Origin of the sequence: Enterococcus sp. C63, from assembly GCF_040887215.1 — a bacterium.
GTDB classification, from domain to species: Bacteria; Bacillota; Bacilli; order Lactobacillales; family Enterococcaceae; genus Enterococcus_B; species Enterococcus_B hirae.
In genome coordinates this window covers 345,801-403,235 of record NZ_JBFOFI010000003.1, presented here as the reverse complement: position 1 = coordinate 403,235, position 57,435 = coordinate 345,801, and the positions used below count along the sequence as shown (strand labels likewise).

At 37.4% G+C, this 57,435-nt stretch carries 43 protein-coding genes, 3 tRNA genes, 2 pseudogenes and 1 other annotated feature; of the genes and pseudogenes, 43 read left to right on the top strand and 5 right to left on the bottom strand.

Annotated elements, in window-relative coordinates; all coding sequences use genetic code 11:
* Positions 1-53: 53 nt before the first annotated feature.
* Positions 54-127, top strand: a tRNA-Asn gene (locus tag AB3H90_RS07270).
* 249 nt (positions 128-376) lie between these two features.
* Positions 377-727, top strand: coding sequence for an iron-sulfur cluster biosynthesis family protein (locus AB3H90_RS07265; RefSeq protein WP_368016462.1), 351 nt, complete (start codon positions 377-379; stop codon positions 725-727).
* Between the two features lie 459 nt (positions 728-1,186).
* On the opposite strand, the gene AB3H90_RS07260 is transcribed toward AB3H90_RS07265, so the two are convergent.
* Positions 1,187-1,259 (bottom strand) — tRNA-Thr (locus tag AB3H90_RS07260).
* Positions 1,260-1,466: 207 nt separating this feature from the next.
* Between AB3H90_RS07260 and AB3H90_RS07255 the strand changes: the two genes are divergently transcribed.
* From AB3H90_RS07255 to AB3H90_RS07240, 4 genes are all read left to right on the top strand, one after another.
* Positions 1,467-1,540, top strand: a tRNA-Asn gene (locus AB3H90_RS07255).
* A 185-nt stretch (positions 1,541-1,725) separates the two neighbouring features.
* Positions 1,726-3,054: an aminopeptidase C gene (locus AB3H90_RS07250; RefSeq protein WP_010718740.1), complete on the top strand. Its 1,329-nt coding sequence runs from the start codon at positions 1,726-1,728 to the stop codon at positions 3,052-3,054.
* 282 nt (positions 3,055-3,336) lie between these two features.
* The gene (locus AB3H90_RS07245; protein WP_010718739.1) at positions 3,337-4,170 is read left to right on the top strand and encodes a fructosamine kinase family protein; all 834 of its coding nucleotides are present in this window, start codon (positions 3,337-3,339) and stop codon (positions 4,168-4,170) included.
* 15 nt (positions 4,171-4,185) lie between these two features.
* A complete protein-coding gene (locus AB3H90_RS07240) occupies positions 4,186-4,923 on the top strand; it encodes an acyl-ACP thioesterase domain-containing protein (protein ID WP_368016461.1) in 738 nt (245 codons plus the stop codon).
* 349 nt (positions 4,924-5,272) lie between these two features.
* Here AB3H90_RS07240 and AB3H90_RS07235 read toward each other — a convergent pair whose 3' ends face one another.
* Complete coding sequence (locus tag AB3H90_RS07235) at positions 5,273-6,241, bottom strand: asparaginase (protein WP_368016460.1); 969 nt, start codon at positions 6,239-6,241, stop codon at positions 5,273-5,275.
* A 155-nt stretch (positions 6,242-6,396) separates the two neighbouring features.
* On the opposite strand from AB3H90_RS07235, the gene AB3H90_RS07230 reads away from it, so the two are divergent.
* The 15 genes from AB3H90_RS07230 to AB3H90_RS07160 all read left to right on the top strand — a co-directional run bounded on the left by AB3H90_RS07230 (position 6,397) and on the right by AB3H90_RS07160 (position 24,186).
* A complete protein-coding gene (locus AB3H90_RS07230) occupies positions 6,397-7,230 on the top strand; it encodes a DUF72 domain-containing protein (RefSeq protein WP_368016459.1) in 834 nt (277 codons plus the stop codon).
* Between the two features lie 14 nt (positions 7,231-7,244).
* Positions 7,245-8,084: a Cof-type HAD-IIB family hydrolase gene (locus tag AB3H90_RS07225; protein ID WP_034698936.1), complete on the top strand. Its 840-nt coding sequence runs from the start codon at positions 7,245-7,247 to the stop codon at positions 8,082-8,084.
* A gap of 64 nt (positions 8,085-8,148) precedes the next feature.
* Entirely contained in the window at positions 8,149-8,679 is a 531-nt protein-coding gene (locus AB3H90_RS07220; RefSeq protein ID WP_034698938.1) for a haloacid dehalogenase, read from the top strand.
* A 221-nt stretch (positions 8,680-8,900) separates the two neighbouring features.
* Positions 8,901-10,622 (top strand): septation ring formation regulator EzrA, encoded by a 1,722-nt coding sequence (locus AB3H90_RS07215; RefSeq protein ID WP_010718733.1) that lies wholly within the window; start codon positions 8,901-8,903, stop codon positions 10,620-10,622.
* 156 nt (positions 10,623-10,778) lie between these two features.
* A complete protein-coding gene (locus tag AB3H90_RS07210; protein WP_368016458.1) occupies positions 10,779-11,921 on the top strand; it encodes a cysteine desulfurase family protein in 1,143 nt (380 codons plus the stop codon).
* Between the two features lie 18 nt (positions 11,922-11,939).
* On the top strand, positions 11,940-13,151 hold the full coding sequence (thiI, locus tag AB3H90_RS07205; protein WP_010718731.1) for a tRNA uracil 4-sulfurtransferase ThiI: 1,212 nt from the start codon (positions 11,940-11,942) through the stop codon (positions 13,149-13,151).
* 226 nt (positions 13,152-13,377) lie between these two features.
* Entirely contained in the window at positions 13,378-14,025 is a 648-nt protein-coding gene (locus AB3H90_RS07200) for a redox-sensing transcriptional repressor Rex (RefSeq protein WP_368016457.1), read from the top strand.
* Positions 14,026-14,449: 424 nt separating this feature from the next.
* Positions 14,450-15,214, top strand: coding sequence for a hypothetical protein (locus tag AB3H90_RS07195; RefSeq protein ID WP_014834480.1), 765 nt, complete (start codon positions 14,450-14,452; stop codon positions 15,212-15,214).
* 119 nt (positions 15,215-15,333) lie between these two features.
* Complete coding sequence (locus AB3H90_RS07190) at positions 15,334-16,560, top strand: hypothetical protein (protein ID WP_368016456.1); 1,227 nt, start codon at positions 15,334-15,336, stop codon at positions 16,558-16,560.
* Positions 16,561-16,578: 18 nt separating this feature from the next.
* Positions 16,579-17,802, top strand: a complete 1,224-nt coding sequence (locus AB3H90_RS07185) for a hypothetical protein (protein WP_368016455.1) — start codon at positions 16,579-16,581, stop codon at positions 17,800-17,802.
* Positions 17,803-17,963: 161 nt separating this feature from the next.
* Positions 17,964-18,204: a binding site (T-box leader), on the top strand.
* 47 nt (positions 18,205-18,251) lie between these two features.
* Entirely contained in the window at positions 18,252-20,897 is a 2,646-nt protein-coding gene (locus AB3H90_RS07180; protein ID WP_010718728.1) for a valine--tRNA ligase, read from the top strand.
* A gap of 215 nt (positions 20,898-21,112) precedes the next feature.
* Positions 21,113-22,426 (top strand): folylpolyglutamate synthase/dihydrofolate synthase family protein, encoded by a 1,314-nt coding sequence (locus AB3H90_RS07175; RefSeq protein ID WP_010738066.1) that lies wholly within the window; start codon positions 21,113-21,115, stop codon positions 22,424-22,426.
* Positions 22,416-23,072, top strand: a complete 657-nt coding sequence (locus AB3H90_RS07170; RefSeq protein ID WP_010718726.1) for an HAD family phosphatase — start codon at positions 22,416-22,418, stop codon at positions 23,070-23,072. The genes AB3H90_RS07175 and AB3H90_RS07170 overlap by 11 nt, the downstream gene beginning before the upstream one ends.
* A 57-nt stretch (positions 23,073-23,129) precedes the next feature.
* A complete protein-coding gene (radC, locus tag AB3H90_RS07165; RefSeq protein ID WP_368016454.1) occupies positions 23,130-23,822 on the top strand; it encodes a DNA repair protein RadC in 693 nt (230 codons plus the stop codon).
* A 163-nt stretch (positions 23,823-23,985) separates the two neighbouring features.
* A complete protein-coding gene (locus tag AB3H90_RS07160; protein WP_010718724.1) occupies positions 23,986-24,186 on the top strand; it encodes a cold-shock protein in 201 nt (66 codons plus the stop codon).
* Between the two features lie 165 nt (positions 24,187-24,351).
* Here the strand turns inward: AB3H90_RS07160 and AB3H90_RS07155 are convergent, their stop codons facing one another.
* Positions 24,352-26,034, bottom strand: coding sequence for a ribonuclease J (locus AB3H90_RS07155; protein ID WP_010718723.1), 1,683 nt, complete (start codon positions 26,032-26,034; stop codon positions 24,352-24,354).
* A gap of 1 nt (position 26,035) precedes the next feature.
* On the bottom strand, positions 26,036-26,248 hold the full coding sequence (locus AB3H90_RS07150; RefSeq protein ID WP_010718722.1) for a DNA-directed RNA polymerase subunit epsilon: 213 nt from the start codon (positions 26,246-26,248) through the stop codon (positions 26,036-26,038).
* Between the two features lie 388 nt (positions 26,249-26,636).
* Here AB3H90_RS07150 and efrA point away from each other — a divergent pair, with 388 nt between their 5' ends.
* The 4 genes from efrA to AB3H90_RS07130 all read left to right on the top strand — a co-directional run bounded on the left by efrA (position 26,637) and on the right by AB3H90_RS07130 (position 33,282).
* The gene (efrA, locus tag AB3H90_RS07145) at positions 26,637-28,367 is read left to right on the top strand and encodes a multidrug efflux ABC transporter subunit EfrA (RefSeq protein WP_368016453.1); all 1,731 of its coding nucleotides are present in this window, start codon (positions 26,637-26,639) and stop codon (positions 28,365-28,367) included.
* Positions 28,364-30,130 (top strand): multidrug efflux ABC transporter subunit EfrB, encoded by a 1,767-nt coding sequence (efrB, locus tag AB3H90_RS07140; RefSeq protein ID WP_010718720.1) that lies wholly within the window; start codon positions 28,364-28,366, stop codon positions 30,128-30,130. Before efrA ends, efrB begins: the two co-directional genes overlap by 4 nt.
* Before the next feature lie 643 nt (positions 30,131-30,773).
* Positions 30,774-32,246, top strand: a complete 1,473-nt coding sequence (locus tag AB3H90_RS07135) for an immunoglobulin-like domain-containing protein (protein ID WP_034698948.1) — start codon at positions 30,774-30,776, stop codon at positions 32,244-32,246.
* 547 nt (positions 32,247-32,793) lie between these two features.
* Positions 32,794-33,282 carry a gamma carbonic anhydrase family protein gene (locus AB3H90_RS07130; RefSeq protein ID WP_010718718.1) on the top strand — a complete coding sequence of 163 codons (489 nt, stop codon included), beginning with the start codon at positions 32,794-32,796 and terminating at the stop codon, positions 33,280-33,282.
* Positions 33,283-33,368: 86 nt separating this feature from the next.
* On the opposite strand, the gene clpP is transcribed toward AB3H90_RS07130, so the two are convergent.
* Entirely contained in the window at positions 33,369-33,962 is a 594-nt protein-coding gene (gene clpP / locus AB3H90_RS07125; RefSeq protein ID WP_010718717.1) for an ATP-dependent Clp endopeptidase proteolytic subunit ClpP, read from the bottom strand.
* 178 nt (positions 33,963-34,140) lie between these two features.
* Between clpP and AB3H90_RS07120 the strand changes: the two genes are divergently transcribed.
* The 18 genes and pseudogenes from AB3H90_RS07120 to AB3H90_RS07035 all read left to right on the top strand — a co-directional run bounded on the left by AB3H90_RS07120 (position 34,141) and on the right by AB3H90_RS07035 (position 57,379).
* Positions 34,141-34,668: a hypothetical protein gene (locus AB3H90_RS07120; RefSeq protein WP_010718716.1), complete on the top strand. Its 528-nt coding sequence runs from the start codon at positions 34,141-34,143 to the stop codon at positions 34,666-34,668.
* Positions 34,669-35,138: 470 nt separating this feature from the next.
* Positions 35,139-35,873, top strand: a complete 735-nt coding sequence (locus AB3H90_RS07115; protein ID WP_368016452.1) for a glycerophosphodiester phosphodiesterase — start codon at positions 35,139-35,141, stop codon at positions 35,871-35,873.
* 7 nt (positions 35,874-35,880) lie between these two features.
* The gene (gene miaA, locus AB3H90_RS07110; RefSeq protein ID WP_368016451.1) at positions 35,881-36,807 is read left to right on the top strand and encodes a tRNA (adenosine(37)-N6)-dimethylallyltransferase MiaA; all 927 of its coding nucleotides are present in this window, start codon (positions 35,881-35,883) and stop codon (positions 36,805-36,807) included.
* Positions 36,797-38,029 (top strand): GTPase HflX, encoded by a 1,233-nt coding sequence (gene hflX, locus AB3H90_RS07105; protein ID WP_368016450.1) that lies wholly within the window; start codon positions 36,797-36,799, stop codon positions 38,027-38,029. The genes miaA and hflX overlap by 11 nt, the downstream gene beginning before the upstream one ends.
* A gap of 204 nt (positions 38,030-38,233) precedes the next feature.
* Positions 38,234-38,626: a MerR family transcriptional regulator gene (locus tag AB3H90_RS07100; protein ID WP_010738058.1), complete on the top strand. Its 393-nt coding sequence runs from the start codon at positions 38,234-38,236 to the stop codon at positions 38,624-38,626.
* Between the two features lie 30 nt (positions 38,627-38,656).
* The gene (glnA, locus tag AB3H90_RS07095) at positions 38,657-39,997 is read left to right on the top strand and encodes a type I glutamate--ammonia ligase (RefSeq protein ID WP_010718711.1); all 1,341 of its coding nucleotides are present in this window, start codon (positions 38,657-38,659) and stop codon (positions 39,995-39,997) included.
* An 810-nt stretch (positions 39,998-40,807) separates the two neighbouring features.
* The gene (locus tag AB3H90_RS07090; protein ID WP_368016449.1) at positions 40,808-42,325 is read left to right on the top strand and encodes a hypothetical protein; all 1,518 of its coding nucleotides are present in this window, start codon (positions 40,808-40,810) and stop codon (positions 42,323-42,325) included.
* 327 nt (positions 42,326-42,652) lie between these two features.
* On the top strand, positions 42,653-44,263 hold the full coding sequence (locus AB3H90_RS07085) for a CTP synthase (RefSeq protein ID WP_010718709.1): 1,611 nt from the start codon (positions 42,653-42,655) through the stop codon (positions 44,261-44,263).
* A 269-nt stretch (positions 44,264-44,532) separates the two neighbouring features.
* Entirely contained in the window at positions 44,533-45,402 is an 870-nt protein-coding gene (locus AB3H90_RS07080) for a class II fructose-bisphosphate aldolase (protein ID WP_010718708.1), read from the top strand.
* A 221-nt stretch (positions 45,403-45,623) separates the two neighbouring features.
* Positions 45,624-46,895, top strand: coding sequence for a UDP-N-acetylglucosamine 1-carboxyvinyltransferase (locus AB3H90_RS07075; protein WP_368016448.1), 1,272 nt, complete (start codon positions 45,624-45,626; stop codon positions 46,893-46,895).
* Positions 46,892-48,187, top strand: a complete 1,296-nt coding sequence (rho, locus tag AB3H90_RS07070) for a transcription termination factor Rho (RefSeq protein ID WP_010718706.1) — start codon at positions 46,892-46,894, stop codon at positions 48,185-48,187. The genes AB3H90_RS07075 and rho overlap by 4 nt, the downstream gene beginning before the upstream one ends.
* Before the next feature lie 97 nt (positions 48,188-48,284).
* The gene (locus AB3H90_RS07065; protein ID WP_010718705.1) at positions 48,285-48,548 is read left to right on the top strand and encodes a type B 50S ribosomal protein L31; all 264 of its coding nucleotides are present in this window, start codon (positions 48,285-48,287) and stop codon (positions 48,546-48,548) included.
* Positions 48,549-48,779: 231 nt separating this feature from the next.
* Positions 48,780-50,306 (top strand): M60 family metallopeptidase, encoded by a 1,527-nt coding sequence (locus AB3H90_RS07060; protein WP_368016447.1) that lies wholly within the window; start codon positions 48,780-48,782, stop codon positions 50,304-50,306.
* 249 nt (positions 50,307-50,555) lie between these two features.
* A pseudogene (locus AB3H90_RS07055) lies at positions 50,556-50,948 on the top strand (PTS sugar transporter subunit IIA); the annotation flags it as partial.
* 143 nt (positions 50,949-51,091) lie between these two features.
* A complete protein-coding gene (locus AB3H90_RS07050; protein WP_010738049.1) occupies positions 51,092-52,519 on the top strand; it encodes a PTS fructose transporter subunit IIC in 1,428 nt (475 codons plus the stop codon).
* A complete protein-coding gene (locus AB3H90_RS07045; RefSeq protein WP_368016446.1) occupies positions 52,519-53,382 on the top strand; it encodes a ketose-bisphosphate aldolase in 864 nt (287 codons plus the stop codon). The genes AB3H90_RS07050 and AB3H90_RS07045 overlap by 1 nt, the downstream gene beginning before the upstream one ends.
* 270 nt (positions 53,383-53,652) lie before the next feature.
* Positions 53,653-54,423, top strand: coding sequence for a DeoR/GlpR family DNA-binding transcription regulator (locus tag AB3H90_RS07040; protein ID WP_010718700.1), 771 nt, complete (start codon positions 53,653-53,655; stop codon positions 54,421-54,423).
* A gap of 206 nt (positions 54,424-54,629) precedes the next feature.
* Positions 54,630-57,379 (top strand): annotated as a pseudogene (locus AB3H90_RS07035) (discoidin domain-containing protein).
* Positions 57,380-57,435: the final 56 nt, after the last annotated feature.

Genomic DNA, 57,435 nt, shown 5'->3' with positions numbered 1-57,435 from the left:
CCCCATAAGTTTATCTTATGTGTGTGTTCGTTGTAAAAAACGAACAAGGTGATTCCGGCATAGCTCAGTTGGTAGTAGCGCATGACTGTTAATCATGATGTCGTAGGTTCGAGTCCTACTGCCGGAGTATTTAGACACGATAGAATTTCTATCGTGTTTTTTTGTCTTTATATATTTTGGTCACAGTATAAGACTAGTTAATTTATCAGTGCGATTGAACAATAGTTTTTTCTTAATGGATGCGATTAGACTGGTATTTCAAAAGATAACTTTTAACAAAAGGAATAGTTTAGGCGGGAACTGAGCAGATGGTTCGCTTCATAGAAAGAAACGTGCTAGCATCGTAAGGTAATGAGAGTTGGAGGTGGAAGGTAATATGTATTTAAAAATCTCTGAAAAAGCGCAGGAAAGATTAGAAAAGTATATCCAAGAAGGTGCCACCATCATTCTTGACCTAGATGATGGTGTGGGTAAGTATTCTAAGATGGGTGTGTGTTCGTTAGATACGAGCTTCCGTCTATTGTTATTAGCTAGCAAACAAGAGAAAACAGACTATCCAATGAAGATTGACAGTGATATGGGAGCCATTTATATCAAAGACTATTCAAAAATGTACATGGATGAAACGATGATGTTAACTTTAGACCCCCGTTTAAATAGTTTTAAACTTGAATCCCCTAGTGGAACTTTGGATAACCAAGTCCCTCTAGTTGATTTACGCCCTTAAAGACATGCAGTTGTGACAGCAGTGTTTAGCACTGAGAAATAAGCTGGAAAATCCAAAAATAGTTCTTCTTATTTTTTGGATTCTCCAGCTTATTTTCGATACTACTTGGAACATCGTAGATCAGAGGATGCGAAAAGAGCGTTCTGATCTGAGCGCTCACTAAGTAGAAACTGCGATGAGTAATTGCAGGGCCAATAAGGATGGGGATCTTGAAACAGCTTCTCATATTATGAAAAATTCAGGCTTATTGCAAGGAGTGGTTGATTGAACACTGTTTACTCGTTATTAGAGTAAACGTAAGATTTATATCTAAGGCTCTAGTCCTTTACGTTTATTTACAACTATCTATTCATTACAGCTTAGTTTTGTTAGCTATAAAATCATATAGTATTTAAAAAAATGAAGATAAAAAAACAACGTAACCTTATTGTTAAAACAACAGGTTACGTTATCTAAGTAAGCCACTTGCCGGGCTTGAACCGGCGACCTCTTCCTTACCATGGAAGCGCTCTACCAACTGAGCTAAAGCGGCATGATTTCTTAATACAAGTAATAGAATAACGAAAATAATCAATTTTGTCAATATCTAAAACAAAAAAAATTTGGTTTCATAGGATGATCATTCTAAATTGTATAAATAACAAATTTTGGGCAGTGATTTTTGTGAAAAAACAAAAAAATATGTAAAAAAAGTATTGCGTTATTTAAGATAAATTGATATTATATGCATGTACTTGATTCCGGCATAGCTCAGTTGGTAGTAGCGCATGACTGTTAATCATGATGTCGTAGGTTCGAGTCCTACTGCCGGAGTACTTCAACCACAGCCTCTAAGCTGTGGTTTTTTTGTTATTCTCAAAAACTTTTGAGAATAACAAAAAAGGGTTGTCGTGAGGGGGATTCAGTCGATTTGTTGTAACGATTAAAAGTGAGTCGTTGTATTTCAAACCACTTAAGGGTAGAATTAAAGATATATTTTTGATTGGAAGGATGATTGGATGAAAGCTATTACACCTGAAATGACGAAAAAATTTGCAAAAGGTTTTGAAGAAAACAACAAGCAACAAGCTCTACAAAGAGCGGTAGTAAAAAATGGGATCACCGCTTCTGCTGAAAATGTGGCTGCCCATGTGTCTAATACACCGGTTTTTTCAATTGATTTATCAACGGGAAAGGTTTCAAATCAGAAACAATCTGGTCGTTGCTGGATGTTTGCAGCATTAAATACTTTCCGACATAAATTGCTCAATCAATTCCATTTGAAAGAATTTGAATTATCACAAAACTATACGTTTTTCTGGGACAAATATGAAAAAGCTAATTATTTTTATGAAAATATTATCGCAACAGGGAATGATGCCTTAGATAGCCGAAAAGTAGCCTTTTTATTAACAACCCCACAACAAGATGGCGGACAATGGGATATGATCGTTTCCCTCTTCCAGAAATATGGTGTAGTTCCTAAATCTGTTATGCCAGAAAGTGCAAATAGTTCAAATTCACGAGATTTAAATAATTACTTGAATAAATTGTTGCGTAAAGATGCGACGGTCTTACGTGAAATGATTGCCGGTGGTGAAACTGCTGAAGCGATTCAAGCAAAAAAAGAGGAAATGCTAGAAGGAATCTATCAATTTTTAGCCATCTCCTTAGGAACACCACCAAAAGAATTTGATTTTGAATACCGTGACGAAGAAAACAATTATCATATTGACCAACAGCTTACACCTCAACTCTTTTATGATAAATATATTGGTGTAAAACTAGATGATTACGTTAGTATCATCAATGCACCGACAAAAGACAAACCTTTTGATCGTTCTTACACTGTAGAAATGTTAGGTAATGTGGTTGGCGGGAAAGAAGTTCGTTATTTGAACGTAGATATGTCAACGTTTAAACAGTTGGCTATTGCCCAACTGGAACAAGGAGAGTCTGTTTGGTTTGGTTGTGATGTCGGACAATCTTCAACTAGAGATAGTGGGGTCATGGCACTGGATGTTTACGACATGGATGACTTATTCGATGTAGATTTTACGATGACTAAAGCACAACGTTTAGATTATGGTGAAAGCTTAATGACCCACGCGATGGTATTGACGGGAGTCGATCTTGTTGATGGGAAATCAACGAAATGGAAAGTCGAAAATAGCTGGGGAGAAAAAGTTGGCAATAAAGGATTTTTTGTAATGAGTGACGATTGGATGAACGAATACACGTATCAAATCGTTGTTCGCAAAGATTTGTTGTCGAAAGAGCAACTCCAAGCCTTCAATGAAGAACCAATCGTTTTAGCTCCTTGGGATCCAATGGGCGCATTGGCTTAAAAAACTGATTCTACTCAAAGTATGAAGAAAATAGACGAATTGGTGTCTCAGATTACTGAAAAAGAAAGTAAATGAGGGATTGAAAGAAAGACGAGGTTAGTCTTCGAAATTAGTAGGGTTGCTAATTTTGAAAGAAGCCTCTCTTTTTTTGTCTATAAATATGAGCAATGGACTTTTACTGTTGAACAAAGAGTTACTAGACTCATTTTCTTTGTTTTAGATTCTCTGTGATATAATGATAGCTAACAAATAGGTTGGAAAAGCATGTAAGGAGGAGTAGAGATGAATATTCAGTCGGTGTTAGCAGAAATCCAATTAGAAGGCAAAGTGATACCTATCACTGGTGGGGACGTTAATCAAACGTATCGAATTGAAGAGCAAAATAAATCATATTTCTTAAAGCTTCATCCTAATATTGGAAAGTCTTTTTTTGAAGCGGAAGTGGATGGGTTAAAAGAACTAGCTCCCTACGTTCGAGTACCTGAAACTTACATGCTGGGTGAACAAAAAGATGGTGCCTATCTTTTGATGGAATGGATCGAACCTGGCAAAGGAGATCAAAAAGATCTAGCAGTTTCTTTGGCGAAATTGCACAAGGTAACCGCTCCGCAATTTGGGTATCGAAAGGATAACTATTTAGGGACCGTTCCGCAATTCAATCATGTGGAAGAAGATTGGTGGCTTTTCTTCTTTAAAAATCGTCTAGAAAGTCAAATTGCTTTGGCACAAAAAAACAACCATTGGAATCAAAACCGCCAAGAAACATTTATTTCTTTTAAGCAATACGTGTTAGAAAACTTTAGTGATAAAAAGATTGTCCCTAGCCTCTTGCATGGCGACTTGTGGAGTGGTAATGTGTTCTTTGATCAGCAAGGAGAACCAGTCTTCGTTGATCCAGCCGTTTCTTACGGTGATCGTGAGCAGGACATAGCTATGAGCCAGCTATTTGGTGGGTTTCGTCCAGAGTTTTTACAAAGTTATCAAATGGTCTATCCTTTGGAAAAAAATTGGGAAAAACGATTGCCGATTTACCAGTTATATTATTTGTTAGCCCATCTAAATATGTTTGGGGAAAGTTATGGTTCACAAGTGGATCAATTATTAGCGAAAAGATAAGAGGAGGGTGTTTTTTTGGCAAAGAGATATACAAAAAAACATGAAGTTTCATATTATGAATGTGACATTAATCAGACCATGACATTTCCATCAATGTTAGGAATCGTGATCAAGACATCAGAAGATCAAAGTGATGCGCTTGATCGTGGCAGTAAATTTGTCAATAGTTTTGGACTGACTTGGGTCATTACCAATTATTCAATGACAATCACTCGTTTGCCAAAAGTAGGAGAGACGATTTCTATAACAACACAAGCCATGGAGTACAATAAATTCTTTTGTTATCGTAATTTTTGGATTCATGATGAAGAAGGCACAGAACTGGTGAAAATAGAATCAGTTTTTGTATTAATGGATTTTGTGAATCGGAAAATGAGTAGCGTCAATGAAGAAATTATTGTACCGTTTGAAAGCGAAAAAATCAAAAAAATCAAACGGCAAGAAAAAATAGAAAAGATTGAATCGGGCACGATGTTACCTTATCGCGTGCGTTTCTATGATATCGATAGTAACCAACATGTGAACAATGCCATGTATTTCAACTGGATTATTGATGTCTTAGGCTATGATTTCTTGACGACACATGTACCAGAAAAAGTTTTGATCCGTTTTGACAAAGAAGTGGAATATGGCAATGAAATTGAAAGTCATTATGAACAAGTAGAGATGGAACATGGTGTGAAAACAAGACATGAAATCAGAATGCAAGAACAACTCTATTGTGAAGCAAATATCACTTGGAAAAATAAATAAACTGCTAATAGCAAACGATGTTCCAATCGGAAAGAGGTTGTCGCAGAAGTGTCTAGCTCTGGGAAATAAGCAGGAACAACAAGCGGAAAAAGCTCAAAACAAAACTGTTTTGAGCTTTTTTGATTGATTGCCGAAGTGCTGAATAATAAAGAATTCTTTAGGTGTTCATACTTTTGGACATTCTAACATGGAAATAAGACTTTTGGATATCCAGTAATAGGTAAGGATCGATAACCTTCCATGATTGAAAAAAGAATGCGCAAAATTGGTTCAATTGCTAAACGAACTCTGGATTTTTTTAGAACGGAATTTTAATGTCAGGAATTTTCGTATGTGATTTAGCTATAACTTATTGAGTAATAAACGAAATCAATGATTGATCTTTTAACCCGTGATTCAAGGCAATCAGTAGTTTGATGCGAGCTTTTTGGCTATTGATGCTATTACAAAAAATAATCCCCATGTTTGCTAATTCTTTTCCGCCACCCTCGTAGTCATAAACAGGTTCTGCTATCCCATTAAAACACCGGGAAACTAAGACCACTGGGATTTTTTGTACTAATAATTTTTTCAAAGCTGTTACAGCTTGTGGTGGTAAATTGCCAGCTCCTAAAGCTTCGATCACTAGGCCATCTACTTTGGTATGGGCGATAGCTTCTAATAGATCACCTTGCATCCCCGCATAAGCCTTAACGATTGGGATCGTACCATTGACTGAAGTGATATCTAAGCGTGTAGTTTCTAGTAATTCTTGCATAAATAAGATCCGATGTTTTGTTACTAGACCAATTGGACCTAATGTGGGTGTACGAAAAGTGGCAACATTTGTCGTGTGGGTTTTGGTCACGTAACGCGCGGAGTGGATCTCATCGTTCATTACGACCAATACACCTTTTCCATTTGCTTCCTTACAACTAGCGACTCGAATAGCACTCTCGAAATTGTACAGCCCATCGCTCCCTAATTCGTTGCTGGATCGCATAGCGCCAGTTAGTACGATCGGCAGTTTATCTCCAATCGTCGTGTCTAAGAAAAAGGCGGTTTCTTCTAACGTATCTGTTCCATGAGTGATTACAACACCGTCAAACCCCAAATGATAGGCTTCCTTAATCCGTTTTTTTAAAATCAACATATGTTTAGGCATGATATGAGGTGAAGGAAGATTAAAGATATCTTCTATTACTAAATCAACATTTTCTGGAATTTCAATTTCAGCATCTAGCAAAGGATTCACAACATCAGGACTCACTCCACCAGTTAAAAGATTTTCTCTCATGGCAATCGTTCCGCCAGTGTGTAAAATTAGAATTTTTTTCATTTTTTTTCGGACTTCCTTACATATAATTTTGCATAGGCTTTAACGCTTATTGTATACTATATGAAAGAGTTTTGCTATCCGTGGCATTGAGCAATGAGTAGTAAATCTCACTATACATAGTTGATTTTTGGATGGAAAAGCAAAGGTGGCTTGAAATGATACGAATCGGATTAACCTCATTTAAAGAACATGATAAATTGACTGGAAAAAAGAATAACACACTTTATGAGTATGCTAGATATTTGCCATTAGTGGAGCTTGATACAGCTTACTATGGAATCCCAAGACGAACTTCGGTAGAAAAATGGGTGCAAGAGGTTCCAAATGATTTTCGTTTTGTTGTTAAGGCGTATCAAGGGATTAGTGGTCAAGGAGACTGGGAAAAATATTATCAAACAGAAGAAGAAATGATTGCTAAATTTCTGGAAGTAATGAAACCAATGAGTGATGCGAACAAGCTTTTTTGTTTTTTAGTCCAATTTCCAGCTTCCTTTAAATGCACCAAGGAAAGTGTACAATACCTACGTAAGCTTCGAAAATGGTTTGCTGGCTATCCGGTAGCAATCGAACTTCGGGACTTTTCGTGGTACAGCGAGGAATTCATTGAGCGCACGAGAAGCTTCATGACTCGAGCAGAATTTTCTTTGGCAGTAATTGATGAACCACAGTTGTTAAACACAACAGTTCCTTTTGACCCATTCATCACGAATCCAGACTTTGCTCTTTTCAGGTTTCACGGAAGAAATGCTCAAGGTTGGCAGGCCAATGATAAAGATTGGCGTAAAAAAAGAACTCTTTATCGCTATTCTGAGCAGGAACTGAGTGAACTAGCAACTGCTATTGATTCTGTTAGCTCAAAAACGAAAGAAATCGGAATTATCTTTAATAACAATTCTGGTGGAGATGCTGCAGAAAATGCGTTAGCTTTACAAAAAATATTAAAAATAAAACCGGAAGGCTTAAACCCACAACAAATGGATTTATTTTAGAGAGGGAGCGTTGAATGATCAAAGCAATTTTTTTTGATATTGATGGCACATTAGTCAACGACCGTTCAAAAGCACTTGCTTCGACTAAACGTGCGATTAGCTATGCTAGAAAAAATGGGATATTGTGTGGTGTAGCAACTGGGCGGAGTCCAGTTAAAATCAAAGAAGTGATTGATGAATTGGAATTAGATATGTATGTTGTCTATAATGGACAATTGGTATTTACTGCCGAACGAACGATTGTAGATCAACCATTTGATCAAGTCGTTTTAAGTAAGATCGTGGAATATGCTGATAAGAACCATCGCCAGATCATTTTTGGTGGAAGAGATCAACTAGCTGGTTCGACCACGATGCTATTAGGACAGTCGATTTTAATCAAACGTTTAGTTAGTTTATTACCAAAAAAATTTCCCGTTCGATTGATGAAAAAAGGACTGCAAATTTTTAGCCCACATCGACAGAAAAAGCGATATGAGGCACTGGAGATTCTTGATGAGCCAATTTACCAATGTATTTTATTGAGTCAGGAATCAGAACAAGAAAAATTAGAAGAGCGGTTCCCAGAGTGCAGCTTTCAACGGTCCAATGCGTATACCGTTGATATCATTCCAAAAGGTGGCTCAAAGCTTTCAGGAATTGCAGCCTTTGCCAAAGACATGGGGATCGAAATGACCGAGATCATGGCATTTGGTGATCATTATAACGACATTGAGATGCTGGAAGGTGTCGGAATCGGGGTTGCTATGGGGAATGCTCAAAAAGAAGTTAAGCAAGCTGCTGATTATGTGACGGATACCAATGAAAAAGACGGAATTTATCAAGGACTGAAGCATTATGGTTTGATTTACTAAAACAGTTGATAGACTAGACTTCAGTTAAAATGTTAAGAGAAGTAAGAAAAGAAGGTAGAAAAAGATGTCTGAGAAAACACCCTTTCAACAAGTAGAAGAGTTTCATAAAATTTTTGACCCTCGTTCACCTGATGTACCGACTGCATTTTCGAAACAAGCAGCCATTTATCGTGCAGAATTTAAAATCGAAGAATTAGTCGAATTGATTGCGGCCAATTGTCAGGGAGATCAGGAACAATTACACGAAGGAGTAACAGCTCTTCACGAAGCATTAGAGAAAGCAGAACAAAAAATGTTGACTAAAAAAGAATGGGGACAAGCACCTTTGATCGAGCAAGTCGATGCTTTAACCGATCTTTTATATTTTACTTATGGTTCTTTTTCATTATTGGGTGTTGATCCTACGAAGATATTTGAGATCGTTCACCAAGCAAACATGGGGAAATTATTCCCAGATGGTAAACCACATTATCATCCGGTCACGAATAAGGTATTAAAACCTGATAACTGGGAAGAGCAGTGTGCCCCTGAACCTAAGATCGCCAAAGAAATTCAACGGCAAATCGCCCAAGCGACTCGAAAGAAACAGTCTTGAATGGACGAAACAAACCAAAATAAACCGGCGTTTCATACTGGTTATGCTATTTTCTAGGTAGGAATAAAAGATTTTCGATGAAGTTAGTGAATGCTTAAAAATTGTGTGTTATAATTTACAATAGATGTCTTTTGCACGGAAGACGTATTTATTGTTTTATGCACAAAATTATTTAACTAAGCATAAAAAATAGATGCATATTGAAAACGGAGGTACCTTAAATGGGAAATAATGTTATCATCGGAATCGTCATAGCAATCATTATAGTCGCCCTAGTCGTCTTTTTGGTTAGTTACTATATGAAGAAAAAAAACCAAGATCGATTGGACGCCTTGGAAAAGCGCAAGGAAGAATTATTCGACTTGCCTGTGATTGAAGAAGTCGATGATGTTAAAAAAATGCATCTGGTGGGGCAAAGCCAAAATACCTTTCGTGAATGGAGTCAAAAATGGAATGACATATCCACTTCCTCGTTTGCTGAGTTAGAAAGTCAAATTTTTGAAGTAGAAAATCTTAATGAGAGTTTCCGATTTTTAAAAGGTAAAAAAGCTGTGATCGAAGCAGAAAAAACCATGGACCAAATGGAAAAGAAAGTTTCTGAGATTCGTGATGGACTAAAAGAGTTACGTGAAACAGAAGAACGTAATTCACTAGCGGTTCAGCAAGCTTTGGATGTCTATGAAGAACTGAAAGAAACAATCAGAGAAGATGAGCAAGAATACGGTCCTGCGTTTCCTGAATTACAAAAGCAAGTCAAGATGATCGAAAATGAATTCACGCAATTTGTTGCATTGAATACTTCAGGTGATCCTGTTGAAGCTCGAGAAGTTTTGGATAAAGCAGAAAAACATACGTATGAAGTTGAAGCTTTGATGAAAAAAGTTCCGCCGCTATTTGAAGATTTGAACACTACTTTCCCAGAACAACTGGAAGAAATCCAGCAAACTTATGAAAAATTGATGCAGGAACAATATGTTTTCCCAGAAGAAGATCTTGTTGGTGAGATTGAAAAAGTAAGCCATCGTATTGAAAGTTCATTAGCAAATCTTGAAAAAACAGAAGTTGAAACGGTTGAATTCGAGAATCGTGAAACTGCTAGTATGATTGATTCGCTCTACGACATTCTAGAGCGGGAAATGGAAGCCCAAAATTATGTCACAACCAATCAAGCAACCATTGAACAATACATCAAACATGCCACAAAAAACAATCGTCAATTATTGATTGAGTTAGATCATACTGCTCAAAGTTATGCGTTGAATCATAATGAAATTGGTCGAGTACGCGGATTCCAAACAGAAGTGGAAGAAATTGAACGTCAAAACGAACAGATGAAACCACAAATCCAGCAACACTTGCTACCATATTCTGAAGTACGGACTTTCTATAAAAAAGTATTCAAAGTTTTAGAAGATATCGAAAACCAACAAGTTGAAATCGATGACTCACTACACGAGTTAAGAAAAGGTGAAAAAGAAGCGCAAGAAAAAATCGATACGTTCGAATTTAAATTGCGTAATTTGAAACGTTTTGTGGAACAACAACGTTTGCCTGGTCTACCAAATGATTATTTAGAATTTTTCTTTGTGGCAACTGATCGTATTGAAGAGCTAAGTATCGTGCTAAATAAAATCAGAGTCAATATGGAAGAAGTCAATCGCTTAGTTACGTTATGTGAAGAAGATTTAGACTTACTTGATAAGAAAACGCATGATTTAGTGGATGCTGCAGCACTGACAGAACAAATGCTACAGTATGCAAATCGTTATCGCCACACACATGAAGAAATCAGAGAAGCAATTGATAAAAGTTATTACTTATTCAATAAGGAGCATCATTATCAAGAAGCTTTGGATGAGATCGGTACAGCACTCGAACGTGTTGAACCTGGTGCTTTCAAGCGAATTGAAGATTTTTATTTTAAGAATCCTGATTTAGTTTAATAAAACTAACTAAAAAGGCAACACTGGTCAATCCACCAAGTGTTGTCTTTTTTTCGTGTTCAATTGCACGAAACTTTCTGAAAAAACAACCTCCTCTTGAAAGCAATTGGGACAACCGTTATAATAGTAAAGAATTTCAAAAAAGAGGGGTTTCTTATGATATATTTTGATAATAGTGCGACAACCCCAATCTTTCCGCAAAGTTTAGATGCCTATATAAAGACAAGTCAGCGGATTATTGGGAATCCGTCAAGTTTGCATGATTTAGGCAATCAAGCAAACCGTTTGTTACAACAAGCTAGAAAACAAATTGCTGAGCTGATCACTGTTACTCCAGATGAAATTTATTTTACTTCTGGTGGGACAGAAGGCGATAATTGGGTACTTAAAGGGACAATGATTGAAAAACGTGAATATGGAAACCACATGATCATCTCTGGGATAGAACATCCTGCTGTAAGTGAAACAGCTGAACAACTTAAATCTCTAGGGGTAGAAGTTAGTATAGCGCCAGTAAATAATCAAGGATTTGTCATTGTTGATGAATTGAAGAAACTAATTCGTAAAGACACAGTATTGGTTTCAATCATGGCAGTCAATAACGAAATTGGATCAATCCAACCAATTTTAGAAATCAGTGAGTTGCTAAAAGAATACCCTAAAATCCATTTTCATGTGGATGCTGTGCAAGCAATCGGAAAAGTTTCTTTATCTGACTGGCTGACCGAAAGAGTTGATTTTGCGACGTTTTCAGCTCATAAATTTCATGGACCACGTGGTATAGGTTTTATTTATTGGAAGAAGGGACGACGTTTAGCACCGCTTCTTAATGGCGGTGGCCAAGAAAAAAATCAACGAAGTGGAACAGAAGATGTTCCTGCGATTGTCGCAATGGCGAAAGCCTTACGAATTGCACTGGATCGAAAACTTCAAAAGCCAGATCACACCAAACATTTAAAAGAGGCGTTGATCAACGCTTTGAAAGCCTATGAAAAAGTAACTATTTTTTCAGAGGGAGAAAATTATGCACCACATATCTTATGTTTTTCACTCAAAGGGATTCGAGGAGAAGTCCTTGTTCATGCGTTAGAAGAAAAACAAATATTTATTTCTACAACTAGTGCTTGTTCTTCTCGTAAACACCTTGCAAGTAGTACGTTGCATGCCATGCATGTGCCTGATGATTTAGCTACGTCAGCTGTTCGCATTAGTTTAGATGAAAGTAATTCTATGGCAGAAGTAGAACAATTTATGATCATTTTTAAACAATTATATAAGAAATTTTCAACCATCAATTAATCAATAAGGAGTGTTTTTGTGAAATATAGTGAAATCATGGTCCGCTATGGTGAACTGTCAACAAAAGGAAAAAACCGTAAAAGTTTTATTATGCAACTTGCTCAAAATGTTCGTCAAGCATTGAGTGATTTTCCCGAAATCAAGATCCATGCTGATCGTGACCGGATGCACCTACTGTTAAATGGTGCTGATAGTGCGTTAGTTATACCTAAATTGGCTAAAATTTTCGGTATCCAAAATTTCTCACCAAGTATTCGAATCGAAAAAGATGTTCAAAAGTTAAAAGATGCAGTTCAAGCTATCATGAAAGAAGTCTATACAGGAAAAGAAACCTTTAAAATTATTGCGAAACGTAGTGACCACGACTTTGAATTAACAAGTAATGAATTAAATCAAACGTTAGGAAATGCGGTGGTAGATATCTTCCCTGATATAGAAGCACAAATGCGTAAACCAGATATTCCACTACGGGTAGAAATCCGTCGAGATGCTGCTTACCTATCCTATGAAACGATTAAAGGAGCAGGCGGGTTGCCAGTGGGAACAAGCGGTAAAGGCATGTTGATGTTGTCTGGTGGAATCGATTCACCTGTGGCTGGTTATTTTGCCATGAAGCGTGGTGTCGAAATTGAAGCGGTCCACTTTGCTAGTCCACCTTACACGAGTGAGCAAGCATTACAAAAAGCAAAAGATTTAACAGCAAAATTGACTCCTTATGTCGGTAAAATCGAGTTTATCGAGGTACCGTTTACTGAGATCCAAGAAGAAATCAAGAAAAACATTCCACAAGGGTACTGGATGACGATTACTCGACGGATGATGCTGCGATTAACGGATGAGATCCGCCGATTACGCCATGGGTTGATTATCCTTAATGGGGAGTCTTTAGGACAAGTAGCTTCGCAGACCTTACAAAGCATGGTTGCTATCAATGAAGTAACGAATACGCCTATCATTCGTCCAGTTGCTACGATGGATAAATTAGAAATCATTGAAGTAGCTGAACAAATCGATACCTTTGAGCTTTCAGTCCAACCATTTGAAGATTGCTGTACGATTTTTGCCCCACCTCAACCAAAGACTCGACCACGCCTTGATAAAGTTCATCAATACGAAGAACGTTTACCAATCGAAGAAATGATCGAACGAGCTCTTTCTGGTTTAAAAATGGAAACGATCCATACAGCTACCGAAGCTGAACAAGTAGAAGAATTTGCTGATTTGTTATAAGAGTCTTGAAATTATCGTGGAGCTTTGACAAGAATAAGAAAGTAGATTGAACCGTTTTTTTATGTTTAATAAAACAGACTTTAAAAACATTACTTTTTATTTGTTCTTACACTTATTTAAGAGTCTGGGGTCAATCCCAGACTCTTTTTTATGTTCCCTACTGTTGCTCTAAGAGAGGATAAATGATAAACTGACTATGTGAAGAAATTAACAAAGGGGTTTGAAGATGGGAGAAAAAATAGCGGTTTTACCAAAAGCAACAGCTAAAAGACTACCTTTATATTTACGTTATTTAAAAATGCTCAATGATTCAGGTGTGAAGCGGATTAAATCAAATGAATTTAGTCAAATCACCCAAGTACCTTCTGCGTCGATCCGTAGAGATTTTTCATATTTAGGTGAGTTGGGGCGCAGTGGCTATGGTTATGAAGTGCCTTATCTGATCGAAGTATTTGATCGGATCTTAAAGACGGAAGAGGAAAAACGAATTGCCTTAGTTGGGTATGGGAATCTAGGGAAAGCTTTAAAGCACAATAATTTTAGAAGAAATGAAAATTTGAATATCGTCTGTGTATTTGACAATGACCCTAAAATCGTCAACCAAGAAATCGATGGTCAATTCATTTATCCAATCGAACAGTTTGGCGAAATCGTCAAAAAAGAAAAAGTAACAGTTGCGATTTCAACGGTTCCAAGTAAACACTCCCAGTCAGCAATCGATGAAATTGTGAAAGGTGGCGTATCAGCGATCTTAAACTTTGCTCCTGACCGAGTGATCGTACCCAAGCATGTGAATATTCAATACATTGATTTGACGACAGAATTGCAAACGCTTATATTTTTTAACGAGAAATATTCAGAATTTTTTTTATGACAATCCATAGTTTTAGCGCTTAGAGCCAATGTTTCTAAGCGTTTTTTTATAACGCATGTTTATATCTATTTTTGTTTGTTTACAATCATAATACTGATATAATAGCTTTCAGTTCATTGTATCATCGTGTGCAGGGATTATAAAATAACTTGTTTTTTTGAAAGAAAAAACCTTTTTTTAGGAGTGAATGACAGTAATAAAGATGAATGCAATGGATAGAATCACTGTTGTAAGAAAAAAGTTAATCTGAAGGAGGCGGTTATGAAACAAGTTGGAGTAAAAAATACTAATGAAGTTTAAGATTTGATTGAATGTACATAAAAGGAACAATCCTTAATTCTTATGATTCAGGCTAGATATGAATGTCTAGCAAAACAGACAAGCCACGGATGCCATAACGAAAAAAATGTAAAGGATGGTAAAAATGAATCAAGAGAAGGTAAAAAATACAATTCTTATGGAAATGGAACGGTTTTCGGACAAAACAAGTGAAGGATACCACCAAATGAAAGCAGTGTTGAATAAATTCCCTTACAAAATAACTGCAGACTATCAGCAATTACTGGATACATTAAGAGGGGGGACGGCAATTAACAGATTTGAAACTCTTGATGAGCTGATAATGATGCTGAAACAAGAGAGAGTAATAACGAGAGAGATCGTGGAATCTTGTCTCTATTTTCAACAAAATTCTGATAATGTAATAAATCAGATTCATCTTTTTGATCTTCTAATGGTTCCAACTAGAAATCTGACAGAACAGCTCAACTTATTAACATCTTTAACTAATAGTTTATCTGTGGATGGTGATAAATTTTTTCATGAGAATGTTTTGTTTAGTATTAATAAAATAAAATTATCGACAGATGAAATCGAGAAAAAAATTAAAGAGATATGTATAGAATTACAATATGGCATGGACTCAGCTAAAGTCAAAGAGGATATTTTAGCTCGCACATTTGAACTATTAAACGAGGGCAGTGTAAAATACCAACAATTAGTCAATATGGAGCTAGATTATGAAGAAGGATGTAGAGAAATCGTAATTGATGGATTTTTTGGAATGATGCCTGACCCTGATGATAAGTATAAATGGTTTTTTGACTTTTTGAGAGATGATAAAATAATTTCTAAACTTCTCCAAAGAAAGAATTTATCAGAAGCTGAAAAAAAACATATATTTCTATAGCTACAAATCATAGTGATTCGCCGTTTATTGGTAATAGCATTCCATATTTTAAAAAAATAAATTTAAAAGAAAGTACCATAATCACAAAAAAAAGAATCCTTGATCAAGAGCTCGTTTATTTGATTGCTAAAGAAGTAACCCCAGAGTTGGCTGTAAAATATGATGAAATATTAAGAGGAGAAGAACAAGGAACAGTTGAGGTGATGACACAAATTTATGTTGAGTCTCAGTCCACATTAGTAAAAGAGTCTGTTAGGCAACATGTCAATACTTCCTTCAAAGAAACGGACCGTTTAGAATTTTATAAAAAAAGTATCATCGAAAAACTAAAAAAAGAAAATCGATCAGATTTAGGGGGTCAATTAGAAGATTTATTGAATAGTGGGGCAAAAATAGACCGATTTGATAGATTCTATAGATTATTGAATTCTCCAGAGTCAAAAAAACAGTTATCCTATTTAGGGAGACTTGTTTTTGGTGAAAATCAATGGCACAAATTTGAAACAGTTCAGGCATTTAAAGAAGAATTAAAGGAGACAGAAGCAAAAAAAAATAGTTCCTTATCGGAAATGATGAAAAAAGATCTGAGTGAAATCGAAAATCAGCGACACATGAATGGACTTCGATCAATTGATAATAAACTGGAGAACAATGACTATCTCAAACAATTAAAACCCGAGCAGATCGCAACGATTATGCTTCAGTTAAAAGTTAATCACCCAAACTGGACGGAAAAAAACTTTGAACAAGTCAATAATCAATTAAGCACTTATTTAAATGAAGAGGATAAGATTCAAACAAACAAAATTTTGAATGAAAAAGAAGTGATCTTAAGAATATCCGCAATAAGCATGGAAATGGGAGAAAAAGCACAAACTATAATACTTGCCCCTATTGATAAAATAAAAGGTCTTGATATAGTGGGGGAAGTAAGAAAAGATTTAAAAAAACAAAAAGTAGATTACCTTTTTCCTATAATACTGGAAACGATTAATCATACACTAAGTGAAGAAGGAATTGATTGTTCGAATCGTTCGGATAGGGAAAAAGCATTAAATCTATTACAAGATTATCAGACAAAAAAAGAAATACTTCCAAAAATCGAAGAAGCACTCCAGCAAAAAAAGGAGGGAGAGACTTTATCAACAGTCATTTATTCTGTAATGAGTAGAGAATGGGGAAATTCAAGTGATGTAACTGATTTAAAAAAAAGGTTTGGGGATGACGGAGAAGGACTATTAAAGGAAACCAAGGACCTTTCACAAGCTGAGTCTCTCCTTCAATCAATTAAAGAAGCACTTCGTTCACAAAATATTAATTTTACTGAATCAGATGTCATCAATTAGACGGAAAAATGTTTATCAATGGATGAAAAAAAGCGGCAAAGGGAATCCCAAGTTGTAATAAATAAGATTAAAAATAGTTTATTGAAGATAAAAAATAAAAAAAATACAAAACAAGTCAGAGTCAATAAAGTAATTGAGACGTTTCAAAAAGATTTAAATAATAAAAAAGAAGAAATTAAAAAACAAATGAAATATAGTGTGATTGAGGTGTACGAATTTAGAGATGATCGACTTAGTATAGAGGAGCAATTTTCAAATATCCTTAATCAAAAAGAAAAGATACAACATTTTATACATACATATCCCAAATTAAAAAGTGTCATTGACGAGTGTAGCAAACAAATTCCTTTAGTTTCTGTTGATCTTAAGAAGGTAACGATTAATGAAGTTGAGGGTAACAATAATAAATATTTTAAGAATCTTAATCAGGTGCTGACTCCATTCGAAAGGGAGTGGTGGCAACAGGAAAGCGATAAGATTAAGCAGTTTATAAATACTTACGTAAGTCCGAATAACCTATTAGTGTCTGATGTGAATCGACAGATTGAAGAATTACTAATCAAGGATGAGCATTGTTGTTCCCAGGTTGTTTTGTCTTTCTTGGTATATTCATCTGGTGTATTTAAAAATATAAATCCTAAATACACGGCAGGGTATCTTAATAAAGACTCAGAACACCAACAGAATCGAGGGAAAATTAAAAGACTAGTTGAGAGTTTCGAGAAATTACACTCACATAGACAGGAAATGAAGCAACTTAAAGAACTGAATATAGATGTTGAACCAACTCCAATGCCTCAGGGAACAAGTAATCAGTCTCTAATAAGTAATTCAGTACAGGAACCAGAGAGAAAAAAGGAGCAACCTAAAGAAAAGTCTGCAGGTATTGAACCAACATTAACACCTCTCGGAATCAGTAATCACTCTCTAACAGATAAACAAACCAAAACGCCCCTTGTAATAAAAAAACAAACATTCGAGGAGCAAATGAATCAGTCTACAAATGTGGCTGATAGTCTAAATCAGGAGAAGTCCGCTGGTATTCAATCAATACCAATTCCCAAGGAAATCAGGGATCAATCTCTAACAAATAAATCACCTCAAACGCCCAATAGTCACCCTGTAATAAAAATTCAAACACTAGAGGAGCGAATGAATCAGTCTACAAATAAGGCTAATAATCTAAATGAGATGAAGGAAGCAGGAAAAAATCAGTCTTCTGTAAGAGAGTTAAAAAATTAATTTGAACAGTCACGTTCTGAATAAGCAAACATTGTCACTACTGCTTATTGTTTAGTCAATTATTTATAATAGGCGAATCATAAGCCTGAAGAGGTACTATTTAGGGAAATACGATTCTTACCGTCTTTTATTGACTTTAAAATTGAACCATTGTAAAATGAGGCATGACGTTGATCAAGAGGAGTAACTAGTTACAGCCTTTTAGAGAGAGAACGAGATGGTGAGACGTTCTTAGGAGAGACTAGTGAAGGTAGCTTGGGAGTTTTTATCTTGAACCCTTTATCGTGTACAGCAAACCGATAAAACCTAGAGATAAACGAGTCGTGATCGTTAACTCACATGAGAGGTAGTAGGAAACTGCTACAAATTAGGTGGTACCGCGTAAATCAATACGTCCTAAAATACGAAAGTATTTTAGGACTTTTTTTATTTTTAAGGAGGACATCAGTATGACGGAAGAAAAAAATCTATCAACAAAATACAATCCGCAAGAAGTTGAAGCTGGCCGTTATGAAAAATGGTTGGAACAAGATTTGTTCAAACCAAGTGGCGATCAGAAAGCAAAACCCTATTCAATCGTAATCCCCCCACCAAATGTTACAGGAAAACTTCACTTAGGACATGCCTGGGATACGACTTTACAAGACATGCTGATTCGTCAAAAACGGATGCAAGGTTTTGATACCCTTTGGTTACCTGGAATGGACCATGCAGGGATCGCTACACAGGCAAAAGTAGAAGAAAAACTTCGTCAACAAGGAATTTCACGTTATGACTTAGGACGTGAAAAATTTGTGGATCAAGTATGGGAATGGAAAGAAGAGTATGCAAGCCATATCCGTGAACAATGGGCAAAAATGGGCTTATCTCTCGATTATAGTCGTGAACGTTTTACACTAGACGATGGCTTGTCAGAAGCTGTTCGTAAAGTATTCGTAACACTTTATGAAAAAGGCTTGATTTACCGTGGTGAATACATTATTAACTGGGACCCACAAGCACGCACTGCTTTATCGGATATCGAAGTGATCCACAAAGAGATTGAAGGTGCTTTCTACCACATGAGCTATGAACTGGCTGATGGTTCGGGTGTAGTGGAAATTGCAACGACTCGTCCAGAAACTATGCTAGGTGACACAGCGATTGCTGTACACCCAGAAGACGAGCGTTATCAAGCGTTGATCGGCAAAAAAGTAATTTTACCATTAGTAAATAAAGAAATTCCGATTATTGCAGATACGTATGTTGATATGGAATTTGGAACAGGCGTAGTGAAAATTACACCTGCGCATGATCCAAATGACTTTGAGGTAGGTAACCGTCATGATCTGCCACGTGTAAATGTGATGAACGAAAATGGAACGATGAATGACTTAGCTGGAAAATATGCAGGTATGGATCGTTTCGAAGCACGTAAAGCGATTGTCTCTGATTTGAAGGAAATCGGACGATTGATCAAAATTGAAAAAATGATCCATAATGTTGGGCATTCAGAACGTACGGGAGTAGTCATTGAACCACGCTTGTCCACACAATGGTTTGTTAAAATGGCTCCATTAGCTGAGAAAGCAATGAAAAATCAAGAGACTGATGATGCAGTTGAATTTTTCCCACCACGTTTTAATCAAACATTTTTACGTTGGATGGAAAATGTTCACGATTGGGTTATCTCTCGTCAATTGTGGTGGGGACACCAAATCCCGGCTTGGTACCATAAAGAAACGGGTGAAATGTATGTAGGGATGGAAGCTCCAGAAAATAGTGAAGAGTGGGTACAAGATCCAGATGTATTAGATACTTGGTTTAGTTCAGCATTATGGCCTTTTTCAACGATGGGATGGCCAGATGAAAATAGTGCTGATTATCAACGCTATTTCCCAACAAGCACATTAGTAACTGGCTACGACATTATCTTCTTCTGGGTTAGTCGAATGATTTTCCAAAGCTTAGAATTTACAGATCGTCGTCCGTTTGAAAATGTTTTGATTCATGGGTTGATTCGGGACGAGCAAGGACGTAAGATGAGTAAATCTCTTGGAAACGGCATTGACCCAATGGAAGTGATTGAAAAATATGGCGCTGATGCCTTACGTTGGTTCTTATCAAACGGTTCAGCACCTGGTCAAGATGTCCGTTTCAGCTATGAAAAAATGGATGCAGCTTGGAATTTCATTAATAAAATTTGGAATGCTTCACGTTTTGTTATTATGAACAGTGAAGGCATGACAGTTGAAGATATTACGCTAACTGGCGAGAAAACTGTGGCAGACCGCTGGATCTTGACACGTCTAAATGAAACGATTGCTAAGGTTACTGAACTCTTTGATCATTTTGAATTTGGGGAAGCTGGGCGTCAGTTGTATAACTTTATTTGGGATGATTTTTGTGACTGGTATATCGAGATGAGTAAAGAAGTCTTGTATGGTGATGATGCTGTCTCAAAACAAACAACACAAAGTATTTTGGTGCATACGTTAGATCAAATTTTGCGTCTATTGCATCCAATTATGCCATTTGTTACTGAAGAAATTTGGCAACACATCCCACATCAAGGTACTTCTTTAGTAGTTGCTGATTATCCGGTGGTTCATCCGGAATTTAATGATGAAACAGCTTCAAAAGGGATGGAAGTACTCAAAGAACTAATTCGTTCCGTACGTAACATTCGTTCTGAAGTGAATACACCATTATCAAAACCAATTACATTAATGATTAAGATCAATGATCCGAAAATCGGTCAATTCTTAACAGAAAATACCAGCTATATCGAGCGTTTCTGTAATCCAGAAGAGCTAACGATCTCAAGTGAAATCGTTGCGCCTGATCTAGCAATGTCAGCTGTATTGACAGGGGCAGAAATTTTCTTACCATTAGCAGGTTTGATCAATATCGAAGAAGAAATCAAACGGTTAGAAAAAGAACTAGCGAAATGGACAGATGAAGTGAAACGAGTACAAGGAAAATTAGGCAATGAACGCTTTGTTGCCAATGCGCCAGCAGAAGTGGTTGAAGCAGAGCGAGCAAAAGAAAAAGATTATTTGGACAAACAAGCAGCAGTTACAGAAAGAATCCGCAGCTTAAGAACAATCCAGTAATCTGACATTCGAACAATCGTACAAATGCAAAAGAGAGCGGAAAGTAGTTGAAAAACATTTCCGCTCTTTTTTTAAGTAAAAAGCAAGACGTCAGCACAAATAAGTAGAATCAGAATTGGCTATTTAGTATTTCTTCTTCTTTTACATACATTACGTCTTTTCCTGTGTTTCCGGTTGCTTTTTGCTATAATAAATATGGAATGGGGGAAACGTTGATGAAAATAGAAGAAGCAATCGCCTGGATCCATAGCCGCTTGCCATTTGGCTCTCGTCCGGGACTAGATCGAGTGGAGGCATTATTAGAGATAGTCGGGCATCCAGAAAAACAGGTGAAAACGATCCATATCGCAGGAACCAACGGAAAAGGTTCGACGGTTACGTATCTGAGATGTCTACTAGAAGAAGCAGGTCTGACAGTGGGGACATTTACTTCTCCGTATATTGAATCTTTTAATGAACGAATCTCGATCAATGGACAAGAAATTCCAGATCAAGACTTAATCAAGCTTGTACAAAAATACCGACCACTTGTTGAACATTTGGATCGATTTGAAGCAGTTGCCGGAATCACTGAGTTTGAAACGCTGACAGCAATGGCATTTGATTATTTTTTGTGTCAAAAAGTCGACGTTGCTATTATTGAAGTTGGGTTAGGCGGTTTACTAGACTCAACAAATGTTGCCGTACCATTACTTACAGGAATCACCACGATTGGCTTGGATCATACGGATATTTTAGGAGAAACAATTGAAGAAATCGCTGCCCAAAAAGCAGGAATAATCAAGCAAGGGGTGCCTGTCGTTACGGGAAATATCGAAGAAAGAGCTTTAGAAGTAATCAAAAAACAGGCTAGACTAAGAAATGCCCCCCTTCATATTTTTGGCGAAAACTATCAAGTTACTTATCAACATCCAGCTGAGCAATGGGGAGAAGTATTTTCATTTCATAATGAGCATGGAAAAATGACCTCGCTTACGATTGGCATGATTGGACAACATCAGACAGAAAATGCTGGTATGGCAATTGAACTATACCAAGTTTACTGCAAGATGACAGGTATACCATTTAGTGAAAAAGAAATTCGCAAAGGGCTGAAAAAAGCGCACTGGCCTGGACGAATGGAAAAATTAAGTGAAGAACCTTTTGTTATTTTAGATGGCGCTCATAATACACATGCAGTCAGCCGTTTGGTTCAAAATTTGAAGAAAGAGTTCAAAGATTATCGGATCAATATTTTATTTTCTGCACTAAGTACAAAAGATGTAGAAGCAATGCTAACCCAATTAAAAGCAGTTCCTAATGCGCATTTGTATTTAACGACGTTTGAACACCCGAAAGCATTGGATTTAAGCACCGTGACTGATCTTGTAGATGAAACAGTTTCAATTGTTTCATTATGGCAATTTGGTTTAGCTGAAATATTAGAAAAAATGACCAATGAAGATGTCTTAGTGGTTACAGGTTCTCTTTACTTTATTTCTGAAGTACGAACACTATTGTTACAGTTAGGAGGAAAAAATGAATTATAAAGCTGTCATTTTTGACATGGATGGGTTACTCTTTGACACAGAAATCGTCTACTATGAAGCCTCGCAAATGGTTGCTGATCAAATGGGCTTTCCTTACGACAAAGAATTGTATTTGAAATATCTAGGTGTATCAGATGAAGAGGTTTGGGCAAATTATCATCAGATCTTTGCAAGTTTTGGGAAAAATAATGTCCAAAAATTCATTAATGATGCTTATGAAGAAACGATCAGACGGTTTTCCTTAGGTGCAGTGCAATTAAAACCAGGAGTAATCGAATTACTGGATTTTTTAGAAGAACACCGAATTCCTAAAGTTGTCGCTTCTAGTAACCAACGTCATATTATTGAGCTATTGTTGGAAAAGAACCAACTGACAAACTATTTTGAAACGATTGTTTCAGCAGAAAATGTCAAACGTGCTAAACCTGATCCAGAAATCTTTTTGCTTGCCCATGAATATCTAGGAACGAAAAAACAAGAAACATTGGTTCTGGAAGATTCTAAAAACGGGATACTTGCAGCAGCAAGTGCGGAGATCCCAGTGATTATGATTCCAGATTTGTTGGCTCCTTCAGAAGACTTGCAACAAAAAACGTTAGCAGTTTTATCTTCTCTACACGAAGTACCAGGATATCTAAAAAAATAAAAATAGCTCCCCCCTTTTTTCGTATCTTATTAGTGAGAAGAAGAAAGGGGGGATTTTATGGAAAAAAATTTGCTGGATGCTGTGCCAGCAACCTCACTTCCAAGGGAGCGAATGTTGCTTTACGGAGAGAAAGCACTCTCTGATCAAGAATTACTTGCTATTTTATTACGCACGGGACAGCATCCCTATAATGTCTTGGAACTAGCAGGTAATTTGTTGAAAACATTTGGTGGACTTGCATTGTTAAGACAGGCAACGCTGTCTGAGCTGGAAAAAATACGAGGAATTGGTCAGGTTAAGGCTCTTGAAATCAAAGCACTGATCGAGCTAGGAAAAAGAATCCAAACACAGCATGTAGCGGTACAACCCACGATCCATGCCAGCTATGAATTAGCGCATCAATTGATCATAGAATTAAAGGATCACAAACAAGAACATTTGATTTGTATTTATTTGGATACTAAGAATCAAGTATTGTTGAAAAAAACGCTATTTATTGGTTCCCTGGATCAAACGATCGCACATCCAAGAGAAGTGTTCCATTATGCTGTTCGATATTCTGCAGCGAGAATTATTTTAGTTCATAATCATCCATCGGGGAATGTTCTTCCATCTAAACAAGACTTGCTTTTTACTAAAAGAGTTCAAAAACGTGGGGAGATGATGGGAATCGATGTCTTAGATCATTTGATCATTGGATGCAAACAGTATTTTAGTCTGAGAGAGGAGGGATTGATGGAAGAGGAATAAATTGAATAAGTGGAAGTAGCTTTCTTGCAAAAAAAAAGAACCAAGTGTACAATTATATTGTAATTTTGTTTGGGAATAGAAGTTGAAACATCTGTTGCACCTCTATCGTACGCGAGCAATGTTACAATCAATTAAGTGCTTAGGCACGAGGAGGGTATTATTAATGGAAAACGGAACAGTTAAATGGTTCAACGCTGAAAAAGGATTTGGTTTTATTTCACGTGAAGACGGAAGCGATGTTTTTGTTCACTTTTCAGCTATCCAAGGTGACGGATTCAAAACTTTAGAAGAAGGTCAAGCAGTGACTTTTGATGTTGAAGAATCAGATCGTGGCCCACAAGCTGCTAATGTTGAAAAAGCTTAAGTAGAGCGAGTAAACTAAATAAGTGTTGTTCACCTATTTAAACATGTTAAGAGCGTAAGTGATTACGCTCTTTTTTGTTACAAAAAAACTTATAATGGACAACTGCGCCGAACTTTACCCATCTATGTAGGTAGTCGGCGCATGCAGCCATTATAAGTTTTTCATTTATTTTTCTTCATCAGGTGTCATCACCATTGGAAGGATCATTGGATGTCTTTCTGTTCGTTCAAATAAGAAAGGTTGTAAAGCGCCTGTCATGGCTTCTTTCAGTTTATGTTCAGAGCAATCAGGAGCATTTAACACTTCACGCAATGCATGGAAAAGGATGCGTTGCGCCTCATTGATCATCTCACCTGATTCACGCATATAAACAAAGCCACGTGATAAAATATCAGGTCCCGCTAAAATTTCTTTCTTTTTGATGTCGACAGTAGCAACTGCCAGAACTAGTCCTTCTTCAGATAACAAATGACGGTCTCTCAAAACAACATTTCCAATGTCACCGATCCCGCTACCGTCGATATAGACGTCACCGGCAATAAAATGTCCGGCTGGACGAGCGGTTTCGCTAGTCAAAGCCAACACATCTCCATTTTCCATAATAAAGCAATTTTCAGCAGGTACACCGGTATCTTGAGCAAGGGAAGCATGGATCTTCAACATTCTGAATTCTCCGTGGACTGGAACAAAGTATTTAGGCTTCATCAAACGAAGCATCAGCTTTTGTTCTTCTTGACCACCGTGTCCAGAAGTATGGATATTGTTGATTTTCCCATGAATGACTTCTGCACCAGCTTCAGATAATAAATTGATCAAATGGTTGACGCTGGTAGTATTCCCAGGAATTGGTGAGCTTGAGAAAATGACGGTATCATCTGGTTGGATCTGGATTTGGCGATGGGTACCATTAGCAATACGACTTAAAGCAGCCATCGGTTCACCTTGAGAACCAGTACATAAGATCATCGTTTCATTCGCAGGTAATCGATTGATTTCATGTGCATCAACGAAGGTTCCTTCTGGGACTTTGATATAGCCTAAACGTTGGCCGTTAACGATCGCATTTTCCATACTGCGTCCAAAAACAGCAATTTTTCTGCCGGTAGCAACCGCTGCATCTGCTGCTTGTTGTAGACGGAAGATGTTTGAAGCGAAGCTGGCAAAAATGATCCGACCTTCGATTTTCTCAAAAATCTTTAGGATCGAAAGACCAATCGTTTTTTCTGATTTTGTAAATGTTGGGATCTCAGCATTTGTACTGTCTGATAGCAAGCAGAGTACGCCTTCTTCACCGATCCGTGCCATTTTGTGCAGGTTAGCAGGTTCACCGACTGGGGTGAAATCAAATTTAAAGTCACCTGTTGCAACGATATTACCAGAAGGTGTTTTTACAACGACACCCAACGCATCAGGGATACTATGGGTTGTTCTAAAAAAACTGACCGATGTTTTTCTGAAACGAATCACGGTATCTTCATTGATTTCATGCAATTGTGCATCTCTAAGCAATCCGTGTTCATCCAACTTATTGGTAATCAGTGCAAGCGCTAATGGCCCAGCATAAATAGGGATATTCGCTTGTTTCAACAAATAAGGAATGCCACCGATATGGTCTTCGTGTCCATGCGTGATCACCAGTGCTTTCACTTTGTGTATATTTTGAACGATATAGTTGTAGTCAGGAATTACGTAGTCAATCCCAAGCAGATCATCTTCTGGAAACTTGATTCCAGCATCAATGATAATAATCTCATCTTGGAATTGTACCCCATACGTGTTTTTCCCGATTTCACCTAATCCACCAATAGCAAAGACGCCTGTCTCATTATTTTTGATGGAAAGTTTCATTTTAAAACTCCACTAATGTGAATTCAGCATTTTCTTTTTCGTATTCTAGATGACTGCCTTCTAGAAGTTGAACGAATTCAATGTTGTATGGGGTATTTTCTTCCACTTGTTGACGTGCGTCAACATCACTATTTGCTTCAATGTAAAGTGATTTTGTTTCTTCCCGTTTAGGATTACGGATTTTTGATTCTTGATAATATACTTTGTAAATCATGTTTATGTCTCCTTTATCTGCATGTCGCAGTAATTTAGCTAGTTGATTTTTTTAGACAACACAAAACGAGGGGTCAAGCCACCTGTTTTTTGATATGCTTTGATTAAAATGAGCGATTCTAATCAAAGAGACAAGCCTCGTTTTGCTTCTCTGTTCGGAAATTTTTTCAACCGTACCTTCTGTATGAATTCATACAATAGTTAATTGCTATTTTAGCATAAAAAAGTGGATAAGTATAGAAATCAACAAGGTGGAAAGGAAAAATGTTTTTTATCATTTAAATGTAATAAAAAAAATTTTTGATGAGAGAGGTGTTCTATATACTGTAGGAGTGTGCTATTATTTTTATTAATAGCTAAATTTATTCTAATTAAAAGGAGATGAGAGTTTGAAGTTGATGTGGCACTATACCATGCGCTATAAGAAATATTTGTTATTAAATTTCATCTGCGTATTTGGTTTTATTTTAATTGAGTTAGGCTTACCAACGATTTTAGCTCGTATGATTGATGTCGGGATTCGTAACAACGATTTTGGTTATGTAAAACAACAAGGGATCTTGATGGTCGTGATTACTGTGGTTGGGATCATTATGAATATTCTATTAGGCTATTTTGGTTCACGGATCACGACGAACATCGTTGCGGATATTCGTGACGATCTATTCAAGAAAATCCAGAGTTATTCTCACCAAGAATATGAAACATTAGGTGTTACTTCGTTGATCACGCGTACGACGAACGACGCTTATCAAATTATGCTGTTCTTGCAAAATATCTTACGGATCGGATTTATGACACCGATGATGTTTGTTGTCAGTCTTTATATGGTTATGCGGACCAGTGTTTCATTGAGTTATTATGTGATCGGAGCTCTACCGTTTTTACTACTTTCAGTGGTTGCGATTGCGAAATTTTCTGAACCGTTATCAAAAAAACAACAGAAAAATTTGGATAAGATTAATAGTATTTTACGTGAAAATCTTTCAGGATTACGTGTTATCCGGGCATTCGTTAATGAAAAATTTGAAGAAAAACGATTTGCGAAAGTTAATGATAACTATACAAAAAGCTCGAAAAGCTTGTTTCGTTTAATGGCTGTTGCACAGCCTGGATTCTACTTCCTGTTTAACATTGTAATGGTCTTGATTATTTGGAGCGGAGCAGTTCAAATCGATGCTGGTTCTCTTCAAGTGGGGGATCTGATTGCATTTATTGAATATATTTTCCATGCATTATTCTCCTTCATGCTGTTTGCAAGTGTCTTTATGATGTATCCACGGGCAGCTGTTTCAGCAGGGCGTATCCAAGAAGCATTAGATGCCTCACCGTCGATCAAAGAAGATCCAAATGGTGTATCTGAAACAAAAACCAAAGGATATATTGAGTTTAAGAATGTGACATTTGCTTACCCTGGACATTCACAAGAACCCGTGATCCGTAATGTGAGTTTTACTGCTTCGCCAGGAGAGACAGTCGCATTCATCGGTAGTACAGGTAGCGGGAAGTCAACGTTGATTCAATTGATTCCTCGATTTTACGATGTAAGTGATGGGGAAATCCTTATTGATGGCGTAGATGTCAGGGACTATCGCTTGAGTAAATTAAGAGATAAAATTGGCTTTATTCCTCAAAAAGCATTGTTATTTACTGGGACGATCGCAGATAATTTAAGATATGGAAAAGAAGATGCTACGCAAGAGGAGATGGAGCGAGCAGCTGAAATCGCACAAGCAACGGACTTCATTTCGAAGAAAACGGATGGGTATGATGAACTTCTTTCCGAAGGTGGAGCTAATTTCTCTGGAGGACAAAAGCAGCGTTTAGCGATTGCCAGAGCTATTATTCGACGTCCGGAAATCTATATTTTTGATGACAGCTTCTCGGCACTTGATTATCAAACGGATGCAAAACTTCGGGCTCGCTTGAAAAAAGAAACGACCGAATCAACGGTGTTAATCGTGGCGCAGCGAGTGGGTACGATCATGCATGCTGATAAAATCATCGTCTTGAATGAGGGAGAAGTCGTAGGTATCGGGACACACCGTGAATTATTAGAAAACTGTCCAATCTATTATGATATCGCAGCTTCGCAATTATCGAAGGAGGAATTAGCATGAAACAAACATTATCTTCCTTAAAACGATTAGCTCGATACATCAAACCTTATCAGTTAACATTTTTCTTTGTGCTGTTGTTTACTGTTTTGACGGTGATTTTCAACGTTGCTTTACCCTACGTTGTCGGATTGCCAACTACTGAGATCAGTCACAATATTGCAAACAACGAAGCGATTAATTTTTCTTATATTTTCAATTGTTTGATTTGGATCACGATCGTGGGCGTTGGTTATTGTGTTTCGCAATTACTTTCAGGTGTTTTGATGACGAATGTCGTGCAAAGTGCAATGCAAGATTTGCGAAGAGATATTGAAGAAAAAATCAATCGATTGCCTGTTTCTTATTTTGATAAAAATCAACAAGGAAATATCTTATCTCGGGTGACGAATGACGTAGACGCAGTCAGTGGGGCGTTACAGCAAGCGTTTATCGGTGTGGTGAATGCTATTTTAGGGATCACACTGGCAGCAGCGATGATGTTTTATATCCAGCCATTGATGGCGTTGATCTCGATGATCATGATTCCTGCATCTATCTGGATTTCAAAACGTGTGATCAATGCTTCGCAAAAATATTTCCAAGAAATGCAAAATTCGTTAGGGGATTTAAATGGTTATGTCCAAGAAAATATGACTGGTTTTAGTGTGTTAAAAGTTTATGGACGTGAGCAAAAAACGTTTGAAGGATTCAAACAAGTCAATCATCGATTGAAACATTATGGATTTAGAGCAGCCTTTATATCTGGATTGATGATGCCCTTAGTTCAGTTGACCGCATATGCTACTTATATCGGTATGGCTGTATTGGGAAGTTTTTACGTCATTACGGGTGTCATCGTTGTGGGGCAATTACAAGCATTTATCCAATATATTTGGCAAATCAGCCAGCCAATGGGGAATATCACACAGTTATCTTCTGTATTGCAAAGTGCATCTGCGGCTACCAGACGTGTCTTTGAGATTTTAGATGAACCAGAAGAAAAAGAAAATAAAGTGGATGTCACTTTACCAGAAACAGTAGCAGGAAATGTTTCATTTGAACATGTTGATTTTGCTTATGACCCTAAAAAACCGTTGATTCAAGATTTGAACTTTGAAGTAAAAGCTGGTCAAACAGTTGCGGTAGTCGGACCAACCGGTGCAGGGAAAACCACTCTGATTAATTTATTGATGCGTTTTTATGATGTGAGTCATGGGGCAATAAAAATCGATGGTATTGATACTAAAACGATGAGTCGTAGTGATGTCCGCTCATTATTTGGGATGGTTCTTCAAGATGCTTGGCTCTATGAAGGGACAATCGCTGATAATATTCGTTTTGGTAAATTAGATGCGACGGATTATGAAGTCGTTGACGCAGCAAAAACAGCTAACGTTGATCATTTTATTCGGACAATGCCTGATGGGTACGAAATGGAAATCAACGCTGAAGGTGACAATGTTTCGTTAGGGCAAAAGCAATTATTGACTATTGCCAGAGCCGTGGTTTCTGATCCTAAAATCTTGATACTTGATGAAGCTACTAGTTCTGTCGATACTCGTTTAGAAGCATTGATCCAAAAAGCAATGGATCGTGTAATGGAAGGACGAACAAGTTTTGTTATTGCTCATCGCCTTTCAACGATTCGTGATGCGGATTTGATCTTAGTGATGGATCAAGGACAAATTATCGAAAAAGGAACGCATGAAGGGCTGTTAGCTCAAGGCGGATTCTATGAAAAACTGTACAATAGCCAATTTGCTGAAGATGTTGCTGATGCTTGATACCGATTAAAACAAGAGGTTGTGAAAGAAGCGGGTAGCTCCGATGACAATAAGAAAGAATTTTTTGAAACAGCTTCTCATGTTTTGAAAAATTCAGGCTTATTTCAAGGAGTTGCTTCTTGAACACCGTTTAAACCAAGAGGTTGTGAAAGAAGCGAACAGCTCCGAGCAAATAAGAAAGAATTTTAGAATAGAGAGACTGAGGAAAAACTTTCCTCAGTCTCTTTTAGTATCTCTAAAAATCGAATAAACAGTGAGATAAAAGTAGCATCAAGAAATAAGAAGCACCAAGTAGGTAACGATCAACAGCAAAAAACGAGTGTTTATGCTTCTTGTCAATTTTCGGAAATCCCTTCTTATTTATTAAAGCTAAACATTTTTGTCTCACCTCTTTTTTTATTTGTTGGACTACTATACAAAATAAAAATAATAGGATCTGAGCGTTACGATAATTTTGTAGTAGAAAAAAGATCAAGGGAGGCGAAATAGCATTCAAAAATGCTTCTACTACTGGATGCTTGCTAGTAAATGAATTTTACGCGTAATTGTTTACTAAAAGAATGAAAAGAGATGGTGAAATGCAGATAAAACGGAAAAGGATAGTGTATAAAAAATAACTATATGAATGGGAGTGTTATTTATTATGAACAAAAAGACCTTTTATAAAAAAGTATGTGCAGGAACTATTGGATTAATTGGGGTAAGTGTTGTTGGATTGTCAGTAAATGCAGAAACTAGTAATGTTTTAGTCAATAAAAATATTGCTATCTCCCAAAATGTGGATCAAAATAATTTTGATTTGAAAGACATCGTCGCATTTAATGGAAGTGCCGTCCAACTTGATTCCCATACAGCTCGTCTTACTCAATCGAAACAATTTCAAAAAGGAACAATATCTGGAATCGTCTCCCTTGATATGAACTATGATTTCTTGTTGGATATGGATGTCAATTTAGGTGATAATGTAAATGGTGCTGATGGGGTAGGTGTGGCTTTCCACCAAGGAGCAATTGGCGACATTGGAGCTAATGGTGGTGGTCTAGGTATCAGAGGCCTGAAAAAGGGAATTGGATTTGAATTGGATACCTATTCTAAAGCGCCAGATAGAGATGATGCGGATACTTCTTTCAACCATGCTCAAATGGTTGGTGCTCATGGAGGCTTTGTTTCAACAGATGCCAACAGCGGATTTTTAACCGCTTTAGCTCCTATGCAACAAATTAAATTCACGCCAAATACTTTTAAAAAATTAACGTTAAAATGGAATAGCAAGCAACAACTTATTACTGCAGATTATGATGGGCAACATTGGGAATTGAAAAATCCAAACATCGATAAATCAAAGAAATATACTTTTACGATTGGAGCTGCAACAGGAGAACACTTCAATACGCATACTGTAAGAATCAATCAATTTGCAGCAGTTTTTGAAAAACCAGAGTTACATGCAAATGATATTGAAATTTTACACGATGAGTTATTTGATCCATATGACAAACGAATCAATCTAAGTGCTTATGATCGTGTTGACGGAGACATCACAGACAAAATCAAAGTGGTAGAAAACAACGTTGATTCCTCTATTCCTGGAAAATACCAAGTCACTTATGAAGTGAAAAATAGTGTAAATGAAGTGGCTAGAAAAACGATTAATGTAACGGTGAAAATCAATGATACTTGGCCTGACGGACAAACTGCTGGATGGAAAATGTTCTCAGGAGATGACATTGAACTAGTGAAAGACCCTGTGAATGCTTTAGTAGGTGACTATACTTTCTTTGCTGATCAGCATGCTAGTGTATATAAAATCTTTAACGGTAGTGAAGCTTTAGAAGAAAATGCTACTTATCGGGTAACTGTTTATGTGAAACCAGTGGTCGATATGTTGAGTGACCATTATGTAAAAGTGGCATTGAAGGAAGATACTTCGTCTAAAGATAGTCGTGAACTCCTTAACACCACATTGATGAGAGATGGGGTTTTAGAAGAAAAAGGATACTATCGACTTACAACTACTTTTAAAGTAAATAAAGGAGAAACAAGCCCACTAATCAATGTGGAAAACTATAAAGCTGGCTATATCGGCTCAATCAATATTTCTAAAGTAAATGGATAAAATTTAGCTACCAGTTTAGATAGCATATAGATAAAAGGAAAGAGCTTGGAACACGAAAGATTGTTCTGAGCTCTTTAGTTGTGTAAAAACGAGAGGTTGAGACAAAAGTGTTCAGCATCAAGAAATAAGAAGGAATTTTCGAAAATTGACAAGAAACACAAAAACTCGTTTTTGATGTTGATTGTTACCTACTTGGTGCTTCTCAAATTTTTGGTAAATTTCGGCAAATTTTCCGAAGATGCTACTTTTGTATCACCGTGAATCAGAGGTCGTGAAAACATCGGGTAGCTCTGATGACAATAAGCCTGAATTTTTTGAAACAGCTTCTCATGTTTTGAAAAATTCAGGCTTATTTCAAGGAGCTGATGTTTGAACACCGTTTATTCGTTTTTAGAGATACTAGAAGAGACTGAGACAACTTTGGTCTCAGTCCCTAGAGAGTAGGCGTGCTTGAAGGGACTATGAAATAATAGCTGCCAGTCTTTTTGAAGGAGAAATCCATCTTCTGCTATAATTGGAAATAAGCCAAAAAAGGAGATGTGTAAAAATGAGTCAAAAATTTATTGCACCGAATGCAACTGTTGTTGGCGATGTAGAGCTCGCAGAATCGGTCACAGTTTGGTATCAAGCGGTGATTCGTGGGGATAGCAATACGGTTAAAGTTGGAGCAAGAACGAATATTCAAGATGGTACTGTTATTCATGTGGACCATGATGCACCAGTTGAAATTGCTGAAAATGTAACGGTAGGACATCAATGTATGCTTCATGGTTGCACCATCGAAAAGGGCGCGTTGATTGGTATGGGATCAACTATTTTGAACCATGCAGTGATCGGTGAAAATAGTTTGATTGGTGCTGGTTCTTTAGTGACCGAAGGCAAGGTCATTCCGCCCAACGTATTAGCGTTTGGTCGGCCAGCTAAAGTCATTCGTCCTTTAACGGAAGAAGAGATTGAAAAGAATCGCCAAAATATTCAACATTACGTTGAACTTGGAGAACAATATAACGAAGGAAAGTTTAAAGAACAGCATTGAAAAACCGAGCTTTCGTTCCAACTGAAAAAAGGACGATGAGCCGCTCAATCGAGCAGTCCCATCGTCCTTTTAGTTTACAAATGATATTAGTTTAATCCAGCACTGTTTTCCATCACTTCATCAATCAAACCGTATGCTTTCGCTTGTTCAGCAGTCATGTAATTATCACGGTCGGTATCTTTTTCGATCACTTCAAGAGGTTGACCAGTACGTTCTGCTAAAATTTTGTTCAAGCGTTCTCGTGTTTGTAAAATGTGACGAGCTGCGATTTCGATTTCTGTCGCTTGACCTTGTGCGCCGCCAAGTGGTTGATGGATCATGATTTCAGCATTTGGTAAAGCAAAACGTTTGCCTTTTTTACCTGCTGTCAGTAAGAAACTACCCATAGAAGCAGCCATACCCATCACAATGGTTTGGACATCTGCTTTAACAAAATTCATCGTATCATAAATCGCCATTCCAGCAGTAACAGAACCGCCAGGAGAGTTGATATAAAGATAAATGTCTTTTTCAGAATCTTGTGCATCTAGGAAAAGCAATTGGGCAATAATCGAGTTTGCAAGATCATCTGTCACTTGACCACTTAACATGATAATGCGGTCTTTTAATAAGCGTGAATAAATATCATAAGCTCGTTCGCCACGAGAGGATTGCTCAATAACTGTAGGGATTAAATTCATAATTTGGTTCCTCCTTAAGTTCTTTACAAATAGTGTAACACAAATTCATTTCTTCTACCTAAAAAGTAGTATACATTCTTGGTCAATAAAGGTCAAATAAAAAAATTTTAGAAAATAGTCTGTGCTTGCACGTTTATGTTATGATGAAATAGAAGAATACAGCAAGGAGGAACACTAATTGGTAGTTGGCATCGTAGGCTTAATTGGCGTTTTATTAGGAGCTATTTTAGTATATATCGGGATGGTTGTTCAGATGCGCCATCTTGAAAACAAAGAGCAACGAAGACGGGAGTTAGAATTAAAAGTCAAAGAGATTGAGACTTTGAATCAACTAAATAAAAAAATCAATGAAATCTTGCAAAAAAGAGCAACACTGTTAGATGAATATGTCAGCTTTGATGCATTTGATGATTGTTATATCACTATTGATGATTTTGCTTATTTACAGTCATTTGCTGCACAAAATAATTTTTATCTTCCAAATTACATCTTAGAGGAGTTGTTTAAAAACATTGCGCACCGTAAAGTCGTTCTTTCTCCTGACGAAACGATGAAAATAGGCGGTTATGCTTATAAAGGTGGACGTGTGATCTTAGAAAACTTCACGGATAATCTGACGGAAATGATCAATGAAAAAAAAGCGCAATTAAAAAGTGTCACGCGACAACCTATTGGCTTTTTCTCAAATGATAATGTGTGGAGCTAATTGTTTTTTGAGTTGAGATTGAAGAGGATCAAAAAACTTTTATAATTTGTAAAGTCAAGGTTGTGACAGAATTGTTTAGCTTTTAGAAATAAGCCGAAGAATCCAAAAGTAGTTCCTTATATTTTTGGTTTTTTCGGCTTATTTTCGATAGATGAAACACTATGAATGAGAGATTGTGAAAACAGCAGTTTGCCCTGAGTATGAAGAATGAAAATCTCGAAACAGCTCCCCATATTTTGAGATTTTTGACTGATCGTCGAAGAACAGCTTTAAGCGAATGAGAGAGGACTTTTTATAGCTTTTCATATTTTAGAAAATCATCGCTTATTGCTGAGTAGTTCTTTATTGAATACCGTTTACTCATTTTTTAGAATGACAAGTCAACCTCATTCTTAGACATTCGAAGTATTACGACTTTTTCACAGCCTTTTTCCTATGGTACAATCAAAGAGACTGAAAGTGGTGATGAAATGGTTCAGATTTTTGCGCATCGTGGAAGTAGTGGTACCCATCCAGAGAATACATTGCCTGCGTTTGCCGAAGCGGTTCGAATAGGTGCAGATGGGATTGAACTAGATATTCATTTGACGAAAGATGAGCAGATAGTGGTGATTCATGATGAGGAAGTGGATCGGACGACGGATGGCAAAGGATTGGTACGGGAAAAAACATTAGCAGAGATAAAAAAGTTGAATGCAGGAAAGTGGTTCAATACAGAGTTTCAGGCAACAAAAGTGCCAACTTTGAAAGAGGTCTTGCATCTTTTTTGGGAAATGAATTATCGTGGAACGGTAATGATCGAGATTAAAACAGATAAATATGAGTATGCTGGCATCGAAGAAAAAGTAGTTCAACAATTAAAAGCAGTGGAATGGCCTTTTCGACATGCGTACTGCAGTTTTAACTTTCATACATTGGAACGAGTAGTAAAAATTGATCCTCAGGCACAGATGGATCTTCTTTTAAGTACGTCACAAAAGAAAGTACAGTTAGCTGAAGATACTCCTTGGATAGAAGGGATTCATCCTAGAGGTGACTGGTACTTGGAGCATTTGCCATCCATGGAGACATTCCCCAAATCGATCAGATGCTGGACCATCAACGACGACCAGCAGATGACACGATGTTTCGATCAACAACTAGATGCAATAATCACAGACTTTCCCCAAAAAGCATTTTGGATAAAACAAACAATGAAAAAGTAGGATGATAATGGAAAAAGTATTAGTAATCGTTGGACCTACAGCGGTAGGGAAAACAGCGCTTAGCGTGGAATTGGCTAAAAAATTTAACGGTGAAATTATTAGTGGGGATTCACTGCAAGTTTACAAGAAATTAGATATCGGAACAGCTAAAATAAAGACGTCAGAAATGGAAGGTATTCCCCATCATTTGATTGATATCATCGAACCGAATGAAACTTATTCCGTAGCAGATTTTCAAAAATCTGGACGAAAATTGATCAGAGAAATCACAGAACGTGGCCATTTGCCGATGATCGTTGGCGGAACAGGGTTGTATATTCAATCTTTGCTTTATGATTTTCAATTGGGTGCAAAAGAGGAAAGCGTCACAGCGGTACGAAAAAAATATGAAGAATTAGCTGAAACACTCAGTAAAAAAGAACTTTGGGAGTATTTGAAAACAAAAGATCCGCTAGCAGCGGAAAAAATTCATTGGAATAACCAACGAAAAGTGATTCGAGCTTTAGAAGTATTTGAAGTGACTGGCTACAGTATCACAACACCGCAAGAGGAACCCGCACGTCTTTATGATTATTGTATGATTGGTCTTAATACCGAGAGAGCCTTGTTATACCAGCGCATCAATCAACGTGTAGATAGTATGTTAGAGGAAGGCTTATTAGAAGAAGCACGTTTTGTGTATGAACTTGGTGAAGTCCAAGCGAGTCAAGGTATTGGATACAAAGAATTTTATCCGTATTTTAAGGGAGAAGAATCTTTAGAAAACGTTGTGGAGCAGTTGAAGATGAACTCGAGACGGTATGCAAAGCGACAATTAACATGGTTTCGTAATCGTCTTGATGCACATTGGTTTGACTTATTAGCAGAGTCCAGTAGTATGGAGCAAATTGATCAATTGATCAGAACGTGGTTGGAGGAAAAAGATGACAAATAAAAAAGAAAAAGTGATCATCGTAGGCGTTGAGACAGAACAGAATCAACGATACTTCACAGAGTCGATGGCAGAATTAAGCAAGCTGACCAATACAGCTTCTGGGGAAGTTGTATTTACATTGACGCAAAAACGACCGCAAGTCGATCGTCAAACCATTATCGGTAAAGGTAAATTACAAGAATTGATCCAACAAGCGGATGCTCATGAAGCGGATCTGATTATCTTTAACCATGAAATGACCCCTCGGCAGAGTCAGCTAGTCTCAGAAGCAGTAGGAATCCCCATCATTGACCGAGTCCAGTTGATTTTAGATATTTTTGCCATGAGAGCCCGTTCGAAAGAAGGAAAGTTGCAAGTAGAGCTAGCTCAATTAGAATACCTTTTACCACGCTTAGCTGGACAAGGAAAGTCATTGTCTCGATTAGGTGGTGGAATTGGAACGAGAGGACCTGGGGAAACCAAATTGGAAACGGATCGACGTCATATCCGTAATAAAATATTAGGGGTAAAACGTGAGTTGAAGGCTGTAGAAGCGCATCGAGCGAGAAACCGCCAAAAAAGACAGTCTAGTGAAATCTTTCAAATTGGTTTGATTGGGTATACCAATGCGGGGAAGTCAACCATTCTTAATTTGCTTACGCAAGCGGATACGTATTCTAAAGATCAGTTATTTGCTACTTTGGATCCCTTAACAAAGAAATGGCGATTTGCAGAAGGATTTGAGATTACGGTTACTGATACGGTTGGATTTATTCAAGATCTTCCGACACAATTAATTGATGCGTTCCATTCAACATTGGAAGAAAGTCAATCAATGGATCTATTGTTACATGTAGTTGATGCAAGTTCGCCAGATCGTATTTTGCAGGAGCAGACTGTATTACAGTTGATGGCGGAACTAAAGATGGAAGAGATGCCTGTTTTAACCGTGTATAACAAAGCGGATCAAATCGACCCTGCCTTATTTACGCCTTCACTCTTCCCCAATGTATTGATATCTGCGCAAAGTACCGATGGGAAAGAAAAGCTAGTGCAGGCAATCAAACAGCAGTTGTTGGAATTGATGACGCCATACACGCTCTTTGTACCCAGTCAGGATGGGCAAACGTTAAGTGCTTTACGAAGACAAACCCTCGTTTTGAAAGAGCATTTTGTAGAAGAAAAAAATGGATATGAAGTAAAAGGATTTGCAAAGTCAACTTCTAAATGGCTGAATAGTTAAATGGTCGTTGTCTCTTTCTTATCAGAGTGACCTATGTATTTTCTCTTTTTTTAAAAGTTAGAAAACTTGAGCAATGAATCGTTGCTCAAGTTTTTTTGTAAAAAAAAACCAACCCTCATGTTAGAAAACCTAACATATGCGGTTGACAGCTGTTTTTTTGATTGGTATACTTTACCCAACTTGTTAAACGAAAGGGGACGTCTGATGGGAGAAAAGGAATTGCGCCGTTCAATGTCTGTATTTCCAATTGGTACAGTAATGAAATTGACAGATTTAACTGCACGACAAATTCGTTACTATGAAGAACAAGATTTTGTTCATCCTGAAAGAAGTGAAGGAAATCGCCGAATGTATTCATTAAACGATATTGACTTGTTGTTAGAGATCAAAGATTATCTTTCTGATGGATTAAATATGGCTGGTATCAAACGAGTTTACGAAATGGCTCAAGCCAAAAAACAGGAAGAAAAAAGCAAAAAACCGCTAACTGATCATGACGTTCGACAAATTTTTCGTGATGAGATATTGGCGCAAGGTGGGCTAAGTAAAACTGGGCATTATCAGTCGCAAGGAATGCAACGACAATTCTTTGACTGAATAATATAAACAAAAAGAAAGAGGGATACCATGGTAAAGAAACAAATAACTGGTGATGAAATTAAACGAATCATTGAAGAAGAGAACGTTCGCTTTTTAAGATTAATGTTCACAGATATCTTAGGAACAATCAAAAATGTCGAAGTACCCGTTAGTCAAATCGATAAAGTACTTGAAAATAAAATGATGTTTGATGGTTCTTCGATCGAAGGGTTTGTTCGGATTGAAGAAAGCGATATGTATTTGTATCCTGATCTTTCAACATGGATGATCTTCCCTTGGGAAAGTGATCATGGCAAAGTAGCTCGTTTGATTTGTGATATCTATAACCCAGATGGCACACCTTTTGCAGGTGATCCACGCGGGAATTTGAAACGTGCATTAAAAGATATGCGCAACCTTGGATTTACCTCTTTCAACTTAGGTCCAGAACCAGAATTCTTCTTATTTAAGTTAGATGAAGATGGTGGGATCACGACCACGTTAAACGATAAAGGTGGATATTTTGATTTTGCACCAACAGATTTAGGTGAGAACTGTCGTCGTGATATTGTTTTAGAATTAGAAAGCCTTGGGTTTGAAGTAGAAGCTTCTCACCACGAAGTAGCTCCTGGGCAACATGAGATTGATTTTAAATATGCAGACGTTGTGGATGCTTGTGACAATATTCAAACATTCAAACTAGTCGTTAAAACAATTGCTCGTAAACATGGGTTACACGCAACGTTCATGCCTAAACCATTATTCGGGATCAATGGTTCGGGGATGCACTGTAATATGTCCTTGTTCAATGACGAAGGAAATGTTTTTTACGATAAAGATGGCGATTTAGAACTAAGTCAAACAGCGTATCATTTCTTAGGTGGGTTATTGAAACATGCTCGTGCCTATACAGCTGTTTGCAATCCGACCGTCAACTCATATAAACGTTTAGTTCCAGGCTATGAAGCACCAGTATATGTGGCATGGAGCGGTCGCAATCGTTCACCATTAGTCCGTGTTCCAGAATCTCGTGGCTTATCCACACGTTTGGAATTGCGTTCAGTTGATCCATCTGCTAATCCATATCTAGCAATGGCTGTTTTATTACAAGCTGGATTGGATGGCGTTCGTAATGAAATCACGCCACCAGCAGCTGTAGATCGAAATATTTATGTGATGAACGAAGAAGAACGAGAAGAAGCACACATTCAAGATCTTCCTTCAACGATCCATAATGCAATCAAAGAATTAAGAAAAGACAAAGTGATGATCGATGCTTTGGGACAACATATCTTTTCAAACTTTGTCGAAGCAAAACGCTTAGAATGGGCGGCGTTTAGACAAACTGTTTCAGAATGGGAAAGAGAACAATACTTGGAATTGTATTGATTATCGCTACCCCATTAGAATATGAATAACTGGAGTTGGAGAGATCAATCTCACTTCATTCTAAAAACGAGTAAATGGGTTTTTAGCATCAGCTCCTTGAAATAAGCCTGAATTTTTCAAAACATGAAAAGCTGTTTCGAGATTTTCATCCTTAATACTCAGGGCAAACCGCTCTTTTCACAACCTTCTTATGCTTGATAAACAGGACAATAAGCCAAAATTTTACGAAAAATGAGTACGACTGAAAAGAAAGACAGTTTGTTTTAACTGATTTCTTAGTCGCTGAAGACTTATTTTAGGAAATTTTGGCTTATTTTGTTCGCGCATTGTTTGGTGAGTAACTTATGTGGTGGGACAACAAAAAACTCCTGAAGAATACACTTCAGGAGTACGAGAATGAGAAACGGATGATGTTAAGTTATTCTGAATCACAAATAACTGGTTGGATTGTGTAATGAAATCATTCTCTACGAGTAGGATACAGCTATTTCTGATTGAAATTTTTTTTAAAATTTTAATGGAAAGAAAATTATTTGCAAAATATGAATAACACACCTATTCTATAGTATAAAAAAATTTTTTCATTTTTTTGTGTGTAGAATTTTTCTAAGAATATTCTTGTCTTACAGTGATTATTGCACTCCTGGTTGATACGCACAAGTAAAAAATGAGTTCATTGAAGATTGTATATGATGATAAATAATTGAATTTTTTTAATTTGAGCATACCTATTTCTTCTGGGGGGAAAATTAGGTATGCTCAAATTAAAGTTATTGCCTTATTATTATATTATAAAGGAGGCATAAATTTATGAATAAAGTTGAATTAGATCAAATAATCAAAGATATGAATGAAGGATTAGAGGAAGATGAAGAAGAAATATTTTTATTAAACCTACGTACTTATTCTAAAGATGAAATCAATTACGTAGTAGATCGTCTTAATCTGGATGATCATACTCGTGAACAGGTTAGAACATCACAAATTAATTCAATGAAAAAACATCAAGTGCGAAAAAAAAATTTATTAAGAGACGAAAAACTTAGAGTTGTTCATAAAAATTTAAACAAACAAAGTGAGGAAGTCAATTCATTCTCTGATCGCTCAAAGATGATAGATACAGTTGTTGCATCTATCAATCAATTGATTCATGATCCGGAAATTAATGTTATTCAACCAATAGACGATATTGATATAAGTGAGGCATTAGACGTCTTCTTTGAAAAAACCTATTTTACACCAGATGAAATAAATTCTACTATTGATAAGCTAGAACTAGCAAATAAAGAAAATCTTCGTGAAACAATTAGAAAAAGGGAGATTGAAGAAGAACCTCGACGTAAAATCAAGTTTTTAAAAGAAGAACGAATACAAAAAATTAACGAAATGGTGCAACAGTCGATGACATCAAGGACGTTCACAGAGGTTGCAGAGAGTCTTAAAAAAATGTATTCAGAGTTACCTTACAAAGTTAATGAGGCTGATTTAAGTGAGGATATAGAATTTGTAATAGAAAATTTTAAGATGAAACCTAATGATATTGGTTCTTTCGTGGACTTGTTTGACCTCAGTCCTGATACTCGTAATGAAATTAAAGAATCACAAAAGAAAAGAATTGAGGAGATGAAGGCAATAAGGGATACTGAACTTTCAATAAAAATAGAAAGGTTGAGAATGCGCCGTCCTTTTACCCTGATACAGGATATCACTTCAGTACTTCGTGAGCAAATGAATGACCCAGTTATTCCACTTGCACAACACGAGGTTGTATCTATATTAGAAGAGAATTTAGATATACCACATAGTACAACAATAGAAGGTACTTCAAGACGTGTTTTGCCTCTTAGGCAGAATGAATATAGGGAAATTATACATAATCTTGGTTTGAGCGTGGAAAACGTAAATGAACGTTGGCAGTTTAACCGCCATGCTGTAGAACTGCTGACTAACTATGCTGAATTCAATATGTTACAGCATCCACAAACAGATCTTGTGCATGGCAATCCACAGGAACTTTCAAACCTTGAATTATATAAAAGAGAATTTAGAGAGTTGGTTAAAGAAAGTGTAGGCAAGGTGGGAACTAAAGCTGAAGATAAATCAGGTTTTCAAGCTGAAATTTCTAATTTGACCCCCGAACAACAGGAACAGGTAATGAAAAAAGTGGAGGATTTGAAGAAAAGAAGACAAGAAAATTGGAAACAATTAGATGTAGAAAAAATGTCACCGTTAAAAAATAGGACAGAAAAATTCAATGCTGTAAGAACGAGAAGTACAAACACATCTGAAAAACAAGGACAAAAATCTTCTAGAGATCATCAAAGATAGTCTAGTGAATGAGTAAAGAAGTCGTATGGCTAATCGTTCTTACTAAAAGAATGAGTGTGCTATTTTTCGTGCAGTTTTTTATTAGAGAGTGAACTACCTGTTTTCATTTATCAATGACGTTGGATTATTCTTATGACTAACGACATCTGCAACGTTAAATTAGAGGCTTGACTTTCTTCAAATTTGCTTGTAGTATACTCATTGGGCACCCTTTTAAAGGGTCAGAAGTTCACAGAAATTTTGCTCCCTATTCTAACTAGAATAGGGAGCTTTGTTCATTTTCTGGGACTTTTCCTGCAGATAAAAGAAGAAGGAGTTTTTGAACTTATGACAAAATACATTTTTGTAACGGGCGGCGTAGTTTCATCGATTGGTAAAGGAATCGTTGCAGCTTCTTTAGGTCGTTTGTTGAAAAATCGTGGCTTAAAAGTAACCATCCAAAAATTTGATCCCTACATCAACGTAGACCCGGGAACAATGAGTCCGTACCAACACGGAGAAGTTTTTGTAACAGACGACGGAGCAGAAACTGATTTGGATCTAGGCCATTATGAACGTTTTATCGATATCAATTTGAACAAATACTCCAATGTTACTACAGGGAAAATTTATTCAGAAGTACTTCGTAAAGAACGAAAAGGGGAATACTTAGGAGCAACTGTTCAAGTCATCCCTCATATCACTAATGAAATCAAAGAGAAAATCATGCGTGCGGCAAAAATGACTGATTCAGACGTGATCATCACTGAAGTTGGCGGAACAGTCGGCGATATCGAATCTTTACCATTTCTAGAAGCACTACGCCAAATGAAGGCGGATGTTGGTGCTGATAACGTGATGTATATCCACACCACATTGATTCCTTACCTAAAAGCTGCTGGAGAAATGAAAACTAAACCAACTCAACATAGCGTGAAAGAATTACGTGGTTTAGGCATCCAACCTAATATCTTGGTGGTTCGAACAGAGCAACCTGTTTCACAAAATGTGAAAAATAAATTAGCACAATTTTGTGACGTAGAACCCGAAGCAGTGATTGAGTCACCAGATGTGGACACACTTTACTCTATTCCGTTGCTTTTACAAAAACAAGGGATGGATCGCATTGTTTGTGAACATTTGAAACTAGAAACGCCAGAAGCTGATATGGAAGAATGGAAACAATTAGAAGAAAAAGTATTGAATCTGAAGAAAAAAGTCCGAATTGCTTTAGTAGGTAAATATGTAGAATTACCAGATGCTTATATCTCAGTTGTTGAAGCGTTGAAACATTCAGGCTTTGCTTTTGATGCGGATATCGAACTTGACTGGATCAAGGCTCAAGATCTAACCAAAGAAAATGTTGCAGAATATTTGAAAGATGCAGATGGTATCTTAGTACCTGGTGGCTTTGGCGATCGTGGGGTCGAAGGAAAAATTGAAGCGATCCGTTACGCTCGTGAAAATGATGTGCCTTTCTTAGGGATTTGTTTAGGCATGCAAATGGCGTGTGTTGAGTTTGCTCGTAATGTGGTTGGTTTGGAAGATGCTGCTTCAGCAGAAACTACACCAGAAACAACGAACAATATCATTGATTTGATGGCAGACCAAGAAAATATCGAAAACTTAGGTGGAACGTTACGTCTAGGTCTTTACCCATGTAAAATTAAAAAAGGAACGAAAACAGCGGAAGCTTATGACGGAGCCGATGTAGTACAAGAACGTCACCGTCATCGTTATGAATTCAACAATAAATACCGTCAATTATTTGAAGAAAAAGGATTAGTATTCTCAGGTGTTTCTCCTGATAATCGTTTAGTGGAAATCGTGGAATTAACAGAGAAAAAATTCTTTGTTGGTTGTCAATTCCATCCAGAATTGATCTCAAGACCAAATCGTCCACAAAAATTGATCAAAGGATTTGTCGGAGCTGCTTTGTCTGAACGTGAAGGAAAATAAGCGGGACAAATACGCTTTTAATGTTTCAGATGAATTTAGAGAAAACAGTTATAAATAAATTGTTATTGTTTGAACAATAAAAAACGATAAAATAGCCATTTTTGACTAAATCAGCCAACTGAAAACCTTATTTTTTGCAAAAAAGTTCTTGAAAATTTTCATTTTCATTGATTTTAGTAGAAAACTCTGAAAATGTTTGGTAAAATAGGTTCGTTGGTTAAGGATAGTCTTAACAAATTTAGTTTTACAAAACTTAGGAGGAATTTATTATGCCAGTAGTATCAGGAGCTGAATTTTTAAAAGCTGCTCGTAAAGGCGGTTACGCTGTCGGCGGATTCAATACAAATAACTTAGAATGGACTCAAGCAATCCTTGAAGCAGCTGAAGCAAAACAAGCACCAGTACTTATCCAAACTTCAATGGGTGCGGCTAAATACATGGGCGGCTACAAAGTTGCTAAAGATATTATTTGTGACTTAGTTGAATCAATGAACATCACTGTTCCTGTTGCCATCCACTTAGACCATGGTGACTATGATGCAGCTATGGAATGTATCGAAGTAGGCTATACTTCAGTTATGTTTGACGGTTCTCACTTACCATTTGAAGAAAACTTGAAATTAGCGAAAGAAGTTGTAGAAAAAGCTCACGCTAAAGGAATTTCTGTTGAATGTGAAGTTGGTTCAATCGGCGGAGAAGAAGATGGAATCATTGGTAACGGTGAATTAGCAGATATCGAAGAATGCAAACAAATGGTTGCTACAGGAATCGACTACCTAGCATGTGGTATCGGTAACATCCATGGTCAATATCCAGAAAACTGGAATGGTTTAGCATTTGATCATTTACAAGCAATCGCTGATGCTGTAGGTCCAGATATGCCTTTAGTATTACATGGTGGATCAGGTATTCCTCAAGAACAAATCCAAAAAGCAATTTCAATGGGTGTTTCTAAAGTAAACGTAAATACTGAATTCCAATTATCATTTGCTAAAGCTACTCGTGAATATATCGAAGCTGGCAAAGATAAAGAAGGAAAAGGTTTTGACCCTCGTAAATTGTTAGCACCAGGTAAAGCTGCAATCATTAAAGATGCAGAAGAACACATTGATTGGTTCGGTTCAGCTAACAAAGCTTAATTAATCGATTAAGAATGCCGTGAAACAGGTTCAACCTGTTTTGCGGTTTTTTTTTCGCAAATTGATAATCGTTCACTTTGATAAACATTTGTCCATCTTTTTTCAGAATAGACCTTTGATTTTTGAGGAAATAAAAAAGAATGGGAACTCGTTTCTTTATTTCATCTATGATAAAATACAAGCATGTGTAATAAAATTGAACAATAACAAGGTGGAAATCAATGAAAAAAATCATAATTGAAGGAAATCGTCCGTTAACTGGTGAAGTAACGATCAGTGGGGCTAAAAATAGTGCAGTGGCTTTGATTCCTGCAGCGATTTTAGCAGATTCTCCGGTTATTTTAGAAGGCGTACCTGATATTCAGGATGTTCATTCACTAATCGAAATTTTAGAAATCATGGGAGCAAAAATCCATTTTTCACAAAATATTTTAGAAATTGATCCCCGCGGTATCGTCTCTGTGCCCATGCCAAGTGGTAAGATCAATAGTCTACGAGCTTCCTATTATTTTATGGGGGCACTGCTTGGAAAATTTGGTGAGGCAGTGGTTGGTTTGCCAGGTGGTTGCTATCTAGGACCACGACCAATTGATTTACATGTCAAGGGTTTCGAAGCATTAGGTGCTTCAGTCAATAATGAACATGGTGCAATGTATTTACGGACCGACCAACAGGGATTACAGGGAAATCGGATTTTCATGGATGTCGTTTCAGTCGGTGCAACGATCAATGTGATGTTGGCTGCTATTAAAGCGAAAGGTCAGACAGTAATCGAAAATGCCGCTCGTGAACCAGAGATCATCGATGTTGCTACTTTGTTGAATAATATGGGTGCCAAAGTGCGAGGAGCAGGGACGGATGTGATCCGAATCGAAGGTGTAGACAAACTCCATGGTTGTCGCCATTTCATGATCCCTGATCGAATCGAAGCAGGGACTTATCTAGCGCTTGCTGCAGCAGCAGGAAATGGTGTTAAGATCAAAAATGTGATTTACGAACATTTAGAAAGTTTTATTGCTAAACTTCAAGAAATGGGCGTAAACATGACAATTAGAGAAGATGAGATTGAAGTGTTTCCGTCTAAAGAGTTAAAAGCGGTGAATGTGATGACTTATCCATATCCTGGGTTTGCAACAGACTTACAACAACCATTGACTCCCCTCTTATTAATGACCAAAGGAACAGCTAAAATCACAGATACGATCTATGCTAAACGTGTGAATCATGTGCCTGAATTAGCACGTATGGGTGCTGATATATCAGTGGAAGGGAATTTGATCATTACAAATGGACCAAATAAACTTCATGGAACAGAGGTAGTCGCTTCTGACCTTCGAGCAGGTGCTTGTTTAGTTATTGCAGGTCTCATGGCTGAAGGAACAACTACTATTTATAACGTAGAATATATTTTACGTGGTTATGATCATATTATTGAAAAATTGACGGCATTAGGTGCTGAAATCCAAATGGTGGAGGAAGTGGAAGCTGAATGAGTGATTATTTAACGATGGCGGAACTGGAAAATAAGACATTAAAAGAGGTCTACAGTTACGCAAAAGAATTTAAGATTCCTTATTATAGCAAAATGAATAAAAAAGAATTATCTTTAGCTGTGATTCGGGCGCAAGCAGAAAAACAAGGGTTTTATTATATGGAAGGAATCTTAGATATCGTTGGACAAGATGGGTATGGTTTTTTACGGCCAATCAATTATGGGCCAAGTGTAGAAGATATCTATATCTCTGCTTCACAAATAAGACGGTTTAGTTTGCGAAATGGAGATAAAGTAGCAGGAAAGGCTCGCCCACCTAAAGAGTCAGAACGTTATTATGGGTTGATGCACGTGGAAAGTGTAAATGGAAAAGACCCAGAAGAAGCCAAAGAACGTCCGCATTTTCCAGCATTGACACCTCTGTATCCTCAAGAACAGCTTAGGTTAGAAACAACCTCTCAAAGACTAGCAACAAGAATGATCGATATCTTCTCACCAGTAGGTTTTGGTCAACGTGGCTTGATCGTAGCACCTCCTAAAGCCGGAAAAACTTCTGTGTTAAAGGAAATCGCCAATGGAATCACTGAAAATCATCCAGAAGTAGAACTGATCGTTCTTCTGATCGATGAACGCCCAGAAGAAGTCACGGATTTGGAACGAAGCGTCAAAGGAGATGTCGTTTCATCTACTTTCGATTTACAACCACAAAATCATACAAGGGTATCTGAGTTGGTCCTGGAAAGAGCGATGCGTTTAGTCGAAGATAAACGAGATGTCGTGATCTTGATGGATAGTATTACCCGATTAGCTAGAGCTTACAATTTAGTCGTACCGCCAAGTGGTCGTACATTGAGCGGGGGAATCGATCCAGCCGCACTATATAAACCAAAAAAATTCTTCGGAGCAGCTAGAAATATCGAAGAAGGTGGAAGCTTGACGATCTTAGCAACTGCCTTAGTCGATACGGGTAGCCGAATGGATGATGTGATCTATGAAGAGTTTAAAGGAACAGGGAATTTAGAACTTCAACTGTCTCGTGAACTATCTGAGCGTCGTATCTTCCCTGCCATTGATATCAAGAAATCTGGTACGAGAAAAGAAGAGCTTCTAATGCCAGAAGATCAATTAGAAGAAATTTGGAAGTTACGAAAGAATATGGTCGGCGATTCATTGGAATACACCGAACAATTGATCCGTTTTTTAAGAAAAACCAAAAACAATCAACAATTTTTCAAAGAATTCCAAGATGTCTCGTTCGGTAAAAAAAATCAGACAAGAAATCTAAAAAGATAATTGCAACGTTGTTAGAAACATGTTAAGATGTTACTGTTGTATATCGACAAATCAACTCTGGTTCAGCAAATGGGTCAGGGCAAAGGAGCGAAAACGCATGAAAGAAAACATCCATCCAGATTACCATCCAGTAGTGTTCTTGGATTCAACAACTGGCTTTAAATTCTTGTCAGGTTCAACAAAAACTTCACAAGAAACAGTTGAATGGGAAGACGGTAATACATACCCAGTCATCCGTGTCGAAGTTACTTCTGACTCACATCCATTCTATACTGGACGTCAAAAATTCACACAAGCAGACGGACGTGTGGACCGTTTCAACAAAAAGTACGGTCTCAAAGACGCAAACGCTGCAGAATAATCAAAACATTGTTCATACGATGTTTAGCAGACTATCTGATAAAGGTAGTCTGTTTTTTTGTGTTTTCTGTTTCTGATAATCAAAAAATGGTCACTAAAAATTTATCATACCATATTTTTTAAAGTTCTGATTTTCATTATTTCCTTTCGTTGGAAAAAAACGACAACATTTATAAAATAATGCATGTTAATGTTATATTATAAAGAAAAAATAACATTAAGGGGTGCTAATATGAGTAAGAAGAAAGCAATGATTTTGGGGTCTTTACTGTTCAGTATGGTTATTTTATCAAATGACCTAAATGTTGAGGCAACAGTAAATGAACCGACTATTGGGACGGAAGTCGTTCTTTCAGAGCGAAGTAATGAAAACGCTTCAATGGTTTTGAATGCTTATCAAAGTGAGGATGTTGAGAGTTATCGGGAAGAAATCGGTAATTGGTTTGGTCCTAGTAGCAATCAATCTACAGGGATCTATAAACGTAAAAATGATACGATCGAAATTTATGTAGATGAAACGGCGCAACAACTACCAACGTATACGATTACCAGGGCTAGTCTGAAAGATTATCTCGAAGGGGCAACGAAAGGGAAACGACTAAATAGAGGAAGAAACGTCATTTCCGGTACCCAAGAAGGTGTGATCCATATCCAAAATGAATCCACTCGCATCACGCAACAAAAAACGAGAATTGAAATACGTGGTGGTATAACAATTCCACGTTTTATTCTAGGAAAAATGACCAATAAAGATTGGCAGAATGAGGTAAGAAATCATCCAAATGCACCTGCTTATGAATTGGTCAGTGATCGAGTTTTGGTTACAGGATCCGACAAAACAATTAATTATGTGAAGGACCCAACTAAAATTTTAACAACGAAAGAAAAAGTAATTGATCTTCACGATCAAACAGCCGGACTAGATAATAGCGCTACAATCCATCGTCAACCAACTGGCTTAGTTCAACATATGCGTGAAACGAGTGCCAGAGAAGATTATATGTACGCGTATGAACAACATACTGGTTTTAATTATGCAGATGGAATGAGAGTCTTGTTAGATCCAGACGGTTCCTCACAGTGGGGGATTTGGCATGAATTAGGTCATACCTATCAAATTGATGATATGGGTTGGGAGGATATGACCGAAGTGACCGTGAATATCTTTTCGATGCGGGTACAAAAAGCATTAGGACAGCGTAGTCGTTTAGAAGAAGATCGCGTATATACGGATATTTTCAATTATTTGAATCGAAGTCAATCGAAAAATTTTGATAAACAAGATGAATTTGTTCGACTAGGAATGTTTTGGCAGTTGGAATTAGCATTTGGCAGCGACTTCTATCCTAAACTACATCAGTTATACCGTGAAGAAAGTCCACAGCTATGGACAGAACAAGACAAGCGACAACATTTTATCTTATCTGCTTCAAAGATCAGTAACAAAAATCTAACGCCATTTTTTGAAAAATGGGCTATCGAAGTTACTGCTGATACTAAAAAAGAATTAGCAAGACTACCAAAATTAACGAAGAAAATCTGGGAATATCGTGATGAAATGAAAGGTGATGTAGGAAATATTACCGATGATGATAATAACAATGGCAACACGGAAGATCCTTCAATTGAAGCTTGGGATAAAGATAAAGTGTATGTTGCTGGGGATATTGTCATGTATAAAGGTGTAAAATATCGTGCAAAATGGTGGAATACCGATAAAGTTCCTGGAGAAACGATTGACTGGGAAAGAATTGATTGATCATCAATAAACACAACGTATTTTGATTGTAACGGTCAAAATACGTTGTGTTTTTTTATATAAGTAAGGCCTGAAACACATGAACCTCTTATTTTAATGATCACTATCGATCATTTTTTTGACTGATTTTTTAAAATTTTGATCCATTTTTCGTTATTCGTTCAAAGCATTGAATGGCTGAATTAGGGATGCTATACTTGCCACAGTTATTAGAAAGCGTTAACAAATAGTGAAAGGAGGCTATATGGAGTGGAGATTAGTCAACTGATTTCAGAAGAATTGATTCTTTTCGATGACTCAATTCGATCAAAAAAATCATTATTTGAATGTATCGGTACTACACTTGAAACCACACATAGAGTAAAAAGTGCAAAAAAAATAATCAAAGCATTATTCAAAAGAGAAGAGGAAGTGCCTACAGGGATTGAAGCTGGATTTGGTATCCCACATGCTAAAAGCAAGGCTGTCATTACACCAACCATTTGTTTTGTTCGTAGCAGCCAGATTACAGAATATCTTGGCTTAGATGGGGAGCCAATTGCATATACTTTTGCAATCGTGGTTCCTGCAAACGCTGCTGACAGTCATCTTGAGATTCTCAGTGCGTTGTCAAGGCGATTAATTGATCCAAACTTTAGAAAATAAATCAAAGAAGCAAATTCAGCCTCAGAAATTATGACCGTTTTAAAAAATGAAGAAAAAGCAATCCGTTAAATGAATCATCGAATAATGTCACACGCATCAACTGAGACCGTTATTGAATAAGCAGATAGGGGAGAATAACGATGAAAATAATTGGTGTAACCGCATGTCCTACGGGAATTGCGCATACGTATATGTCCGCTGAGAAATTAGAAGGGACTGCTAAAAAACTAGGCCATGATGCAAAGTTTGAAACGCAAGGAATCAAAACGGAAAATAGGTTAACTACAAAAGAGATTGCTGAAGCAGATGCGATTATTCTAGCAGTTGATAAAGAAATTGATATGCAACGTTTTACGGGTAAAAGAATCAAAAAAGTTTCAACGAGTCGAGCAATTAAAGAACCAGAATTGGTAATTGATGAAGCATTAAAAGGGATCAATACGTTAGAAATTGCTCAATCAGTTGAACAAACAAAAGCCACGAAACAAAAAGCCACACTTTATAACCATTTTATGAGTGGTGTGAACTATATGTTACCGTTTGTGATTGCGGGCGGAATTATTATCGCATTAAGTTTTGCTTTTGGGATCACTGCAGCGGATCCTAAATCAGCTGACTATAATGTCCTAGCTGCCGCATTTTCTAGAATTGGTGGAGACACCGCTTTTGCCATGATGGTGCCAGCTTTAGGGGCAGGGATTGCGACCTCTATTGCGGGGAAAGCTGGCTTTGCACCTGGGATCGTGGCAGGGCTACTGGCATCTACTGGTGGTTCTGGATTTCTTGGAGGAATGATCGGGGGGCTGTTAGCAGGGTATGTGACAGATTTTCTGGCAAATAAAATTCCTGTAAAAAAAGGTATCTTAGCGATGTATCAATTGATCGTCGTTCCGTTAATATCTATCTTGATCATTGGTTTAGCAATGGTTTTTGTAATCGAACAACCCATTTCGTGGTTATTAGAAGTATTAACCAATTGGTTGAATAGTTTAGGCAATACTTCTGGGTTAATGTTTGGCTTGATCATCGGCGTGATGATGGCAGCTGATATGGGAGGGCCAATCAATAAATCGATCTCAACTTTTTCCATTGGTTTGATGTCTGCCGGAGTCAATGCACCCATTGCAGCATGTATGGCAGCTGGAATGACCCCACCGTTGGGGATCGCCTTAGCCACACTGTTGTTCAAGAAAAAGTTTACGAAAGAAGAACGGACTTCTGGTCAATCTTGTTGGGTGCTTGGTGCTTCTTATATTACAGAAGGAGCGATTCCCTTCGCAGTTTCAGATCCGATTCGAGTCATTCCGAGCTTGATTCTTGGCTCTGCTACTGCAGCGGGTATCTCAATGGCTGCCGGTGTCACATCCATTGCTCCTCATGGTGGGATTTGGGTCATGCTGATACCTAACGTGATCAATCACCTACCCATGTATTTGCTAGCGATTGGTGCTGGGACAGTAGTTACGGCTCTTTCACTTGGATTATTAAAGAAATCAAGCGAAGAACAAGTCGGAAATGAAGAAAAAATAGTGAAGCAAGAAAAAATAATAAATGAGGTGGAAGTATAATGTTATATACAATGAAAGAGTTATTGAAAGTAGCTAAAGACAATCAATTTGCTGTTCCTGCTTTTAATATTTGTAGTTATGATATGTTAAAGGCAATCATGGAAGAAGTAGAACGGTTAAATGCACCAGTGATTTTAGAGATCCATCCCGATGAGATTGCTTACTTGAATGATGAATTTGTTGCTGCTGTTCGAGCTTATGCGCATAAAAGTAAAGTACCTGTAGTGATCCATCTTGACCATGGCGGTAAAGTAAGTGATGTGTTACGAGCTATCCGCAATGGCTATACCTCGGTTATGATTGATGCCTCCTTGCAATCCTTTGACGATAATATAAAGATAACTAAAGAAGTGGTGGCTCTAGCTCACGAGGTAGATGTGTCAGTCGAAGCAGAAATTGGTACGATTGGGAATAATGGGTCAGCAGAAGGTGGGGCAGCTAATATTATTTACACAGATCCTGAACAAGCAAAACAGTTTGTTGAAGAAACGAATATTGATACATTAGCTATCGCTATTGGAACAGCACATGGCTTATATCCTAAAGATAAAACACCAAAACTGAATATCGAGTTATTGAAAGAATTGAATGAGAGCATCGATTTGCCGTTTGTTTTGCATGGTGGTTCAGGAAATCCGGATAAAGAAGTAAGCGAAGCAGTTAAATATGGTGTAGCTAAGGTCAACCTTAGTTCGGATCTTAAAAGTGTCTTTTTCGATGCATTAAGAGAAATCTTAAATGAAAACCCGGAAATGTATGAACCGAATATGATCTACCCTTATGCGAATCAAAAAGTACAGGAAGTAGTGAAACATAAAATGACGATCTTAAACACGATCGATCAAGCCAAGTGTTATAAATAAGACGAATTTCTCACCGTTTATTCGTTTTAGAGATACTAGAAGAGACCGAGACAAGTTTTGGCTCAGTCTCCAATGAAATCGAAATCGAGTGGTCATGAAAAAATGCTCAGTATTTCTAGGTATAAGCCAATGAATCGCTAATTTTAGTTGTTTCGGCTGATGTCCTATAGCGAAGCATTTTCATTCTAACCACTCGATTCTGTTTTTGGATGTAGGTGGAGGCATCTTTGTTTATGGTAAAATAAAGCGAAAGAGAAAGGAGTGGGGAAGATGTTAAGTGACGTAGAAGAGCGACAACAAACGATTGTCAATCATTTGAAAATCAACCAATTTGCCAGAATTACTGAATTGATCGATTTAGTCAATTACAGTGAAGCGACAGTGAAACGAGATCTTGTTGTCTTAGAACAAAGTGGTCTGATCCGAAGAGTCCGTGGTGGGGCTATGTTAGTAGATAATCAGAAAATCGATGTACCATATATGATGAAAATCACCCATTTAGAGGAAGAAAGTGAAAAACGTTATATTGCGGATATCGCAGCTAATTTGATCAAAGATGATATGGTTTTATTTTTAGACTCTAGTACAACTAGTTTGCATTTAGTTCGAAATTTAGGTCGATTTGAGGGGCTGCAAATCATTACGAATGGGGTCATTACTGCTGCGATGCTAAGTGAATTTACTTCAGCAAAAGTATCGATCGTCGGTGGTAAAATCGTTCAAAAACGAGCAACGATCAACGGAGCAAAAGCGTATAATGATATTTTGACTTATGCTGCTGACCTTGCAATCATCAGCTGTCGAGGATTTGATTTTAATCAAGGCGTGACGGAAACGCATGAAGGAGAAGCGTTAGTAAAAAGAGCGTTTCGTAAACAAGCCAATCATTTGATGGTGTTAGCTACACAAGATAAATTAGAACAACGCTTCATTCATCAAGCAATTGCTAGTCATGAAATCGATTATTTAGTGACCAGTCAGAAATTAACGAACGAACAATTGAAAAAAATCCATGAACACCACACAGAGTGTTTTTATTAATCAGAAAGACCAATAAAAGTGTATGTTCTCATAAAATTCATTCATTGATAACACCTATAATTTGTATCAAGAAAGCTATAGTTTGTTCATGTACACCCTTTTTAGTAAGCGCTATCATAAATTGTGGGAGATAATAATTGAGAAAGGAGTAATGAGTGAACAGTTGCAGCAAGCGATTAGATAAGAACAAATCATAGGAGGTAGCGATGAAGAAGTTAGAAGGTACTTTAGCTGGGTTGTTGGTAACGGTGATGATGGGAATTGCACTGAAAGAACCGGTCGTTTATGCACAAGTAGATGCCACAAATCCCGAGGTAAGGGTTTCGATGGATAATCAACCGGAGTCCTCTTACTGGTTCCCTGATGAATTGCTTAAATGGACGTTTGATCAGGATACAGATGCGAAATACAATGTTAGTGTTGAGCCTTTAGCCACACGAGTGGAGAAATCGCACTTATTAAAATCGAATACTACCCAAAACGAAAAGATGAAGGTTGTCGCACTTTCGATCATGAATAATAGCACTAGTGGAAATGCACCAAGAGGGAGCAATCAGTTTGATGCAAATGTTTTTTCGAATTGGCAATATATTGATCAATTGGTTTATTGGGGAGGCTCAGCTGGCGAAGGTATTGTTGTTCCGCCAAGCCCAGATGTTACCGATGCGGCGCACAAAAATGGTGTGCCTGTTTTAGGTACGATCTTTTTTCCGCAAGGGGCCCATGGCGGAAAAATCGAATGGTTGAATACTTTTTTAGAAAAAGATGATCAAGGTCATTTTCCAATCGTGGACAAGATGATCGAAGTCGCCCAAAGATATGGGTTTGATGGATGGTTCATCAATCAAGAGACAGAAACCAATCTAACGAAAAAGCACGCTGATTTAATGAAAGAACTGATTGTGGAATTTAAACAAAAATCAGCTGGAGCGTTAGAGGTTATGTGGTACGATTCCATGACAAGTGATGGGAAAATGGATTGGCAGAATGCGTTGACTGATCAAAACCAAGATTATTTAGTGAATGCTGATTTGAATCCAGTAGCAGATAGCATGTTTTTGAATTTTTGGTGGAATACCTCTAGCTTAGCAGGCCAAGATCTATTGCGTAAATCAAAAGAAAAAGCAGAAAGTTTAGCCATTGATCCCTATGATTTATTTGCGGGAATCGATGTCCAAGAAAAAGGGTACGATACACCGGTCAGATGGGATTTGTTTACGGATAAGAAGGGAATACCTTATACTTCACTAGGACTTTACGTCCCAAGTTGGACCTATTCTTCTTCCAATGATCCAATGGACTACCAACAAAAAGAAGAAAAATTCTGGATCAATGAACAAGGGGATCCTACTAAAAGTACACTACCGGCCGGCACAAGTTGGCCTGGGATCTCTACTTTTTCGGTTGAACAAACCGCTATTACGCAATGGCCTTTTATCACCAATTTCAATGTCGGAAATGGTTACAGCTATTTTAGCAATGGGCAACAAGTTTCAACAAATGAATGGAATAATCGAAGTCTCCAAGATATCATGCCGACTTACCGCTATATTATCGAAGAAGGAGCTGGCAATAAATTAGCTGGTAGCGTGGACTATACTACTGCTTTTAATGGTGGGAGTTCTTTGGCTTTTAAAGGTAAGATGGCAGAAAAAGTAACAAGTAAGATCAAACTGTATCAAACAAAAGTCAAAGTCGAAAAAAACATGTCATTTACGACGACAGCCAAAGCATCTGATCGAACCACGTTGAAACTAGTGTTAGGTTTTGCTGATGGTACATTTGAAACGTTTAATGGCAATAAAAAAATAGGGAATGACTGGACAACGGTTTCTTATCCTTTGAATAAAGCAACTGGAAAAGAAGTAACGTCGATTGCCTATGAGGTAGCCTCAGCAAAAGCAAATGAGAATTATGAGTTATTCTTAGGTCAAATTTCTGCAACACCTAAAAAAGTGCTGAGTCCAACAGCAGTCACTGATGTTACGTTCGATGATTTGTCATTTGACGAAGAAGCAATGTTTGCCGGGATCAGACTATCTTGGACTAGTCCACAAGCAGATCGCATCAAACACTATGAAATTTACCGAGTTCTAGACGATGGAACACGTGTCTTTATCGGAGCCACACCTGCTGAGAATTATTTTATCAATGGCTTAGAACGTCAAAATGCAACAGCTACAGCTATCGAAGTTGTGCCAGTTGATATCTATGGCAACAAGGGTGAACCTTCCAGACCAATCAGTTTTGACTGGCCATCTGTTCAGTTAGCGCGTGCTTCCTTTACTGTCTCAAAAACTTTGGTAGCGCCAGGAGAACCGATCACTTTCACAAACACCTCTTCACGAAATACCCAAAGCTTAAAGTGGACATTCAAAGGTGCTGATGTAGAGTCAAGTACGGAAGAACAGCCTCGTGTCACTTATTCAAAAGAAGGAAGCTACGATGTAGAATTGACAGCGATCAATGAAGCAGGAGAAACGACAACTGAAATGAAAGGGATCGTTACGGTTACCAAGAATGCCCAAGCTGGTCTGAGTTTATTATCTAAAGGTGCCAAAGCAGAAGCCTCTTCATATGTGAATGAATCAGAGGCACCAAAGTTTGCTGTCGATGGTGATCTTGGAACAAAATGGTGTGCTGTAGGGAGTGCCCACATACCATCACGATTGACTTAGGAACAGCTAAATTGATCAGTGAAGTGCGCATGGCTCATGCTTCTGCAGGAGGAGAAAGTGTAGGCATGAATACCAAAGCTTATATTATAGAAGTGAGTGCAGACGGAGAAAATTTCCAAGAAGTTTCGCGAACAACTAATAATACGCAAGGTTCAACGCTAAATACCTTTGCAGCAACGACTGCCCGATTTGTGAGAGTCATCATCGATCAACCAACTCAAGGCGCAGATACAGCTGTCCGTCTTTATGAACTAGAAGTTTATGGGTTAGCAGAATAAAATTGGGTGATTGTTTCTGAACAAAAAGGAGTTCTGACAGAAGTATCTATTCATGA

Bases quoted from the DNA above. Each gene is read 5' to 3' on its own strand.
- AB3H90_RS07200 (WP_368016457.1), top strand. From the start codon at position 13,378: ATGGGAGAAAAAATAGCGGTTTTACCAAAAGCAACAGCTAAAAGACTA.
- AB3H90_RS07100 (WP_010738058.1), top strand. From the start codon at position 38,234: ATGGGAGAAAAGGAATTGCGCCGTTCAATGTCTGTATTTCCAATTGGT.
- AB3H90_RS07245 (WP_010718739.1), top strand. From the start codon at position 3,337: ATGAATATTCAGTCGGTGTTAGCAGAAATCCAATTAGAAGGCAAAGTG.
- AB3H90_RS07265 (WP_368016462.1), top strand. From the start codon at position 377: ATGTATTTAAAAATCTCTGAAAAAGCGCAGGAAAGATTAGAAAAGTAT.
- AB3H90_RS07250 (WP_010718740.1), top strand. From the start codon at position 1,726: ATGAAAGCTATTACACCTGAAATGACGAAAAAATTTGCAAAAGGTTTT.
- AB3H90_RS07050 (WP_010738049.1), top strand. From the start codon at position 51,092: ATGAAAATAATTGGTGTAACCGCATGTCCTACGGGAATTGCGCATACG.
- AB3H90_RS07090 (WP_368016449.1), top strand. From the start codon at position 40,808: ATGAATAAAGTTGAATTAGATCAAATAATCAAAGATATGAATGAAGGA.
- AB3H90_RS07220 (WP_034698938.1), top strand. From the start codon at position 8,149: ATGTCTGAGAAAACACCCTTTCAACAAGTAGAAGAGTTTCATAAAATT.
- AB3H90_RS07195 (WP_014834480.1), top strand. From the start codon at position 14,450: ATGAATCAAGAGAAGGTAAAAAATACAATTCTTATGGAAATGGAACGG.
- AB3H90_RS07175 (WP_010738066.1), top strand. From the start codon at position 21,113: ATGAAAATAGAAGAAGCAATCGCCTGGATCCATAGCCGCTTGCCATTT.
- AB3H90_RS07210 (WP_368016458.1), top strand. From the start codon at position 10,779: ATGATATATTTTGATAATAGTGCGACAACCCCAATCTTTCCGCAAAGT.
- AB3H90_RS07130 (WP_010718718.1), top strand. From the start codon at position 32,794: ATGAGTCAAAAATTTATTGCACCGAATGCAACTGTTGTTGGCGATGTA.
- clpP (WP_010718717.1), bottom strand. From the start codon at position 33,962: ATGAATTTAATCCCTACAGTTATTGAGCAATCCTCTCGTGGCGAACGA.
- AB3H90_RS07235 (WP_368016460.1), bottom strand. From the start codon at position 6,241: ATGAAAAAAATTCTAATTTTACACACTGGCGGAACGATTGCCATGAGA.
- glnA (WP_010718711.1), top strand. From the start codon at position 38,657: ATGGTAAAGAAACAAATAACTGGTGATGAAATTAAACGAATCATTGAA.
- AB3H90_RS07155 (WP_010718723.1), bottom strand. From the start codon at position 26,034: ATGAAACTTTCCATCAAAAATAATGAGACAGGCGTCTTTGCTATTGGT.
- AB3H90_RS07065 (WP_010718705.1), top strand. From the start codon at position 48,285: ATGAAAGAAAACATCCATCCAGATTACCATCCAGTAGTGTTCTTGGAT.
- AB3H90_RS07115 (WP_368016452.1), top strand. From the start codon at position 35,139: ATGGTTCAGATTTTTGCGCATCGTGGAAGTAGTGGTACCCATCCAGAG.
- AB3H90_RS07225 (WP_034698936.1), top strand. From the start codon at position 7,245: ATGATCAAAGCAATTTTTTTTGATATTGATGGCACATTAGTCAACGAC.
- AB3H90_RS07080 (WP_010718708.1), top strand. From the start codon at position 44,533: ATGCCAGTAGTATCAGGAGCTGAATTTTTAAAAGCTGCTCGTAAAGGC.
- AB3H90_RS07045 (WP_368016446.1), top strand. From the start codon at position 52,519: ATGTTATATACAATGAAAGAGTTATTGAAAGTAGCTAAAGACAATCAA.
- rho (WP_010718706.1), top strand. From the start codon at position 46,892: ATGAGTGATTATTTAACGATGGCGGAACTGGAAAATAAGACATTAAAA.
- AB3H90_RS07185 (WP_368016455.1), top strand. From the start codon at position 16,579: ATGGATGAAAAAAAGCGGCAAAGGGAATCCCAAGTTGTAATAAATAAG.
- AB3H90_RS07060 (WP_368016447.1), top strand. From the start codon at position 48,780: ATGAGTAAGAAGAAAGCAATGATTTTGGGGTCTTTACTGTTCAGTATG.
- AB3H90_RS07160 (WP_010718724.1), top strand. From the start codon at position 23,986: ATGGAAAACGGAACAGTTAAATGGTTCAACGCTGAAAAAGGATTTGGT.
- AB3H90_RS07150 (WP_010718722.1), bottom strand. From the start codon at position 26,248: ATGATTTACAAAGTATATTATCAAGAATCAAAAATCCGTAATCCTAAA.
- AB3H90_RS07215 (WP_010718733.1), top strand. From the start codon at position 8,901: ATGGGAAATAATGTTATCATCGGAATCGTCATAGCAATCATTATAGTC.
- AB3H90_RS07075 (WP_368016448.1), top strand. From the start codon at position 45,624: ATGAAAAAAATCATAATTGAAGGAAATCGTCCGTTAACTGGTGAAGTA.
- AB3H90_RS07085 (WP_010718709.1), top strand. From the start codon at position 42,653: ATGACAAAATACATTTTTGTAACGGGCGGCGTAGTTTCATCGATTGGT.
- AB3H90_RS07135 (WP_034698948.1), top strand. From the start codon at position 30,774: ATGAACAAAAAGACCTTTTATAAAAAAGTATGTGCAGGAACTATTGGA.
- AB3H90_RS07230 (WP_368016459.1), top strand. From the start codon at position 6,397: ATGATACGAATCGGATTAACCTCATTTAAAGAACATGATAAATTGACT.
- hflX (WP_368016450.1), top strand. From the start codon at position 36,797: ATGACAAATAAAAAAGAAAAAGTGATCATCGTAGGCGTTGAGACAGAA.
- AB3H90_RS07040 (WP_010718700.1), top strand. From the start codon at position 53,653: ATGTTAAGTGACGTAGAAGAGCGACAACAAACGATTGTCAATCATTTG.
- AB3H90_RS07170 (WP_010718726.1), top strand. From the start codon at position 22,416: ATGAATTATAAAGCTGTCATTTTTGACATGGATGGGTTACTCTTTGAC.
- miaA (WP_368016451.1), top strand. From the start codon at position 35,881: ATGGAAAAAGTATTAGTAATCGTTGGACCTACAGCGGTAGGGAAAACA.
- efrB (WP_010718720.1), top strand. From the start codon at position 28,364: ATGAAACAAACATTATCTTCCTTAAAACGATTAGCTCGATACATCAAA.
- AB3H90_RS07180 (WP_010718728.1), top strand. From the start codon at position 18,252: ATGACGGAAGAAAAAAATCTATCAACAAAATACAATCCGCAAGAAGTT.
- radC (WP_368016454.1), top strand. From the start codon at position 23,130: ATGGAAAAAAATTTGCTGGATGCTGTGCCAGCAACCTCACTTCCAAGG.